55 protein-coding genes and 1 other RNA gene (2 of these 56 only partly in view) are annotated in these 57,671 nt (G+C 51.1%); 30 read left to right on the top strand and 26 right to left on the bottom strand.

The window, feature by feature from the left end:
• A protein-coding gene (gene secF / locus D5398_RS04135) for a protein translocase subunit SecF (RefSeq protein ID WP_217151631.1) crosses the window boundary here: on the top strand, positions 1-735 show its 3' portion. The gene continues 177 nt to the left of window position 1, outside the view; the window shows 735 of its 912 coding nt (coding positions 178-912); its start codon lies off the left edge, out of view; its stop codon occupies positions 733-735.
• Between the two features lie 78 nt (positions 736-813).
• Here the strand turns inward: secF and D5398_RS04130 are convergent, their stop codons facing one another.
• Positions 814-1,389 carry a DUF3251 domain-containing protein gene (locus tag D5398_RS04130; protein WP_120506441.1) on the bottom strand — a complete coding sequence of 192 codons (576 nt, stop codon included), beginning with the start codon at positions 1,387-1,389 and terminating at the stop codon, positions 814-816.
• Positions 1,390-1,549: 160 nt separating this feature from the next.
• Here D5398_RS04130 and nrdR point away from each other — a divergent pair, with 160 nt between their 5' ends.
• From nrdR to pgpA, 6 genes are all read left to right on the top strand, one after another.
• A complete protein-coding gene (gene nrdR / locus D5398_RS04125; RefSeq protein ID WP_120133550.1) occupies positions 1,550-1,999 on the top strand; it encodes a transcriptional regulator NrdR in 450 nt (149 codons plus the stop codon).
• A 9-nt stretch (positions 2,000-2,008) separates the two neighbouring features.
• The gene (gene ribD, locus D5398_RS04120; protein ID WP_120506440.1) at positions 2,009-3,163 is read left to right on the top strand and encodes a bifunctional diaminohydroxyphosphoribosylaminopyrimidine deaminase/5-amino-6-(5-phosphoribosylamino)uracil reductase RibD; all 1,155 of its coding nucleotides are present in this window, start codon (positions 2,009-2,011) and stop codon (positions 3,161-3,163) included.
• Between the two features lie 124 nt (positions 3,164-3,287).
• On the top strand, positions 3,288-3,758 hold the full coding sequence (gene ribH / locus D5398_RS04115; RefSeq protein ID WP_095924936.1) for a 6,7-dimethyl-8-ribityllumazine synthase: 471 nt from the start codon (positions 3,288-3,290) through the stop codon (positions 3,756-3,758).
• Positions 3,759-3,778: 20 nt separating this feature from the next.
• Positions 3,779-4,192, top strand: coding sequence for a transcription antitermination factor NusB (nusB, locus tag D5398_RS04110; RefSeq protein WP_013576663.1), 414 nt, complete (start codon positions 3,779-3,781; stop codon positions 4,190-4,192).
• Positions 4,193-4,358: 166 nt separating this feature from the next.
• Positions 4,359-5,345 (top strand): thiamine-phosphate kinase, encoded by a 987-nt coding sequence (gene thiL, locus D5398_RS04105; RefSeq protein WP_120506439.1) that lies wholly within the window; start codon positions 4,359-4,361, stop codon positions 5,343-5,345.
• A 62-nt stretch (positions 5,346-5,407) separates the two neighbouring features.
• Positions 5,408-5,902: a phosphatidylglycerophosphatase A gene (pgpA, locus tag D5398_RS04100; protein WP_120506683.1), complete on the top strand. Its 495-nt coding sequence runs from the start codon at positions 5,408-5,410 to the stop codon at positions 5,900-5,902.
• A gap of 89 nt (positions 5,903-5,991) precedes the next feature.
• On the opposite strand, the gene D5398_RS04095 is transcribed toward pgpA, so the two are convergent.
• The 4 genes from D5398_RS04095 to xseB all read right to left on the bottom strand — a co-directional run bounded on the left by D5398_RS04095 (position 5,992) and on the right by xseB (position 10,176).
• Entirely contained in the window at positions 5,992-6,966 is a 975-nt protein-coding gene (locus D5398_RS04095; RefSeq protein WP_120506438.1) for an aldo/keto reductase, read from the bottom strand.
• 150 nt (positions 6,967-7,116) lie between these two features.
• On the bottom strand, positions 7,117-8,979 hold the full coding sequence (gene dxs, locus D5398_RS04090) for a 1-deoxy-D-xylulose-5-phosphate synthase (protein ID WP_120506437.1): 1,863 nt from the start codon (positions 8,977-8,979) through the stop codon (positions 7,117-7,119).
• An 18-nt stretch (positions 8,980-8,997) separates the two neighbouring features.
• Positions 8,998-9,927: a (2E,6E)-farnesyl diphosphate synthase gene (gene ispA, locus D5398_RS04085; RefSeq protein WP_120506436.1), complete on the bottom strand. Its 930-nt coding sequence runs from the start codon at positions 9,925-9,927 to the stop codon at positions 8,998-9,000.
• A 6-nt stretch (positions 9,928-9,933) separates the two neighbouring features.
• Positions 9,934-10,176 (bottom strand): exodeoxyribonuclease VII small subunit, encoded by a 243-nt coding sequence (xseB, locus tag D5398_RS04080; RefSeq protein WP_013576657.1) that lies wholly within the window; start codon positions 10,174-10,176, stop codon positions 9,934-9,936.
• A 276-nt stretch (positions 10,177-10,452) separates the two neighbouring features.
• Between xseB and thiI the strand changes: the two genes are divergently transcribed.
• Complete coding sequence (gene thiI, locus D5398_RS04075) at positions 10,453-11,901, top strand: tRNA uracil 4-sulfurtransferase ThiI (RefSeq protein WP_120506435.1); 1,449 nt, start codon at positions 10,453-10,455, stop codon at positions 11,899-11,901.
• 83 nt (positions 11,902-11,984) lie between these two features.
• Here thiI and yajL read toward each other — a convergent pair whose 3' ends face one another.
• On the bottom strand, positions 11,985-12,593 hold the full coding sequence (yajL, locus tag D5398_RS04070) for a protein deglycase YajL (protein ID WP_120506434.1): 609 nt from the start codon (positions 12,591-12,593) through the stop codon (positions 11,985-11,987).
• Complete coding sequence (gene panE / locus D5398_RS04065) at positions 12,556-13,467, bottom strand: 2-dehydropantoate 2-reductase (protein ID WP_120506433.1); 912 nt, start codon at positions 13,465-13,467, stop codon at positions 12,556-12,558. Before panE ends, yajL begins: the two co-directional genes overlap by 38 nt.
• Before the next feature lie 240 nt (positions 13,468-13,707).
• Here panE and D5398_RS04060 point away from each other — a divergent pair, with 240 nt between their 5' ends.
• On the top strand, positions 13,708-14,199 hold the full coding sequence (locus D5398_RS04060; RefSeq protein ID WP_015698330.1) for a YajQ family cyclic di-GMP-binding protein: 492 nt from the start codon (positions 13,708-13,710) through the stop codon (positions 14,197-14,199).
• 166 nt (positions 14,200-14,365) lie between these two features.
• Here D5398_RS04060 and D5398_RS04055 read toward each other — a convergent pair whose 3' ends face one another.
• The 9 genes from D5398_RS04055 to D5398_RS04015 all read right to left on the bottom strand — a co-directional run bounded on the left by D5398_RS04055 (position 14,366) and on the right by D5398_RS04015 (position 24,809).
• Positions 14,366-15,664, bottom strand: a complete 1,299-nt coding sequence (locus D5398_RS04055) for a Gfo/Idh/MocA family protein (RefSeq protein ID WP_120506682.1) — start codon at positions 15,662-15,664, stop codon at positions 14,366-14,368.
• Positions 15,665-15,841: 177 nt separating this feature from the next.
• Positions 15,842-17,206 carry an MFS transporter gene (locus tag D5398_RS04050; protein WP_162940713.1) on the bottom strand — a complete coding sequence of 455 codons (1,365 nt, stop codon included), beginning with the start codon at positions 17,204-17,206 and terminating at the stop codon, positions 15,842-15,844.
• Between the two features lie 171 nt (positions 17,207-17,377).
• Positions 17,378-18,262 (bottom strand): heme o synthase, encoded by an 885-nt coding sequence (gene cyoE / locus D5398_RS04045; protein ID WP_120506432.1) that lies wholly within the window; start codon positions 18,260-18,262, stop codon positions 17,378-17,380.
• Between the two features lie 18 nt (positions 18,263-18,280).
• Entirely contained in the window at positions 18,281-18,613 is a 333-nt protein-coding gene (locus D5398_RS04040) for a cytochrome o ubiquinol oxidase subunit IV (RefSeq protein ID WP_013576648.1), read from the bottom strand.
• Positions 18,613-19,227 (bottom strand): cytochrome o ubiquinol oxidase subunit III, encoded by a 615-nt coding sequence (locus D5398_RS04035; RefSeq protein ID WP_120133542.1) that lies wholly within the window; start codon positions 19,225-19,227, stop codon positions 18,613-18,615. Before D5398_RS04035 ends, D5398_RS04040 begins: the two co-directional genes overlap by 1 nt.
• On the bottom strand, positions 19,217-21,208 hold the full coding sequence (cyoB, locus tag D5398_RS04030) for a cytochrome o ubiquinol oxidase subunit I (protein WP_120506431.1): 1,992 nt from the start codon (positions 21,206-21,208) through the stop codon (positions 19,217-19,219). The genes D5398_RS04035 and cyoB overlap by 11 nt, the downstream gene beginning before the upstream one ends.
• A 3-nt stretch (positions 21,209-21,211) precedes the next feature.
• Positions 21,212-22,171, bottom strand: coding sequence for a cytochrome o ubiquinol oxidase subunit II (cyoA, locus tag D5398_RS04025; protein ID WP_120506430.1), 960 nt, complete (start codon positions 22,169-22,171; stop codon positions 21,212-21,214).
• A 434-nt stretch (positions 22,172-22,605) separates the two neighbouring features.
• A complete protein-coding gene (gene ampG, locus D5398_RS04020) occupies positions 22,606-24,084 on the bottom strand; it encodes a muropeptide MFS transporter AmpG (protein WP_120506429.1) in 1,479 nt (492 codons plus the stop codon).
• 146 nt (positions 24,085-24,230) lie between these two features.
• Positions 24,231-24,809: a lipoprotein gene (locus tag D5398_RS04015; RefSeq protein ID WP_120506428.1), complete on the bottom strand. Its 579-nt coding sequence runs from the start codon at positions 24,807-24,809 to the stop codon at positions 24,231-24,233.
• 347 nt (positions 24,810-25,156) lie between these two features.
• Here D5398_RS04015 and bolA point away from each other — a divergent pair, with 347 nt between their 5' ends.
• The 9 genes from bolA to D5398_RS03960 all read left to right on the top strand — a co-directional run bounded on the left by bolA (position 25,157) and on the right by D5398_RS03960 (position 35,867).
• Complete coding sequence (bolA, locus tag D5398_RS04005) at positions 25,157-25,471, top strand: transcriptional regulator BolA (RefSeq protein ID WP_013576642.1); 315 nt, start codon at positions 25,157-25,159, stop codon at positions 25,469-25,471.
• 446 nt (positions 25,472-25,917) lie between these two features.
• Positions 25,918-27,222, top strand: coding sequence for a trigger factor (gene tig / locus D5398_RS03995; protein WP_120506426.1), 1,305 nt, complete (start codon positions 25,918-25,920; stop codon positions 27,220-27,222).
• Between the two features lie 415 nt (positions 27,223-27,637).
• Complete coding sequence (clpP, locus tag D5398_RS03990) at positions 27,638-28,261, top strand: ATP-dependent Clp endopeptidase proteolytic subunit ClpP (protein WP_056771081.1); 624 nt, start codon at positions 27,638-27,640, stop codon at positions 28,259-28,261.
• Positions 28,262-28,466: 205 nt separating this feature from the next.
• Complete coding sequence (gene clpX, locus D5398_RS03985) at positions 28,467-29,741, top strand: ATP-dependent protease ATP-binding subunit ClpX (RefSeq protein WP_120133537.1); 1,275 nt, start codon at positions 28,467-28,469, stop codon at positions 29,739-29,741.
• Between the two features lie 191 nt (positions 29,742-29,932).
• Positions 29,933-32,287 carry an endopeptidase La gene (gene lon, locus D5398_RS03980; protein ID WP_120506425.1) on the top strand — a complete coding sequence of 785 codons (2,355 nt, stop codon included), beginning with the start codon at positions 29,933-29,935 and terminating at the stop codon, positions 32,285-32,287.
• Between the two features lie 216 nt (positions 32,288-32,503).
• Complete coding sequence (hupB, locus tag D5398_RS03975; RefSeq protein WP_013576637.1) at positions 32,504-32,779, top strand: nucleoid-associated protein HU-beta; 276 nt, start codon at positions 32,504-32,506, stop codon at positions 32,777-32,779.
• 165 nt (positions 32,780-32,944) lie between these two features.
• The gene (gene ppiD, locus D5398_RS03970; protein ID WP_120506424.1) at positions 32,945-34,825 is read left to right on the top strand and encodes a peptidylprolyl isomerase; all 1,881 of its coding nucleotides are present in this window, start codon (positions 32,945-32,947) and stop codon (positions 34,823-34,825) included.
• A 138-nt stretch (positions 34,826-34,963) separates the two neighbouring features.
• The gene (locus D5398_RS03965; RefSeq protein ID WP_120506423.1) at positions 34,964-35,347 is read left to right on the top strand and encodes a ComEA family DNA-binding protein; all 384 of its coding nucleotides are present in this window, start codon (positions 34,964-34,966) and stop codon (positions 35,345-35,347) included.
• 118 nt (positions 35,348-35,465) lie between these two features.
• Positions 35,466-35,867, top strand: coding sequence for a YbgC/FadM family acyl-CoA thioesterase (locus D5398_RS03960; RefSeq protein WP_120506422.1), 402 nt, complete (start codon positions 35,466-35,468; stop codon positions 35,865-35,867).
• A gap of 109 nt (positions 35,868-35,976) precedes the next feature.
• Here the strand turns inward: D5398_RS03960 and queC are convergent, their stop codons facing one another.
• Both queC and D5398_RS03950 read right to left on the bottom strand, forming a co-directional pair.
• Complete coding sequence (gene queC / locus D5398_RS03955; RefSeq protein WP_120506421.1) at positions 35,977-36,675, bottom strand: 7-cyano-7-deazaguanine synthase QueC; 699 nt, start codon at positions 36,673-36,675, stop codon at positions 35,977-35,979.
• Positions 36,676-36,785: 110 nt separating this feature from the next.
• On the bottom strand, positions 36,786-38,498 hold the full coding sequence (locus tag D5398_RS03950; RefSeq protein WP_120506420.1) for an SgrR family transcriptional regulator: 1,713 nt from the start codon (positions 38,496-38,498) through the stop codon (positions 36,786-36,788).
• A 192-nt stretch (positions 38,499-38,690) separates the two neighbouring features.
• On the opposite strand from D5398_RS03950, the gene cof reads away from it, so the two are divergent.
• The gene (gene cof / locus D5398_RS03945) at positions 38,691-39,512 is read left to right on the top strand and encodes an HMP-PP phosphatase (protein ID WP_120506419.1); all 822 of its coding nucleotides are present in this window, start codon (positions 38,691-38,693) and stop codon (positions 39,510-39,512) included.
• A 63-nt stretch (positions 39,513-39,575) separates the two neighbouring features.
• Here the strand turns inward: cof and D5398_RS03940 are convergent, their stop codons facing one another.
• Positions 39,576-40,619, bottom strand: coding sequence for a PLP-dependent cysteine synthase family protein (locus tag D5398_RS03940; protein WP_120506418.1), 1,044 nt, complete (start codon positions 40,617-40,619; stop codon positions 39,576-39,578).
• A gap of 119 nt (positions 40,620-40,738) precedes the next feature.
• On the opposite strand from D5398_RS03940, the gene D5398_RS03935 reads away from it, so the two are divergent.
• The 5 genes from D5398_RS03935 to amtB all read left to right on the top strand — a co-directional run bounded on the left by D5398_RS03935 (position 40,739) and on the right by amtB (position 46,946).
• Entirely contained in the window at positions 40,739-41,194 is a 456-nt protein-coding gene (locus D5398_RS03935) for an Lrp/AsnC family transcriptional regulator (RefSeq protein ID WP_120506417.1), read from the top strand.
• 135 nt (positions 41,195-41,329) lie between these two features.
• Positions 41,330-43,090: a SmdA family multidrug ABC transporter permease/ATP-binding protein gene (locus tag D5398_RS03930; RefSeq protein ID WP_120506416.1), complete on the top strand. Its 1,761-nt coding sequence runs from the start codon at positions 41,330-41,332 to the stop codon at positions 43,088-43,090.
• Between the two features lies 1 nt (position 43,091).
• Entirely contained in the window at positions 43,092-44,891 is a 1,800-nt protein-coding gene (locus tag D5398_RS03925; RefSeq protein ID WP_120506415.1) for a SmdB family multidrug efflux ABC transporter permease/ATP-binding protein, read from the top strand.
• Positions 44,892-45,232: 341 nt separating this feature from the next.
• Positions 45,233-45,571, top strand: coding sequence for a P-II family nitrogen regulator (gene glnK / locus D5398_RS03920; protein WP_009639071.1), 339 nt, complete (start codon positions 45,233-45,235; stop codon positions 45,569-45,571).
• 85 nt (positions 45,572-45,656) lie between these two features.
• A complete protein-coding gene (amtB, locus tag D5398_RS03915; protein WP_120506414.1) occupies positions 45,657-46,946 on the top strand; it encodes an ammonium transporter AmtB in 1,290 nt (429 codons plus the stop codon).
• 151 nt (positions 46,947-47,097) lie between these two features.
• On the opposite strand, the gene tesB is transcribed toward amtB, so the two are convergent.
• Complete coding sequence (gene tesB / locus D5398_RS03910) at positions 47,098-47,964, bottom strand: acyl-CoA thioesterase II (RefSeq protein ID WP_120133524.1); 867 nt, start codon at positions 47,962-47,964, stop codon at positions 47,098-47,100.
• A 269-nt stretch (positions 47,965-48,233) separates the two neighbouring features.
• On the opposite strand from tesB, the gene D5398_RS03905 reads away from it, so the two are divergent.
• Complete coding sequence (locus tag D5398_RS03905) at positions 48,234-48,815, top strand: YbaY family lipoprotein (protein WP_120506413.1); 582 nt, start codon at positions 48,234-48,236, stop codon at positions 48,813-48,815.
• 56 nt (positions 48,816-48,871) lie between these two features.
• Here D5398_RS03905 and D5398_RS03900 read toward each other — a convergent pair whose 3' ends face one another.
• Positions 48,872-49,180, bottom strand: coding sequence for an MGMT family protein (locus D5398_RS03900; RefSeq protein WP_120506412.1), 309 nt, complete (start codon positions 49,178-49,180; stop codon positions 48,872-48,874).
• A 191-nt stretch (positions 49,181-49,371) separates the two neighbouring features.
• On the opposite strand from D5398_RS03900, the gene ffs reads away from it, so the two are divergent.
• An RNA gene (ffs, locus tag D5398_RS03895) (signal recognition particle sRNA small type) lies at positions 49,372-49,468 on the top strand.
• Positions 49,469-49,605: 137 nt separating this feature from the next.
• Here the strand turns inward: ffs and D5398_RS03890 are convergent.
• Together D5398_RS03890 and D5398_RS03885 are read right to left on the bottom strand one after the other, a co-directional pair.
• Entirely contained in the window at positions 49,606-50,955 is a 1,350-nt protein-coding gene (locus D5398_RS03890; RefSeq protein ID WP_120506411.1) for an NCS2 family permease, read from the bottom strand.
• 75 nt (positions 50,956-51,030) lie between these two features.
• Positions 51,031-52,818, bottom strand: coding sequence for an adenine deaminase (locus D5398_RS03885; protein WP_120506410.1), 1,788 nt, complete (start codon positions 52,816-52,818; stop codon positions 51,031-51,033).
• 137 nt (positions 52,819-52,955) lie between these two features.
• On the opposite strand from D5398_RS03885, the gene D5398_RS03880 reads away from it, so the two are divergent.
• On the top strand, positions 52,956-53,906 hold the full coding sequence (locus D5398_RS03880; RefSeq protein ID WP_244216712.1) for a LysR family transcriptional regulator: 951 nt from the start codon (positions 52,956-52,958) through the stop codon (positions 53,904-53,906).
• An 82-nt stretch (positions 53,907-53,988) separates the two neighbouring features.
• Here D5398_RS03880 and D5398_RS03875 read toward each other — a convergent pair whose 3' ends face one another.
• The 3 genes from D5398_RS03875 to D5398_RS03865 all read right to left on the bottom strand — a co-directional run bounded on the left by D5398_RS03875 (position 53,989) and on the right by D5398_RS03865 (position 55,182).
• Positions 53,989-54,192 carry an HHA domain-containing protein gene (locus tag D5398_RS03875; protein WP_056771138.1) on the bottom strand — a complete coding sequence of 68 codons (204 nt, stop codon included), beginning with the start codon at positions 54,190-54,192 and terminating at the stop codon, positions 53,989-53,991.
• A gap of 45 nt (positions 54,193-54,237) precedes the next feature.
• Entirely contained in the window at positions 54,238-54,606 is a 369-nt protein-coding gene (gene tomB / locus D5398_RS03870; RefSeq protein WP_104923047.1) for an Hha toxicity modulator TomB, read from the bottom strand.
• A 222-nt stretch (positions 54,607-54,828) separates the two neighbouring features.
• A complete protein-coding gene (locus D5398_RS03865; RefSeq protein WP_120506409.1) occupies positions 54,829-55,182 on the bottom strand; it encodes a hypothetical protein in 354 nt (117 codons plus the stop codon).
• A 350-nt stretch (positions 55,183-55,532) separates the two neighbouring features.
• Here D5398_RS03865 and D5398_RS03860 point away from each other — a divergent pair, with 350 nt between their 5' ends.
• The 3 genes in view from D5398_RS03860 to D5398_RS03850 are tightly spaced (at most 40 nt apart) and all read left to right on the top strand, a layout consistent with a single transcriptional unit that may run on beyond the window.
• Positions 55,533-56,294: a metal ABC transporter ATP-binding protein gene (locus D5398_RS03860; protein WP_120506408.1), complete on the top strand. Its 762-nt coding sequence runs from the start codon at positions 55,533-55,535 to the stop codon at positions 56,292-56,294.
• A complete protein-coding gene (locus D5398_RS03855) occupies positions 56,291-57,148 on the top strand; it encodes a metal ABC transporter permease (protein WP_120506407.1) in 858 nt (285 codons plus the stop codon). The genes D5398_RS03860 and D5398_RS03855 overlap by 4 nt, the downstream gene beginning before the upstream one ends.
• Before the next feature lie 40 nt (positions 57,149-57,188).
• A protein-coding gene (locus D5398_RS03850) for a metal ABC transporter substrate-binding protein (RefSeq protein ID WP_120506406.1) crosses the window boundary here: on the top strand, positions 57,189-57,671 show its 5' portion. Its footprint extends 396 nt past the window's final position; the window shows 483 of its 879 coding nt (coding positions 1-483); it begins with the start codon at positions 57,189-57,191; its stop codon lies beyond the right edge, outside the window.

Genomic DNA, 57,671 nt, shown 5'->3' with positions numbered 1-57,671 from the left:
GGATTCAAGGATCCTGTTGTTCAAAACTTCGGTAGCAGCCGCGACGTGATGGTTCGCCTTCCACCTGTATCCGGGAATGCGGGTCAGGAGCTGGGGAATAAAGTCCTCACTCTGGTGAACGCGGATATCGACAAAAATGCCACCGTGAAACGTGTCGAATTTGTGGGTCCGAGCGTGGGTAATGATTTGGCGCAGGCAGGCGGCATGGCGCTGCTGATTGCGCTGATTAGTATCCTGGTTTACGTCGGATTCCGCTTTGAATGGCGACTGGCGCTGGGTGCGGTTATCGCACTGGCGCACGACGTTATTATCACCATGGGCGTGTTGTCACTGTTCAGGATCGAAATTGACCTGACCATCATCGCGTCCCTGATGTCGGTTATCGGCTACTCGCTGAATGACTCCATCGTGGTATCGGACCGTATTCGTGAAAACTTCCGCAAAATTCGTCGCGGGAACTCTTACGAAATCATGAACGTGTCCCTGACCCAGACGTTAAGCCGTACCATTATGACCTCAGCAACCACGCTGATGGTGGTATTGATGCTCTATATCTTTGGTGGTGCGTTGCTGGAAGGCTTCTCACTGACCATGCTGATTGGTGTGTCGATTGGTACTGTTTCGTCAATCTACGTGGCGTCTGCGCTGGCTCTGAAACTGGGCATGAAGCGTGAACACATGTTGCAGCAGAAAGTGGAAAAAGAGGGCGCAGATCAGCCTTCGATTCTTCCATAATTTGCCGATGGTTTAATGACCGACATAGAAAACAAAAACCCCGCACTGCGGGGTTTTTTTCGTCTGCAATTTGCTACGCTACTTTGTTACAGCAGGCGCTACGACTGGCGGAGTTTGCTGCGTCGCCACAATATTATGCATGTGAACAAAACCCAGTGTGTCGACAGTCACCTGATTAAACTTCACCTCGACGGTTTTCACCGGTCCCGGCAATAAATCTGGCTCGACGGTAATTGTCTGGGTTTGCATATCGACGGTCAGCGGTTTGCCGGTGACCGGATCCAGTTGTCCCCAGCTTAAAGAAGCCGTAAACGGCGGCAATGGCTGACCGGACGTGTTTTTGATTTCAAGCACGGCCTGAACGCCTGTGGCATCCGGTGCAACGCGGATCAGCTGAACTTCCAGCTGGCCGATATCACTTTTCAGCAACGCGGCACTTTTCGCTGCCGGTAACAAATACACACCGTTCGTTGACTGACGGTTGAGCGTGGTTTGCTGCTCCAGTGCAGTGGCCAGATCCGTCAGCCGTTGAAGTTTTTGATTCAGCTGGCCGACCTCCGTTTTCAGTTCGGGCATCTGGGGATTTTGCTTCGCGCAGCCCGCCAGGCTGAATAACGCGGCACAGGCCAGTAAAAGTCGCGGGTGTTTCGTCATATCAGAGACTTCCTTTCATCTGCCCGTTGAAACATTCCGTCCGGGCACCAATATAGATAGCTAAGTTTAACCCGATGTCTATGAAAGTAGCGACAGCCTTTGTTGTCGGCACACTTCGGGTTAAACTAATGTCCAATTGAGTTCGCGATCAGGAAGTGCTATGCATTGCCCATTTTGTGCCGCTGTTGATACTAAAGTCATCGATTCCCGTCTGGTAGGCGATGGATCGCAGGTTCGCCGTCGCCGTCAGTGCCTGGTGTGCCATGAGCGTTTCACCACATTTGAAGTGGCTGAACTGGTGATGCCGCGTGTCATTAAGAGCAATGAAGTTCGCGAACCTTTCAACGAAGACAAGCTTCGCGGTGGTTTTCTGAAAGCGCTGGAAAAACGCCCGGTCAGCTCTGATGATGTCGAAACGGCCATCAGTCATATTAAGTCACAGCTGCGTGCCACAGGTGAACGTGAAATCCCGGCCACAATGATCGGCAATCTGGTGATGGACGCCCTGAAAGGGCTGGATAAAGTCGCTTATATTCGCTTCGCGTCGGTTTACCGCAGCTTTGAAGATATCCGTGAATTTGGTGAAGAGATCGCTCGTCTTCAGGACTAAGGAAAGCTGATGCTGCCTGATAAAATATCGTCTGTTCAAAATCTTTCTGATGAATTACCTGCTGATGAACGCTATATGGCGCGTGCCTTCGAACTGGCGCGCCTCGGACGTTTTACGACGACGCCTAATCCCAATGTCGGCTGCGTCATTGTATTGAATGGCGAGATTGTCGGCGAAGGCTTCCATTTGCGTGCCGGTGAGCCCCATGCGGAAGTGCATGCTTTACGCATGGCCGGTGAAAAAGCCCGTGGTGCGACAGCTTACGTTACCCTTGAGCCTTGCAGCCATCATGGACGCACACCGCCTTGCGCCGATGCGTTGCTGGCCGCCGGTGTCGCCCGCGTAGTTGCCGCAATGCAGGATCCTAATCCGGAAGTAGCCGGTCGCGGTTTATACCGCCTTAAGCAGAACGATATTGACGTCAGCCACGGGCTGATGCATTCCCAGGCAGAAGCCGTAAACCTCGGTTTTCTCAAACGAATGCGCACCGGTTTCCCTTACGTACAGCTAAAAATGGGCGCGTCGCTGGATGGCAGAACGGCGATGGCTTCCGGAGAAAGTCAGTGGATCACTTCCGCTGCAGCCCGTGCGGATGTGCAGCGTTTTCGCGCTGAAAGCTCAGCCATTTTGAGCACCAGTGCAACGGTGCTGGCAGATAATCCTTCGCTGAATGTGCGCTGGAGTGAACTGGGCAGTGAAGTGCAGGCGATTTATCCCGAGGGAAATCTGCGTCAGCCGCTGCGCATTATTCTCGACAGCCAGAATCGCGTAACGCCACAGCATCAGCTGGTGAATATTCCCGGTCAAGTCTTGCTGGCGCGTCTTGAGACCGATTCACACGCCTGGCCTGAGGCCGTTGAACAATGGCGTGTGGCCGGGCGCGATAACCGTATTGACCTGGTTCTGCTGATGATGCAGCTGGCAAAACGCCAGATAAACTCCATCTGGGTGGAAGCGGGCGCGCAGCTGGCCGGTGCCTTATTACAAGCGGGTCTGGTTGATGAATTAATCGTTTATATGGCTCCTAAGTTATTGGGTAATAATGGGCGAGCACTCTGTGAGTTGCCCGGTTTACAACATCTGGCTGATGCACCGGAGTTTGCTTTCAGCGATATCCGCCAGATTGGCCCTGACTTACGTTTACGCCTGAAACCGGTGTACTGATAATTTTACTCGTCCCTGAAGGAATGACGTTAAAAGCGCATGTCCAGACAGGGGAATTTTATGATAGAATCCGCCCCCCTGCGGCTGGGGTTGAGAAACTCCTGAACCCACTTTAAGGAAAACTATGAACGTTATCGAAGGTGTTGTAGCCACGCCTAACGCGCGCGTAGCGATCGCGATTGCTCGTTTTAACAACTTTATCAATGACAGCCTGCTTTCCGGTGCTGTTGATGCGTTGAAACGTATTGGTCAGGTCAGCGATGACAACATCACCGTAGTCTGGGTCCCGGGCGCATACGAATTGCCTCTGGCAACCCGTGCTCTGGCTGAAAGCGGTAAATTTGACGCGGTTGTTGCACTCGGCACCGTGATCCGCGGGGGCACAGCCCACTTTGAATTTGTAGCGGGCGAATGCAGCTCTGGCCTGTCCAGCGTTGCAATGAACAGCGAAATCCCGGTTGCCTTTGGCGTGCTGACGACAGAAAGCATTGAACAAGCCATCGAACGCGCAGGGACAAAAGCCGGTAACAAAGGTGCAGAAGCTGCACTGACCGCGCTTGAAATGATTAATGTTATCAAGGCTATTAAGGCCTGAATCTAGTTAAGGGGAAATCCGTGAAACCTGCTGCTCGTCGCCGCGCCCGTGAATGTGCCGTTCAGGCGCTTTACTCCTGGCAGTTGTCGAAAAATGACATCGCCGATGTTGAATTAGAATTCCTGACCGAGCAGGATGTCAAAGACGTAGACATTGCCTATTTCCGCGAACTGCTGGCTGGTGTAGCAAACAGTGCTGAGAAACTCGATGCACTGATGGCGCCATACCTGTCCCGTCAGCTGGATGAACTGGGCCAGGTGGAAAGAGCGATTTTGCGTCTGGCTCTGTTTGAGTTGAGCAAACGCCAGGACGTCCCTTACAAAGTGGCGATCAACGAAGCCATTGAACTGGCGAAAACTTTTGGTGCAGAAGATAGCCATAAGTTCGTCAACGGTGTGCTGGATAAAGCAGGCCCGCATATTCGTAAAAAATGATCATCAAAAAAGTGTCGGCTTCAGTCACAAATGGCGACAGTCATTTTCGTCTGTTTACCGTCTCTGTTGATAATCTGGTGATGTCACCTGGTTTATCTTTTATGTGACACCCCTCTTAAGGCCGGATTTCCGGCCTTAAGTCATTCTAACGATTTGGAAATGTACTATGTCATGCGGCGAATTTGATGTAATCACTCGCTACTTTAACCGTTTCAGAACCGCCCGGCAGGACGTTCATTTAGGCATTGGAGATGATTGTGCCTTACTGACGGTTGGCGAAAAGCAGTTATTAGCAGTCAGTACCGACACTCTGGTCGAAGGCATCCATTTTCTAAAAACAATTGCTCCGGCCGATCTGGGATACAAAGCCCTGGCGGTAAACCTCAGTGATCTGGCCGCGATGGGCGCCGATCCTGCCTGGGTATCTCTGGCACTGACGTTGCCGGAAGTGAACACCGACTGGTTGCAGGCATTCAGCGACAGTCTGTTTGAACAACTTAATTATTACGGCATGCAGCTGATTGGCGGCGACACCACCCGCGGTCCGCTGAGCATGACGTTAACCATTCAGGGGCTGGTGCCCGCAGGGCGTGCCTTAACCCGTTCCGGTGCAGGCATCGGTGACTGGATCTTCGTGACTGGTACGCTCGGTGACAGCGCGGCGGGGCTCGCCATTCTGCTGGAACAGCTGAATGTCGCAGATACTGACACCCGCGAATTCCTGCTTAAACGCCATCTGCGGCCTTCGCCGCGTGTGTTGCAGGGGCAGGCTCTGCGTGATTTAGCGACATCCGCTATCGATCTCTCCGACGGACTGATTTCTGATCTCAAACATATACTGAATGCCAGCGAATGCGGCGCGCGTCTTGATCTCGATGCGATCCCTTTCTCCCCAGCTATGAATCAGGTGGCGGATCCGGAACAGGCTCTGAGATGGGCACTGACCGGCGGGGAAGACTACGAGCTGTGCTTCACCGTGCCGGAAATCAACCGTGGTGCGCTGGATGTGGCACTGAGTCATCTGGGCGTTGATTTCACCTGTATCGGGCAGATTGCGCCGCTTTCTGAAGGGATTAAATTTTTGCGTTCAGGCGCGCCGGTAGAACTTGAATGGCAGGGATTTGATCACTTTGCCGCAGAGGAATTACTGTGAATATTGGCCGAAAAAAACGCCCGGCTGGGTATAAAGGCAAAACCGGTGATCCGGTGCAGGATATGGCTGCGGCTAAAAAGCGTTTAAATTTGCGTAATCCGTGGCACTTGCTGGCCACCGGTTTTGGCAGTGGTTTATTCCCTGTCGGGCCTGGTACCGCGGGCTCCATCGCCGCGATCCCGTTCTGGATTGTCATGACTTACCTGCCGTGGCAGGTGTATTCCATGATCGTCATGTTCAGCATCTGTATCGGCGTGTACCTGTGCCGCCAGACGGCGCGGGACATGCGGGTTCATGACCACGGCAGTATCGTGTGGGATGAATTTGTCGGTATGTGGATCACGCTGATGGCGATCCCGGTAAACGACTGGCGCTGGGTGCTGATCGGGTTTATCGTTTTCCGCGTTTTGGATATCTGGAAACCCTGGCCGATCCGCTGGTTTGACCGCAACGTTCAGGGTGGAATGGGCATCATGATCGACGATGTTGTCGCGGGTGTGTTGGGTGCGGCGATCATCTATCTGGTCGGGCATCATTGGCCAACTGGCCTGTTCTGATCTGTTTCGAATATCAGTAAAAAGGCGTTGCCGGGTTTCCCCTGACAACGCCTTTTTTATGACTCTCAATGAGTTCAATTCACTTCATATTATTTGAAACCGGTGGCTTCGTGCGGCACGTAGGCCATTTCCAGTTCAGCGATTTCTTCAATGGAAAGTTTAATCTCCAGCGCAGCAACGGCATCTTCAAGATGCGCAGGGCGCGAAGCACCGATGATCGGAGCTGTGACGACGTGTTTGCTCAGGATCCACGCCAGTGCGATCTGCGCACGCGGCACACCGTGATCTTCCGCGATTTTGCCCACGCGTTCAGCGATTCTACCGTCCGCTTCATCGGTGGCGTCATACAGCGTTTTGGCAAAATTATCAGAAACTGAACGTGCAGTAGTTTCTCCCCAGGGGCGGGTTAATTTGCCGCGCGCCAGCGGGCTCCACGGCAGCACGGCGATATTTCTTTCCAGACACAGCGGGTACATTTCATTTTCTTCTTCACGCTGGATCAGATTGTATTGATCCTGCATCGACACAAAGCTCGCCCAGCCGTTTTGCGCACAGACATCGAGTGCCTGTTTGAACTGATGCGCATGCATGGACGAAGCACCAATGAACCGCGCTTTACCGGCTTTAACGACGTCATTCAGCGCTTCAAGCGTCTCTTCAATCGGCGTTTCGTAATCCCAGCGATGGATTTGCAACAGATCGACATACTCCATGCCAAGGCGGCGCAGACTGTCGTCGATGGATTGCATAATTGAGGCACGGGAGAGTCCCTGCTTCAGTCCCGTCACCGCGTTGTAGACTTTGGTGGCGACAACAATTTCATCGCGTCTGGCAAAGTCCTTCAGGGCGCGGCCAACGATTTCTTCACTGCTGCCGTCGGAATAACTATTGGCGGTATCGAAGAAATTGATACCGGCGTCAAGTGCCTGTTGGATAATCGGTCGGCTGCTTTCTTCTGGCAGTGTCCAGGCATGGGTTCCGCGATCCGGTTCACCAAACGTCATACAGCCAAGACACAGGCGTGAGACGTTCAGACCGGTTTTTCCTAACGTGGTGTATTGCATGATATCTCCTGGTAAATACAAGTTGATTTCAGAGGCCGTAAAAATGATTAGCACGCTATAACTGTAGCTCACAGAACAGGATGGACGCGTGATAAAGAAGGGAGCGGGGAAGGAAACCCCCCTCTTTCAGACGGAAAGAGGGGAGGGAAATCAGGCCAGCCAGTCAATTATCTGACGGTCGATGCCTTCGGCATCCAGCCCGATATCGTGACGGATTTCGTCCTGGGTGCCTTGTGGAATAAAATTGTCCGCCAGACCGATATTCAGTACCGGTACCAGAATACGTTTGGACATCAGCAGTTCATTCACGCCACTGCCCGCACCGCCCATAATGGCGTTTTCTTCCAGGGTGACCAGTACTTCATGGCTGGCAGCCAGTTCCTGGATCAATGCTTCATCCAGCGGTTTTACAAAGCGCATATCCACGACGGTGGCGTTGCGTTTCTCTGCCGCGGCCAGGGCTTCCGGCAGCAATGTCCCGAAGTTAAGGATGGCGACTTTCTCGCCTTCGCGACGCACAACGGCTTTACCGATTGGCAGTGATGCCAGAGGTTCACAGGCTGCACCCGTTCCGCTACCGCGCGGATAACGCACAGCGACCGGGCCGCTATTATGGTGATATCCGGTATGCAGCATCTGGCGACATTCGTTTTCGTCGCTTGGCGTCATGATGGTCATGTTCGGAATGCAGCGCAGGAAAGAAAGATCGAATGCACCCTGATGGGTTTGTCCGTCAGCGCCGACAATACCGCCGCGGTCGATGGCAAACAACACCGGCAGATTCTGGATCGCCACGTCGTGGATCACCTGATCGTAAGCGCGTTGCAGGAACGTCGAGTAGATCGCGACGATCGGCTTGTATCCGCCAATTGCGAGGCCCGCGGCAAACGTCACCGCGTGTTGTTCGGCAATCGCCACATCGAAATACTGCTGCGGATATTCGCGGGAGAAACGCACCATACCCGAACCTTCACGCATTGCGGGCGTAACAGCCATCAGCTTGCTGTCTTTAGCCGCGGTTTCGCACAACCAGTCACCGAAGATCTTCGAATAGGTCGGAAGGCCTTCTTTGCTTTTCGGCAGCGTGCCGGAAGCCGGATCGAACTTCGGAACTGCATGGAAGCTAATCGGATCTTTTTCGGCCGGCTCGTAGCCTTTGCCTTTTTTGGTCATGATGTGCAGCAATTGCGGGCCTTTCAGGCCACGCATGTTTTTCAGCGTTTGCGTCAGTGCCACCACGTCGTGACCGTCTACCGGCCCAATATAGTTAAAGCCCAGTTCTTCAAACAGCGTGCCCGGCACCATCATGCCTTTCAGGTGTTCTTCGGTACGTCGCACCAGTTCTTTAATCGGTGGCAGACCGGACAGAACTTTCTTGCCGCCTTCACGCAGACGAGAATACAGTTTGCCGGACAACAGCTGTGCCAGATGATTATTCAGCGCCCCGACGTTTTCAGAAATCGACATTTCGTTGTCGTTGAGGATAACCAGCATGTCGGGTTTGATATCGCCCGCATGGTTCATCGCTTCAAACGCCATACCGGCAGTGATCGCGCCATCGCCAATCACACAGACGGTGCGGCGGCCCTTGCCTTCACGTTCAGCGGCAACGGCCATACCCAGACCTGCGCTGATGGATGTCGATGAGTGACCCACGGACAACGTGTCGTATTCGCTTTCGCCGCGCCATGGGAACGGGTGCAAACCGCCTTTCTGGCGGATGGTCGAGATACGATCACGGCGGCCGGTCAGAATTTTATGCGGATAGGCCTGATGGCCGACATCCCAGACAACGTGGTCGAATGGCGTATTGTAGACATAATGCATCGCAACGGTCAGTTCCACCGTCCCCAGACCGGACGCAAAGTGTCCGCTGGACTGGCTGACGCTGGCCAATAAATATTGACGCAGCTCATCGCAGAGCTTAGGCAGACTCTCTTTAGGGAGTGAGCGGAGATCTTCAGGATTCTCCGCCAGCGCCAGTGTCGGGTATTTGGCTAATTCAAGACTCATCAGTTGCTCATAGTAAGTTTAATTATCGCGTTCAATGATAAAGCTGGCTAACGCGAGAAGTGGCGCTGTGTTGTAAGAAAGTGCAGCCAGCTGATCCAGTGCGGAGACGGCTTCCTGATACAGATCCATGGCCTTGGCCTTTGCACCGTCCAACCCCAGCAGGGCAGGGTAGGTACTTTTTCCGAGCTGCTGGTCAGCGCCCTGACGTTTGCCGAGCGTGGCGGTGTCGCCAATCACATCCAGAATATCGTCCTGGACCTGAAACGCTAAGCCAATGGCCTGCGCGTAGTTATCCAGTATAGGCAAAACGGCACGTCCGGTTTCGCCGGCAGCCAGGGCGCCCATGCGCACGGCGGCGCGGATCAGCGCGCCGGTTTTATGGCGGTGAATTTTTTCCAGTGCTTCCAGGCTGACCTGCTGGCCTTCCGCCGCTAAATCCAGAGCCTGACCGCCGCACATGCCGCTGGCGCCGCTGGCGCCGGCCAGTTCGGAAATCATCGCCAGACGATCTTTTACTGCGACGTCCGGCATTTCACTGTCAGCCAGAATTGAGAACGCCAGCGTCTGTAACGCGTCGCCCGCCAGAATCGCATTGGCTTCGCCAAATTTTATGTGGCAGGTCGGCTGACCACGGCGTAAATCGTCGTCGTCCATCGCCGGTAAATCATCATGGATCAGAGAATACGCGTGGATACATTCCACGGCCGCCGCAGGGGCATCAAGATTCTTCAAATCCAGGCTGAACAACTGGCCGCTGGCGTAGACCAGATACGGACGCAGGCGTTTACCGCCGAGCAGCGCGCCGTAGCGCATCGCTTCAACCAGCGGTAAATCGGCCAGCGGCTGCGCGTTGACATACGCCGTTAAGACTTCATCGACGCGCTTTTGCTTCGCGCGCAGCTCATGCGTAAATCCGTCAGCACTGGAAAGGGAAATCGCTTCAGACATGACCTGTTACTCGGCTTCTGGGGTGAACGGGGTCAGCGGAGCATCATTGTCGCTGTCGAGCAGGATCTGAACACGTTGTTCTGCCTGTTGCAGCTTTTGCTGCCCCTGACGTGCCAGCTGAACGCCTTGCTCAAATTCATTGAGTGCATCTTCCAGAGGCAACTCGCCTGATTCGAGGCGGGAAACGATCTGTTCCAGTTCGGCCAGAGCCGTTTCAAAATTGGCAGGTGGTGCAGATTTTTTTGGCATAATTCTCTTTTAATATCGTTGATCAGAATGGATGATCGAAGTACTGAGGCGGCAGAGTCAGCGCTCGGCCTCAAGAGACATTCCTGTTCAGCATGACATCAGCTGCAGGGTTTTGTGCACAGAGTACCCATTTTAAGTGATATACTCTGCGCCGCAGATATTATTGCTAAGCCTAATGTGACACATATCGAACATCTGGCTTAGCAATAATAGGATCCTAGATCCTTATTCAGCGACTTACTACCCCGATTTTTCACCCGCTAACAAAAGACTGCCATGAAGTTTATCATTAAATTGTTCCCTGAAATCACCATCAAGAGCCAATCTGTGCGTTTGCGCTTCATTAAGATCCTCTCAAGCAGCATCCGCAACGTTGTGCGGCCGCATGATGAGACGCTGGCGGTAGTCCGTCACTGGGATCATATCGAAGTTCGCAGCAAAGACGAAAGTAAACACGACCTGATCCAGGAATTGCTCTGCCGCATTCCGGGTATCCGTTATGTTGAAGAAGTCGAAGACCGTCCTTACACCGACGTTCACAGCATTTTCGAGCAAACCCTTGAAGCTTATCGTTCTGAAGTGGAAGGCAAAACCTTCTGCGTGCGTGTTAAACGTCGTGGCACACATGACTTCACCTCTACTGAAGTGGAACGTTACGTCGGCGGCGGTCTGAATCAGCACATTGAATCGGCGAAGGTCAGCCTGAAGGATCCGCAGGTTACGGTGAAACTGGAAATCAACGACGATAAGCTGGTGCTGGTGAAAAGCCGCCTGGAGGGTCAGGGTGGTTATCCGATTGGCACGCAGGAAGATGTGCTTTCGCTGATTTCCGGCGGTTTCGATTCCGGCGTATCCAGTTATATGCTGATGCGTCGCGGTTGTCGTGTGCATTACTGCTTCTTTAATCTTGGCGGTGCAGCGCACGAAATCGGCGTGAAACAGGTGGCGCATTATCTGTGGAACCGTTTTGGCAGCTCGCACCGTGTGCGCTTCATTGCGGTAGATTTCGAGCCGGTTGTCGGTGAAATACTTGAAAAAATCGAAGATGGTCAGATGGGCGTGGTGCTCAAACGCATGATGGTACGTGCGGCCTCTTCCATTGCTGAGCGTTACGGCGTGCAGGCGCTGGTCACCGGCGAAGCGCTGGGGCAGGTTTCCAGCCAGACGCTGACTAACCTGCGTCTGATCGACAACGTTTCCGACACGCTGATCCTGCGTCCGCTGATTTCTCACGATAAAGAGCACATCATCAAGATTGCACGTGAAATCGGTACCGAAGATTTTGCGAAAACCATGCCGGAATATTGCGGCGTGATTTCGAAAAGTCCGACAGTGAAAGCGGTGAAAGCCAAGATCGAAGCCGAAGAAGCGATGTTCGATTTCGACATTCTGGACAAAGTGGTCAGCGAAGCGCGTAATGTTGATATTCGCGAAATCGCCACGCAGGCCGCAGAAGTGGTACCGGAAGTCGAAACCGTGGCGGAGTTTACTTCAACTGATATCGTGCTGGATGTGCGTGCGCCTGACGAAGTGGAAGCGCAGCCGCTGGCATTGGAAAACGTTGAAGTGAAGCCGTTAGCTTTCTACAAGCTGGCGACTCAGTTTGGCTCACTTGACCAGAGCAAAACCTATCTGCTGTATTGCGACCGAGGTGTCATGAGCCGTTTGCAGGCGCTTTATCTGAAAGAACAGGGCTTTGATAACGTAAAAGTTTATCGCCCATAGTTTTTTTAGCGTCAGCCAAAATAATGGGGTTCAGCAATGCTGAGCCCCTTTTTTTGATCGAATTATTCTGAGTATCTTGTGGCTCAGGATTCCCGTGCGCCTTCATCGGTGTAGTTATAAATTCCCGGTGCAAGCACCAGCTGCGCGGCAATCTCTGCGGCTTTGGTTTTTCCCAGCAGCAGATCGATAATCTTCAGGGCGAACTCCATGGACGTTCCCGGCCCCTGGCTGGTGAGCAGATTCACGCGAGGATCGAAAATTACCCGGCGATCTGACCATTTATTTGGATCGATTTTATCCCTCAGGCCAGGGAAACCGGTCATATTGCCGACCGGGAATAGGTCATGGTATTCCAGCACCAGTGCGGGCGCAGCACAGATAGCAGCAACAATTTTGCCGCTGACATGCATCTGACGGACTTTTTCCACCAGCAGCGGACTTTCGCTGAAACAGGTCGCGCCGCCAAGGCCGCCGGGCAACACAATCACGTCATGGTCATCATCTGCGACATCCACCAGTGCAACATCCGCCAGAATACGCACGCCGCGCGAGCAGCGGATTTCCAGATTGCCATCCCCCGCGACGCTGGCAGTGGTGACGTTAATGCCTGCCCGCACCAGCAAATCAATCGCGGTAACGGCTTCTATTTCTTCGCTACCAGGTGCCAGGCAGACCAGAACTGACGCGCTCATAATCGTTTTCCTTTCTCTTAATCTGTTCAAATAAGCGGGTATTGATCGGCAGTGTCAGACCGAATTTGCGCCCGCGACGCAGAAGATAGCCGGTAATGTAATCAATTTCGGTATGACGCTGGTTGCGGATATCCTGCAACATCGACGAATGGTTGGCGGAAGTCGATTCAATCACCTGATAGACGAAGCTGAGCAGCGAATCTCTGTGAATTTCGACGCCCTCAATGGCCATGACCTGCGCGACTTCCTGACTGATTTGCTCGATCTGGTCGGCATACGCCAGCAGGTCACCATTGGTACAATTATACAGCGCCGTCAGCGGATTGATGACGCAGTTCACCGCCAGTTTATTCCACAGCGATGGCTTAATGTTGTCATGCCAGGCGACATCCGGTAAGGCATTATGCAGCGTATCCGCCAGCGAACTGAGCGCCGCTCCGCGCGGCGTCACCGGCCCGATGTGTGTCGCTCCCGTCGCCACATGGACAATCGAATTACCTTCATGACGCGCCGCATGGGTCGTTGCGCCCTGTAAAATTGCCAGCCGGTTAGCCGGTAATTCATCGACGGTACCCATGCCGTTATGCAGCAGTAAAATTGCGCAATTATCATTAAGCATCGGCATCAATGTGCTGACCGCGCCGGAAACCTGCCATGCTTTCAGCGTGACCAGCAGTAATTCACTCTGCGCGAGATGTTCCGGATCGTTAGTCGTCATGTTGCGGTTAAAAGCAATGCCTTCTGGGGAGATGACGTTAACGGCGCAAAAAGGCTGAGGGATACGGATCCATCCCTGAACGTCGTGACCTTGCTGATAAAGGGTTGAAAGCCAAAGTTGTCCCAGTGCACCGCAACCCAATACTGTTATTTTCATTATGCCTCCCGGGATGTGGGGCAAATTACGCCCGCTAAATCGGCTGTAGAAAGAATATTCTGCTGTCCGGTTATCTTATTAGTATAGACATTCGTGCTGTACATCACATTTCCACCTGCACTTTTTGACCATCGGAGCATTTTATGTTCGGTGCTTTGCTGTTGTTTGGCATCGACGGTTGAAGGCGGTATTATGCACGCCATATTACGTGCAATACAAAAACTACAGGGAGAAGCGATTATGCCGTCTTTTGACATTGTTTCCGAAATCGACATGCAGGAAGTGCGCAATGCCGTGGAAAATGCCAGCCGTGAACTGCAAACCCGCTGGGATTTCCGTAACATTCCGGCCAGCTTCGATCTCAACGAGAAAAACGAGAGTATCAAAGTGGCCAGTGAATCTGACTTTCAGGTCAATCAGCTGGTCGATATTCTGCGTGAGAAGCTAGCCAAACGTGGTATTGAAGGCGGAGCGCTGGAAATTCCTGAGCAGATGGAGCACAGCGGTAAAACCTACAGCGTGGACGCCAAACTGCATTCTGGTATTGAATCCGCGCTGGCGAAGAAAATCGTCAAGCTGATCAAAGACAGTAAAATCAAAGTGCAGGCGCAGGTGCAGGGCGATGAAGTTCGCGTCACCGGCAAAGCGCGTGATGATTTGCAAGCCGTGATGGCACTGGTTAAAAAAGGTGATCTGGGCCAGCCCTTCCAGTTCAAAAACTTCAGAGATTAATAGCCGTCGTTCTTTGAACTGCAAATGCGTTGGCTGCATTCAGTAACCCGAATCACTTACTCCAGTAAGCTCATCGGGTTCCTTCATTTGCCGCCTTCCTGCAGCTCAAATTACTTGGCTCTTTGCCATTAAGATTGGGACGCATTGCGTCCCTTTTTTATGGCAGTTACTTCGGCTGGCGCAGTCTTTTCACCAGTTCAAAGTCTTTAAAGTAAACCGGTTTGTCGTACTGCATCGAGAGATTTCCGGCAATCCCGGTGAGGATCGACATCGCTCCGGCGCGGTGATCGGCGGCACGTTTTAACGGATCGTCTTTACGCTCGCCGAATAAGTCTTCCAGCATGGCATTATCGCCACCGCCGTGACCGCCTTCTCCCAGCTGGAATTCTGCTTTCCAGGGTTCTGCAAATAACGGGTAAACCGTGATTTCTGCCTTCTCAATACTGCCTTCGTTTTCACGTTTGCCACCGGCATTCACGTAAGACATCTCGACTATTTTCATCTCAATGCGGCCTTTGGTACCGTTGAACACCACATTTAGACCTTCCCATGGCAGATACGCATTCAGCGAATAGGTCAGCTGAACCTTATTCTGGTATTTCACCAGCACCGACAGCGTATCTTCAATGTTGATGCCGTCGCTGAATACACTCTGGTCACGGAAATAGTTATCTTCATGCTCAGCATCCAGATACAGCGCTTTGAGCTGGGCGCTGTCCTCCATGTGCAATGCAAAAGGATCCTTAGTTGCCTGCGGATAGCCATGTGCACGCGGATAGGATCCGGTCACGCCGCGCTTCTCTGCATTCTCTCTGCCGTAAAAACGCAGGTCGCCCTGGGCATACACTTTCTCGGGCGTACTGTTTAGCCAGAAGTTCATCAGGTCGAAATGGTGGGTGGATTTGTGCACCAGCAAACCGCCGGAATTGCGTTTTTCGCGGTGCCAGCGACGGAAATAATCTGCGCCATGTTCGGTATTGAGCAACCATTCAAAATGCACAGACAGCACTTCGCCGATGGTTTCCTGCATCAGCAGTTCACGCAGTTTGCTGTGATGTGGCGCATAGCGATAGTTGAAAGCCACGCGAACCTGATAACCCGTGGCGTCCACGGCATCCAGAATACGCAGCGCGCGCTGTTCATCGATGGTCATCGGCTTTTCAGTAATGACGTCACAACCGGCGTGCAGGGCGCGGACGATGTAATCGTCGTGCGTGCGGTCCATGCTGGTGACAATCACGATATCCGGCTTAGTTTCATCGAGCATCGTATTGAAATCAGCGGCTTTCCAGGTCGGTACCCGGCGTATGCCGCTCTGCTCTAACTGGCGGTTTGCGTAATCCATTCGCGTCTGGTTTGTGTCACAGAAGGCCACAAATTTAGCGTTGTGGCGGTACTTGCCGGTGATCGCTTCAATGTATAAACCCGAGCGACCGCCGGTGCCCACGAGAGCATATGTTTTCATGAGATCCTCAAAAGGCCCGAAAGCCGTCATCACTGACAAAAATTTTTGTTAAGGAATTCTTGAGGATAATGATTATTGGGGTTTTTTAAGTGAGGGGGGTCACGCAGCGGGAATAAAAATGAAACGCTGTGCCACTTTGCAGGCACAGCGTGTTTTTCAGGAGAGCTCAGAAGAGCGTCAGGCAGCGCTGACCAGTTGTTCGAGGGCTTTACGGTTGGTTTGCTTAGTATCGACCTTCACGTAGGCGCTGAATTCTTCCGGGACAACCACAGCTTCTGCCACGCCAGGCTGCGCGAGGATACGTGCCTGAAGTGCGGAATCTTTCACTGCCAGCTCCGACAACGTAATGCGCAGGCTGCTGACGTAAGGCGGTTCGGTCATGGTAGAGCTGACCAACAGCCAAACCACGGCAATGGCCGCACAGACCAGAAATACTGCACCGGCTCCCACGTGTCCGTAAACATAACCGCCTAAGCTGCCGCCAATCGCCACACCGATAAACTGGCTGGTGGAGTAAAGTCCCATCGCGGTGCCTTTATAGCCCGCAGGCGATTCTTTACTGATAAGCGAGGGCAGAATCGCTTCCATCACGTTGAACGCCAGGAAGAATAACTGGATACCGGCAATCACTGCCCATAAATGCAGTCCTGCCGACCACAGCACGATTTCTGCCAGCAGCAATACCGCGACGCAACCCATGAACACCTGTTTCATGTGGCGTTTTTTCTCGGCATAGATAATGATCGGAATGACAGCGACAAAAGAGGTCAGCATGGTCACCAGATAAACGCGCCAGTGTTCACTCGGCGGGAATCCGGCATGTTCCATCACCTGCGGTAACACCACAAAACTCGACATCAGCAATATGTGCAGACACATAATCCCGAAGTTAAGTTTCAGCAGTTTGGCGTTGCTCAGCACTTTACCGAAACTGCCTTTCACCATGCTCGATTCACGATTAAGAACATGAGTAGCAGGGGAGGGCACCACGGCAAGGGTGATTATGATGCCGAGAATGGTCAGTACTGCGATCGCCCAGAACAGGGCATGTAAGCCCCAGGCGTGAGTGATGATCGGGCCGAGCACCATCGCAATTGCAAAGGTAATGCCAAAACTGATGCCAATAAACGCCATCGCTTTGGTGCGGTTTTGTTCGCGGGTCAGGTCAGAAAGCAGAGCCATTACGGCGGCGGCAATAGCGCCTGAGCCTTGCAGGGCACGACCAATGATCACACCCCAGATAGATTCGGTTGAAGCAGCCACAATGCTGCCGATGCAGAAGATGACCAGACCAAAGACGATCAGTGGTTTGCGGCCAACGCGGTCAGAAAGCAGTCCAAAGGGGATCTGGAAAACGGCCTGTGACAGTCCGTAAATACCGATGGCGATGCCGATCAGTGTTTCGCTAGCGCCCGAGAGTTTCATGCCATAGGTGGTAAGCACCGGCAGAACCATGAACATGCCAAGCATGCGCAAAGAAAATACAGTCCCTAGTCCCCATGTAGCCCGGCTTTCCTGCGGGGTCATCTGGTTATCGTTCACATTACTACCTCAAAATAACAATCCGACAGTTTAATGATTAAGCCGGCCTGGGTAAAACGATGGATCTTTAACAGATATTACGGGATTTGCCTGACAGACAGAGCAAAAGAAAAGGCCAGTATTGCTACTGGCCTTTCGCTATGATTTCAGAGCATTACACTGAATTATGTGTTACCAAACGTAGGTCAGCATCGATGCCGGTGCAGAATTAAAATCCACGGACATCATGAAGCTCAGTGACATGATGGTGATGATGGAGAAACCAAACAGTTTTCTCGCCCACACCACGTCGTTTTCCGTCTTGTAACCCTTCAGTGCCATGCCCAGCCACCAGATACTGACAGCGGCGGCAACAACCAGGTATTTATAACCTGCGTAACCGCTCAGGGTCAGCATCAGCGTCGCAATCATAAACGCCAGAATGTAGACGATAATATGATGCTTGGCGACGGAGATGCCTTTCACCACTGGCAGAACCGGGATGCCTGCTGCCTGATAATCTTTAAAGCGGAAGATGGCAATCGCGTACGAATGCGGCATCTGCCACAGGCTGAAGATCAGAAGCAGGATCAGGGCACCGGTATCGAACTGGCCTGAAACGGCGCAGTAACCGATAACCGGTGGCGCTGCGCCAGACAAGCTGCCGATCAACGTGCCGTATACCGAGTTGCGTTTCATGTACAGGCTGTAAACGCCGACATAAACCACAAAGCCCATCACTGCCAGCCACATCGCCAGCGGATTTGCTCCGATATACAACAACGCAAAGCCCGCAATACCCAGAATGGTCGCGTAAACTAGGCTTGTTTTCGGCGGAATAAGCCCTTTCACCAGGACCCGGTTCTTCGTTCTTTCCATGATCCGGTCGATGTCGCGGTCAATAAAGTTGTTAAATACACAACCCGATGCGACAACCAGCGAAACACCCACCAAAGTGGCGAGAAAGAGTGGGAAGTCGATGCTGCCTTTGGCAGCAAGGAGGAATCCCCCGATGACAGAAATTAAGTTGCCGAAAATAATTCCTGGTTTCGTTACTTGCAGGTATTGCTTAATCATCACGTGCAGCTCGGCTCTTTAACTGACCATCATATTGAGGTTGAGGTTATACATAATCCACAATGAGCCCACAACGACGATAAAGATAATCACAGCGGTGAACAGAAGTGCCACCAGGTTCCAGCGCTCTTCCGACGACGTATTCATGTGCAGGAAGAACACCAGATGGACAACGATCTGGATGATTGCGGAGGCAACCACGGTACCCAGGATCAGTGAATGTGATGCCGTGTCGGTCATGACCATGGCAAACGGGATCACCGTCAGGATAACCGACAAGATGAAGCCAATAGCGTATGACTTCAGGCTGCCGTGGCTTGCGCCACCATGGGAAGTAGCAGAATGACTCATTACATCGCTCCCATCAGATAAACAACGGTAAACACGCAGATCCACACCACGTCCAGGAAGTGCCAGAACAGGCTCAGACACATCAGACGGGTTTTGTTAACTTCAGTCAGACCGCGACGAGAAACCTGAACCATCATGGTCAGGATCCAAATCAGACCACAGGTCACGTGCAGACCATGGGTCGCGACCAGCGCAAAGAAGCCAGACAGGAAACCACTGCGCTGCGGGCCAAAGCCTTCAGCAATCAGGTGATGGAATTCATAGAGTTCCATCCCGATGAAGCCTAAACCGAACAGGAATGTCAGGAACAACCAGCCTTTAACGCCAGCTGTGTTTCCCTTGTTCATGGCCAGCATTGCAAAGCCGTAAGTGATACTACTGAACAGCAGGCAGAACGTTTCTACCAGCACGAACGGCAGTTCAAAAATGTCTTTACCAGAGGGACCGCCAGCGGTCCCGTTTACCAGTACCGCATACGTTGCGAACAGGCTCGCAAACAGGATGCAGTCACTCATCAGGTAGATCCAGAAGCCGAAGACTTTGGTTGCACCTGCATCGTGGTGCCCATGCTCAGCATGGGCCTCATCGTGGTGAGTCAGAGTATCAGTTGCCATGTTTCACACCTGCTTTACGGATTTGTTCATAATGTTGGTTTTCAATACGTTCCACTTCTTCAACTGGCACGTAGTAATCAACATCTTCGTCGAAGCTTTTCGCAATCCAGGTCCCGGCCAGGGCAATGAAGGTTACTGCAGCCAGCCACCAGATATCCCAGATTAATGCGAAACCACAAACCAGACTCAGCATAGCGATGATGAAACCGGCGCCGCTGTTACGTGGCATATGAATCGGTTCATATTTAGCAGGCTGTTTGTAAGCGGTACCTTTCTCTTTCATGTCCCAGAACTCATCACGGTCGTGAATTTGCGGCACGATAGCGAAGTTGTAGAACGGAGGAGGAGAAGAGGTTGACCACTCTAGAGTACGAGCACCCCAAGGGTCACCGGTCAGATCACGGTTCTGGTCGCGGTCGCGAACAGAGACGAAGATCATGATCAGCTGGCAGAGGATACCGATAGCAATCAGCGCTGCACCGCATGCCGCAACAACCAGCAGCGGGTGGAACTCAGGATCGATATTCTGGCTGACGCGACGGGTCATACCCATGAAGCCCAGTGCATACAGTGGCATGAACGCAACGAAGAAGCCGATGATCCAGAACCAGAATGAACGCACACCCCATTTTTCGTTCAGCGTGAAGCCGAAGGATTTAGGGAACCAGTAAGTCAGACCTGCGAAGCAACCGAAGACCACACCACCGATGATAACGTTATGGAAGTGGGCAATCAGGAACAGACTGTTGTGCAGCACGAAGTCAGCACCGGGAACTGCCAGCAGTACGCCGGTCATACCACCTACAGAGAAGGTGACAATGAAGCCAACGGTCCACAGCATCGCGGCATTGAGCGTGATACGGCCCTGATACATGGTGAACAGCCAGTTGAAGATTTTTACCCCAGTCGGGATAGAAATGATCATCGTCATGATGCCGAAGAAGGCATTGACGTTAGCGCCTGAACCCATGGTGAAGAAGTGGTGCAGCCAAACGACGAACGACAACACGGTGATGGCGATGGTTGCCCATACCAGCGAGGTGTAACCGAACAGACGTTTTTTGGAGAAGGTTGCGGTAACTTCCGAGAACACACCAAATACTGGCAGAACCAAAATGTACACTTCCGGATGGCCCCAGGCCCAAATCAGGTTGATGTACATCATCATGTTGCCGCCCATATCATTCGTGAAGAAATGGGTGCCCAGATAACGGTCTAAAGTCAGCAGTGCAATGGTCACGGTCAGAATCGGGAAGGACACGATAATCAACACGTTGGTGCACAGTGCGGCCCAGGTAAATACCGGCATTTTCATCAGCGGCATACCAGGTGCGCGCATCTTCAGGATGGTCGCAAAGAAGTTAACACCGGTCAGCAAGGTACCAATACCGGATATCTGGAGACTCCAGATCCAGTAATCTACCCCGACCCCCGGACTGTATTCCTTACCTGACAGTGGCGGATAGGCCAACCAACCGGTTTGTGCGAACTCACCGACACCCAGAGAGATGTTGATAAGCACGACAGCAGCGGCGGTAAACCAGAAGCTCACGTTGTTCAGGAACGGGAACGCAACGTCGCGCGCACCGATTTGCAAAGGAACAACCACGTTCATCAGACCGATTACGAAAGGCATCGCCATGAAGAAGATCATGATTACGCCATGCGCGGTAAAGATTTGGTCGTAGTGATGAGGGGGCAGGAAGCCCGGTTCGCCTGCGGAAGCAAGAACCTGCTGGCTACGCATCATGATGGCATCGGCAAAGCCACGCAACAGCATGACGAAGGCCAGAATGATATACATGATACCTAATTTTTTGTGGTCGACGGAGGTCAGCCACTCGGACCACAGATACTTCCACTTACCGAAATAGGTGATGCCGGCAACTACTGCCAGGCCACCGATGATAATCGCGGCAACTGTGACCATGATAATCGGTTCATGATACGGAACCGAATCAAGCGTTAATTTTCCGAACATCGTTTATTCCTCGGCTCCGGCTGCGTGAGACTGTCCACCCATATCCATGCCTTTCATGTCACTGCCGGCTGGCATTGGCATGGTGTGACCTTCTGGCGCTGCCTTCATGTCATGCATGGAGTATTTGCCAATGATTTCTTTGAACAAACCTGGTTTTGCAACAGAGAAGTATTCGACCGGGTTGTCGATACTCTGTGCTGCCAGTTTGTTGAAGTCATCAGTGGTTGCCAGTTGGTTCGGTGCGCTTTTCACTTTCGCTACCCAGGTGTCGAAATCGGCACGGGTTGGCGTCGCAATCGTGTTGAACTTCATGCCAGAGAAGCCGCGGCCGCTGAAGCTTGCTGAGATGCCCTTATAGGTACCCGCTTCATTTGCAATCAAGTGCAACTGAGTCTGCATACCGGCCATCGCATAAATCTGCCCGCCTAACTGAGGAATAAAGAACGAGTTCATCACAGAGTCAGAAGTGACTTTGAACTGAACCGGCACATCTTTAGGAATGACGAGTTCGTTAACGGTAGCGATGCCCTGTTCCGGATAAATGAACAACCATTTCCAGTCCAGAGAAACGACTTCAACCGTCATCGGTTTTTCGTCAGACACGATTGGCTTGAACGGATCAAGCGAGTGGGTGGTTTTCCAGGTAATCGTTGCCAGAATGGCAATGATAATAATTGGAACTGTCCAAACGACGGCTTCAATTTTGTTGGAGTGGGACCAATCAGGACTGTATTTTGCTTTTGTGTTGGAAGCACGATACTTCCACGCAAAGACAAACGCCATGATAATAACTGGTATAACAACGATCAGCATTAAACCGATAGCGGTTAAAATCAGCGTTCTCTGCTCGAGTCCAATTGCTCCCTTGGGATCCATCAATGCCGTATTGCAACCGCTCAACAATAACGCGGAGGCAAATAAGGACAACATCCCAATACTTTTATTGTATTTCTTAAGTCTCATCTAACGACCTCAATAACTAGGGCTCTATTGTCGCTTCAGGTGTGCGGGCATTTTACGGGAAGGTTGCAGGACTGTAAACACGCTTAAACAAGTGTCAAGGCGCTGTTGACACTTTATGTTAACGCAGTCACACATGTCACGGATCGTGACAATTTACATTGGGCAACAATATGTTGCGTATGGATTTTTTCCTATAGTGATGAAAAACAAGGGGTGACAGATTTTCCCATTATTATTGCGGGCCATTATCTGATCGATAGGTTTAATTAATGTTAAATTAATGTTTAAAACGAGTGAAATAAAATCAACAAAAAGCGAGCGAGAAAAATTATCCAGCGAAATATTCTTTTTTCTGAATTTAAATTATTGAGTGATGTTTATTGATCAGTTGTTAAATGAAATGCGCCACTCATTTTCATATGAATGGCGTTAAATCATGAACGTGCGGTGCGACGCAGAGATAAAAAGTCGAGCAAACTGCCTAAAATAACACCAGTCAGGCAAATGATGGCCCCTGTTTCCAGCAATATTGTCGCCAGAGCTTGCCACGACGCCCAGCCTGCACTGTCTGCAATCAGCGTGATCACCCAGAGGATCAGCAGCACACTTCCCGCCAGCAGGCAACGCAGTGCCCAGCGGTAGGATTTTGCAAAGTGAACACGTGGCAGGAAACTGTCGGTATTTTGCGTGTATTCCAGTGTCTGTCGGCAAACGGCCAGCAGCAGCAGACCGGGAACCGCCGCCACAATTGAGAAAAGATAAAACCACGGCCAGCCGTAGGCTTCCACAAACCAGCCGGCAATGGGCCCGACATATACGCGGCCCACGGCAGACAAGGCTGAGAGCAAAGCAAACTGGGTGGCCGAGAACGAGCGGTTACACAAAGTCATTAAAAGCGCGACAAAGGCGGCTGTTCCCATACCTCCGCACAGATTTTCGAAGAAAATCGCCGTGCCCATGGTGATCAAATCTTTATCTGTAACGGCAAGGACCCAGTAGCCGGCGTTTGATATGCCCTGCAAAATGCCGAACAACATAAGCGCACGGAACAGGCTCAGACGCTGCATCAGCATCCCGCCAAACAGTGCGCCGAAAATAGTGGCGGTCAGGCCGAGGGTTTTGTTTACCAGCCCGACCTCCCCGGCATCAAATCCGACGCCGCGGATTAGAAATGTGGTGCTCAGGCTGCCTGCGAAAGCATCGCCCATTTTGTACATCACGATGAGCAACAAAATCAGCCAGGCATTGTTACGGCCAAAAAAGTCTTTCAGCGGCGCGACCACGGCCATTTCGATAGTGCGCGGTGCCGGTTGCGAGTTTTCAGGCTCCGGCGACAGCAGAGTGGCAATGACGCCAATGAACATCAGACCTGCCATCAGCCAGTACATGTGCTGCCAGCCGAGATAACGATCCGCCAGCCATAATGCCAGACCGCCGGAAACCAGCATTGCCAGCCGGTAGCCCAGTACGGATACTGCCGCGCCGTTCCCGCGCTCTTCCGGTGGCAATAAATCGGTTTTATAGGCGTCGAATACGATGTCCTGAGACGCCGAGGCGAAGGCAATCAGCACCGCCAGCGACGCCAGCCAGAATAAATCTTTCGAGGGATCCATAAATCCCATTGCGAAAATCGCCACCACCAGCAGAAGTTGCGTCAGTATCAGCCAGCCACGTCGGCGCCCGAGGAAAGAGGGCGTGTAACGGTCCATCATCGGTGACCACAGGAATTTAAAAACGTAAGCCTGGCCGACCAGAGAGAATATCCCGATCGTTTTCAGATCGACGTTTTCCACTGTCATCCAGGCCTGCAACGTGCCGGATGTCAGCGCCAGTGGCAAGCCGGAAGCAAACCCCAGAAGCAGCAAAATGAGGGTATTACGCTGGGTGAAAATCTTGAAGTACTGACCTTTCATTAAAATTCTGTTCCTGCGAACCGGTGAGAGAGTGGCGCATATGCATAATAAAGGAAGGAATGCTTATCGGAAAAGACAATCACTTGCCTCAGAAAGCATTCTGCCCGGACAAGCCGGGCAGAAGTAATCACTCTTACAGCAGAAACTTATCGTGCGTTGGCTTTGATGAAGTCGCTGATGCTGGTGTCTGAAGCCATGTCGCTGATGACATCGCCAAGAGTAGTGTTAACCGCGTTGGTGATTTTCGCGTTAGTCGCAGACAGTGCGCCCTGAACGTTGTACGTCGAGCGGTAGTTTTTCGTCTGCTTGCTGCCGTTTTTCGCGGTAGCAATGATAGAGATGTCTGCTTTGGTGGTGATGTTGTAACGCAGGTTACCCTCCTGAACATCGGCATACAGATTGTTCACGACGATTTGCAGATCTACCGCCCCGTCAGCGCCGACCATATAACCACGGGCCGTCATTTGTTTCTCCAGGGATTCCTGCAACAGGAAGCGCAGATCACGGGAAGGTGTCAGCGAAATCAGCTGACCATCACGGTTAACCTTCGCCAATGCCTGATCCTGACGCTGGTCAGCACCGTTAATACTGATGGTAATGCCCTGAAGGGTAGGATCCTGTGAAGGCAGAACAATTTTCGGGGAAACGTCCAGCGTGTTAGTGCTGGTGGCGCAACCGGCCAGCATCAGCATAGCCAGAACAGGGAAAATGATTTTCTTTAACATGTGTGTTTTCTCAATATTTATAAGGGAATAGTGCTCAAAAAATTTGCCGACATCATAACATTGCCAATTGCTGGTGGAAGTCCCAACAATCCGGAAAAGTGTTTTTTCTGCCTTTTTTTTCATCAGATCAGCAGGTGAAGCACTGACTACGTGGCGAAGCCGCAATTTGTTTGACAAACTGAGCGCTAATTTTATCAATCAATCGCATAAATTTTTTTATGTGATTAACGTAGAAGCCGCAAAGCAGCCTATTATTTAAGAGTAGTCAGTGTGGAAAGTAGGGAGTTTAGTAGAACGGTGAGCCAGACAGACGCAGTTCTCAGCTGATGCGGTGTAAGGAGATTGCTATGATTCGTGAGCAAATAGAAGCAAAATTAGTTGAAGCATTCGAACCTGCGTTTCTGGAAGTGACTGACGAAAGTTATCGTCATAATGTCCCGGCAGGCTCCGAGAGCCATTTTAAAGTTGTGATGGTGTCCGATAAGTTTATCGGCGAGCGCTTCCTGGCGCGTCATCGTGCAATCTATGGAAGACTAACCGAAGAGCTGGCGGGCAGCGTTCATGCTCTGGCACTCCATACCTATACCCTGAAAGAATGGGAAGGTTTGCAGGATACGGTTCCCGCTTCTCCGCCTTGTCGCGGTGCAGGAACAATGGCGTAATCATCACGATTTGATTCACAAAAGGCATAAATATCGGTGTTTGAGACGGTAAGACTGGAACTTTCCTTGTCAGATGCGGTATTAGTAGATGCGAATTTCAAGAAACGGCCCGCGGGCCGTTTTTGTTTTTCTTCTGACGGACAGACGGCAAGGTGAAATGCCATTGCAATGACCGCTTTTTTCGAAGGATCGATTCCCGTGTGAGTTTCCTCCCGCGTAACAGATACCGTCCTCGACTCAATGCGTCTGCGTCGCTATAATGTCGCGTCTAATTTTTCCGGAATGGTTTCGGACGCTCTCGAATACAGGGCTACGTTCTGATACAGAACTGTCCCGGTTCTTAGAAGTCGTTTTCAAGGTAAGTTCGCGCACTCGATGCTGCTTCTCATCTTGAGAACGACTTCTGGAGTTGACCGAGCACTGTGATTTTTTTTTGAGGTAACAAGATGCAAGTTTCTGTTGAAACCACTCAAGGCCTTGGGCGCCGCGTAACGATTACTGTTCCTGCTGAAAGCATTGAAAAAGCAGTGAGCAGTGAACTGATCAACGTCTCTAAAAAAGTACGTATTGACGGCTTCCGTAAAGGCAAAGTACCAAGCCACATCATCGAACAGCGTTACGGCGCGTCAGTACGTCAGGACGTGCTGGGTGATCTGATGCAACGCAATTTCGTTGATGCGATCATCAAAGAAAAAATCAATCCGGCTGGCGCACCTAACTACATCCCTGGTGAGTACAAGCAAGGTGAAGACTTCAATTTCTCCGTAGAATTCGAAGTGTACCCGGAAGTTGAGCTGAAAGATCTGGAAAACATCGAAGTTGAAAAACCTGTTGTTGAAGTTAACGACGCTGATGTTGATACCATGCTGGAAACTCTGCGTAAGCAACAAGCTGACTGGAAAGAAACTGACGCTGCAGTCACTGCTGAAGATCGCGTAACGGTTGATTTCTCCGGTTCTATCGACGGTGAAGATTTCGAAGGCGGCAAAGCCTCTGATTTCGTACTGGCTATGGGCCAGGGCCGCATGATCCCAGGCTTCGAAGAAGGTCTGGTCGGTCATAAAGCGGGTGAAGAATTCACAATCGACGTGAACTTCCCGGAAGATTACCACGCTGAAAACCTGAAAGGTAAAGCAGCTAAGTTCGTTATCACTCTGAAGAAAGTTGAAGAGCGCGAACTGCCAGAACTGACGCCAGAATTCATCAAACGTTTCGGCGTGGCTGATGGTTCTGTTGAAGGTCTGCGTGCTGAAGTGCGTAAAAACATGGAACGCGAGCTGAAAGGTGCAGTTCGTAACCGCATCAAAACTCAGGCAATCGACGGTCTGGTCAGCGCTAACGACATCGACGTGCCAGCTGCACTGATCGACGGCGAAGTAGATGTTCTGCGTCGTCAGGCTGCACAACGTTTCGGCGGCAACGAGAAACAAGCGCTGGAACTGCCACGTGAGTTGTTCGAAGAGCAAGCTAAACGTCGCGTTGTTGTCGGTCTGCTGCTGGGCGAAGTGATCAGCCAGCACGAACTGAAAGCTGACGAAGATCGCGTTAAAGCGTTGATCGAAGAAATGGCTTCTGCGTACGAAGATCCACAAGAAGTTGTTGAGTTCTACAGCAAAAACAAAGAGCTGATGAACAACATGCGTAACGTCGCTCTGGAAGAACAAGCGGTCGAAACTCTGTTGTCTAAAGCGAAAGTGACTGAAAAAGCCACTACCTTTACTGAGCTGATGAACCAGACTCAACCTGCATAATTTTATGCACGTTGCTGAACCTGTTAACAGGTTTGCTTCTTAAGCCCGCAGTTTTTACTGCGGGCTTTTTATTTGCTTAAAACAGCTATTTTTTGTTTTTGACTGTTGTTTTTGCACTATATTTATCACTATAAAGCACAGCCCACGTAGAAACCTCACACTAAACTCCTCCAGAATGGTTTTTTCAGGGTTTTGGAGAGCGTGAGAAAAAGAAATATTCCTGCAGGCTTGAAAAAAGGGGCTAAATCCCCCAATTGATAAGAACGAACCCAGGTAAATATGTAGTTAAAATCTGACTGATAACGACCGTCAGGCGTGTAAATGGCGACTTGGCCGCTTGAGCATAGTCATGTGTGCCTATCTCAAGTAGAATCGGTTTTAAAGAGCGCCAAACAGAATCTATTAGGAGACGGTTATGTCATACAGTGGTGAAAGAGAGCAATTTGCACCAAACATGGCGTTGGTACCCATGGTGGTTGAGCAAACTTCACGGGGCGAACGTTCATACGACATCTTCTCCCGTCTGCTTAAGGAACGCATCATCTTCCTGACAGGTCAGGTTGAAGACCATATGGCTAACCTGATTGTTGCCCAGATGCTGTTCCTGGAAGCAGAAAGTCCGGAAAAGGACATTTACCTTTATATCAACTCGCCGGGTGGCGTGATCACTGCCGGTATGTCGATTTATGACACCATGCAGTTCATCAAACCGGACGTCAGCACCATTTGTATGGGGCAGGCTTGTTCAATGGGTGCATTCCTGTTGACCGCCGGTGCAGAAGGTAAACGCTTCTGTCTGCCAAACTCACGTGTGATGATCCACCAGCCACTCGGCGGTTTCCAGGGCCAGGCGACGGACATCGAGATCCACGCGAAAGAAATTCTGAAAGTAAAATCACGTATGAACGAGCTAATGGCGAAACATACGGGTAAAACTCTTGAAGAAATAGAGCGTGACACTGAGCGTGACCGTTTCCTGTCTGCTGATGAGGCTGTACAGTACGGGTTAGTTGACTCCGTATTTACCCATCGCGCCTGACGGCTTATTTCTACCGGGCTGATGGTCTATAGTTATACTCATACGGACGTCTCAAAGGCAGGTTTTGTCTCAAACAAAACCTGCCTGGAATGAGTTATAACAGGTATGAACAGACATCAGCCAATCATGCGGCTGTTGTGTAATATGGTCGTGCCGGGGTGTTACTGTTACGCTGCGGGACTGATTTTAAAGAAGAGGTTTACTGATGACAGATAAGCGCAAAGACGGTTCAGGAAAGCTGCTGTACTGCTCTTTTTGCGGCAAAAGCCAGCATGAAGTTCGTAAGCTGATTGCCGGGCCGTCAGTGTATATCTGCGATGAATGTGTCGATTTATGTAATGACATTATTCGCGAAGAGATCAAAGAAGTTGCGCCACACCGTGAACGCAGTGCATTACCGACGCCGCATGAAATTCGTCAGCACCTTGACGATTATGTTATCGGTCAGGAACCTGCGAAAAAAGTGCTGGCTGTGGCTGTGTACAACCACTACAAGCGTCTGCGTAATGGCGATACCAGCAATGGTATTGAATTAGGCAAAAGCAACATTCTGCTGATCGGGCCGACGGGTAGCGGTAAAACGCTGCTGGCTGAAACCCTTGCGCGTTTCCTGGATGTGCCATTTACCATGGCCGATGCCACCACGCTGACCGAAGCCGGTTACGTGGGTGAAGACGTCGAAAATATTATCCAGAAATTGCTGCAGAAATGTGACTACGACGTACAGAAAGCGCAACGCGGGATTGTTTATATTGATGAAATCGATAAGATTTCCCGAAAATCTGATAATCCATCCATCACCCGTGACGTGTCGGGCGAAGGTGTTCAGCAGGCGCTGCTGAAACTGATTGAAGGCACCGTGGCTGCCGTTCCACCGCAAGGCGGACGTAAACATCCACAGCAGGAATTCCTGCAGGTTGATACCTCGAAAATCCTCTTTATCTGTGGCGGTGCATTTGCCGGTCTGGATAAAGTGATTGGTCAGCGTATTAATACCAATACCGGTATCGGTTTTGGTGCAGAAGTGAAAGGCAAAGAAGAGAAAGCAACCGAAGGTCAGTTGCTGGCGCAGGCTGAACCAGAAGATTTGATCAAGTTTGGTCTGATCCCTGAGTTCATTGGCCGTCTGCCAGTGGTGGCGACCCTGAGCGAGCTGAACGAAGAGGCTCTGATTCAGATTCTGAAAGAGCCGAAAAATGCCCTGACTAAACAGTATCAGGCATTGTTCAATCTGGAAGGCGTTGAACTGGAATTCCGTGATGAAGCGCTGGTCGCGATTGCGAAAAAAGCCATGGTCCGTAAAACCGGTGCCCGTGGTCTGCGTTCAATCGTAGAAGCCGCATTGCTGGATACTATGTATGATCTGCCGTCTCTCGAAGATGTCGAGAAAGTGGTGATTGATGAGTCCGTAATTGCGGGCCAGTCAGAACCTCTGATGATTTATGGCAAACCAGAAGCGCAACAGGCATCTGGCGAATAATTAGCCAATCTATCCAGAGAGTTAGCCATGAAATGGGGGATTTTGTCCCCCATTTTTTTTTCGCACATTCTTATCGTTGAATGTCGGACATTCATCCCCATATACTCAGTTAACGACTTGCTGAAACCCGTCTGACTCGTGTTTCACGAGATTTCCTTAACCTGGCGGAAGCTAAACTAAGAGAGAGCTCTATGAACCCTGAGCGTTCTGAACGCATAGAAATCCCCGTATTGCCTTTGCGCGATGTGGTGGTTTATCCGCACATGGTGATCCCGTTGTTTGTTGGCAGGGAAAAATCGATTCGGTGCCTTGAAGCCGCGATGGATCACGACAAAAAAATCATGCTGGTGGCGCAGAAAGAAGCCTCAACAGATGAGCCGGGCGTTAATGATCTCTTCTCCGTGGGTACGGTTGCCTCAATATTACAAATGCTGAAGCTCCCGGACGGCACGGTCAAAGTGCTGGTGGAAGGGTTACAACGCGCCCGTATTACGACACTTTCTGACAGTGGCGAGCATTTTGCTGCCCAGGCGGAATACCTGGAATCTCCGGCCGTGGATGAACGCGAGCAGGAAGTTCTGGTGCGCACCGCGATTAATCAGTTTGAAGGCTACATCAAGCTGAACAAAAAGATCCCGCCGGAAGTGCTGACGTCACTGAACAGCATTGAAGATGCTGCACGTCTGGCTGACACCATCGCCGCGCATATGCCACTGAAACTCGCTGACAAACAATCCGTGCTGGAAATGTTTGATATCACCGAGCGTCTGGAATATCTGATGGCGATGATGGAATCGGAAATTGACCTGTTACAGGTTGAGAAACGCATCCGTAATCGTGTCAAAAAACAGATGGAAAAAAGCCAGCGCGAGTACTATCTGAATGAGCAAATGAAAGCGATTCAGAAAGAACTTGGCGAAATGGACGACACGCCTGACGAGCATGAGGCGCTGAAACGCAAAATCGAAGCGGCCAAAATGCCCAAAGATGCGCGTGAGAAAACCGAAGCTGAGCTGCAAAAGCTGAAAATGATGTCGCCGATGTCCGCCGAAGCCACGGTTGTCCGTGGATATATCGACTGGATGCTTCAGGTGCCATGGAATGCCCGCAGCAAAGTGAAAAAAGATCTGCGTAAAGCACAGGAAGTTCTGGATACCGATCACTTTGGCCTCGAGCGGGTTAAAGATCGCATCCTTGAGTATCTTGCAGTTCAGACGCGCGTCAGCAAAATCAAAGGGCCAATCCTGTGCCTGGTTGGGCCTCCGGGTGTGGGTAAAACCTCACTGGGCCAGTCCATCGCGCGTGCCACAGGGCGTGAATATGTCCGTATGGCGCTGGGTGGGGTTCGTGACGAAGCGGAAATCCGTGGTCACCGTCGTACCTATATCGGTTCCATGCCGGGCAAATTGATTCAGAAAATGGCGAAAGTTGGGGTGAAAAACCCGCTGTTCCTGCTCGATGAAATCGACAAGATGTCATCGGATATGCGCGGTGATCCGGCTTCTGCTTTGCTGGAAGTGCTGGATCCGGAACAGAACGTTGCGTTTAACGATCACTATCTGGAAGTCGATTACGACCTGTCAGATGTGATGTTCGTAGCGACCTCGAACTCGATGAACATCCCGGCTCCGTTGCTGGATCGTATGGAAGTAATCCGTCTTTCCGGTTATACCGAAGACGAAAAACTGAACATCGCTAAACAGCATTTACTGCCGAAGCAGCTTGAGCGTAACGCGCTTAAGAAGAACGAACTGACTGTTGATGACAGCGCGATTATCGGCATTATCCGTTTCTATACCCGTGAAGCGGGCGTGCGTAGTTTAGAACGTGAGTTGTCTAAACTTTGCCGTAAAGCGGTTAAACAATTGCTGATGGATAAATCCATCAAGCACATTGAAATCAACGGCGACAACCTGAAAGATTTCCTCGGCGTGCAGAAGGTCGATTATGGCCGTGCTGATACCGAAAACCGTGTGGGCCAGGTGACAGGTCTGGCGTGGACCGAAGTGGGCGGCGAGCTGCTGACCATCGAAACGGCCTGCGTTCCGGGCAAGGGTAAGCTGACTTACACCGGTTCTCTGGGTGAAGTGATGCAGGAATCCATTCAGGCGGCGCTGACTGTTGTACGCGCACGTGCTGACAAGCTGGGTATCAACCCTGACTTCTACGAAAAACGTGATATTCACGTTCACGTACCAGAAGGGGCTACGCCGAAAGATGGTCCGAGTGCCGGTATCGCAATGTGTACCGCGCTGGTGTCCTGTCTGACCGGTAACCCGGTTCGTGCGGATGTGGCGATGACAGGTGAAATCACTCTGCGTGGTCTGGTTCTGCCCATCGGTGGTCTGAAAGAAAAACTGCTTGCAGCTCATCGCGGTGGCATCAAAGTGGTTCTGATCCCGGACGACAATAAACGTGATCTGGAAGAAATTCCGGCAAACGTGCTGGCAGATCTTGAGATCCACCCGGTAAAACGCATTGATGACGTTCTGAACATCGCACTGCAAAATCCGGCTTACGGCGCACTGCCGGTGGCTGCAAAATAGTGACATCAGCTTACACAGTTGAATAAAACTCAGGCTGGCAGGTGAAATCTCACTTGCCAGCTTTTTTTTGTGCCGTTAAGTTAGTCAACGGTCAGAAGGATTCAGGCTGCTTTCAGTCGCTTGCATCGCTCTGACAAGATTGATATAACAGCAGCGCGGTCACGTCTGCAGGGAAAATGCGTCGTGATGAACGAAATTTAAGAGGGGATGATAAGAGTGAATAAGTCACAATTGATCGACAAAATTGCTGCCGGTGCTGATATTTCTAAAGCCGCAGCGGGACGTGTTTTAGATGCTGTTCTTGCATCTGTCACTGACACCCTGAAAGCTGGGGATGAAGTAGCTCTGGTAGGTTTCGGTACTTTCTCCGTGCGTGAACGCTCAGCACGTACTGGTCGTAACCCACAGACCGGTAAAGAAATCAGCATTGCAGCAGCCAAAGTACCTGGCTTCCGTGCAGGTAAAGCGCTGAAAGATGCCGTTAATGGCTAATTACCTGCAAGCTGACGTCGCAACCTTGTGAGGCGCATCATTGATGCTTTTTTACACAGGTCTGGTTGTTAAACAATAACCTGACGTCATCGGGCTGGTAAGGTAAGATATAAGGCGCATCGAAAACGGTGCGCTTTTTTTATTACAGCGGAGTGTTGCCTCACTATGATGGACAATTTACGCGCGGCTTCCAACAACGTCGTGCTCAAAATCATTCTGGCCCTGATTATTCTGTCCTTTATTTTGACAGGGGTGGGCAACTACCTGGTCGGCGGTTCAGGCGACTATGCAGCGAAAGTGAATGGTCAGGAAATCGGTCGGGCTCAGTTAGAGCAGGCAGTGCAAAACCAGCGTAACCGGTTGCAGCAGCAACTTGGCGATCAGTTCTCTGAACTTGCGGGCAGTGATGGTTACATGCAGCAGCTGCGTCAGGAATCCCTGAGCAATCTGATTGACGTCACTTTGCTTGATCAGTATTCCAAAAAATTGGGTATTACCGTCAGCGATCAGCAGATTAAAGACGCGATTTTTGCCACCCCACAATTCCAGACTGATGGCCGTTTCGATAACGCCAAATATCTGCAAAGCATCCAGAGTATGGGATACAGCGCGGATAATTTTGCGTTGCTGATGAAACAGCAGCTCATCAGTCAGCAGCTTGAGCAGGCTTACGGTCAGTCTGATTTTGTTCTGCCGGTAGAAAGCAAAGCAATGGCTGAACTGCTTTTGCAGGTTCGTGAAGTACAAACCGCCATTCTTGACACCGATGCTCTGGCTGCAAAACAGCAGGTCACTGACGCAGAGTTGCAGGCTTTCTACGACCAGAATAAAAACAGCTTTATGTCCCCTGAGCAGGTAAAAGTCAGCTACATCGAAATGGATGCAGCGGCAATGCAGGGCAAAACTGAAGTGACGGATGCTGATATCAGCGCCTATTACGACCAGCACAAAAGTGAGTTTGGTCAGCCTGAACGCCGCCGTTACAGCGTCATTGTCCTGAAATCACAGGCTGATGCCGACGCTGTTGCCGCCGAGCTGAAGAAAGGGACTGACTTTGCCGAACTGGCTAAGACTAAATCTACCGATGCCCTGAGTGCGAAACAGGGTGGTGATTTGGGCTGGATGGAACCGGAAACGACATTGCCAGAATTTAAGAACGCGAAACTGACGGCCAAAGGTCAGGTTTCCGGTGTGATTAAGTCTGACAGTGGTTTCTTTATTCTGCGTCTTGATGACGTGACGCCTGAGCAGGTGAAACCGTTAGCGGCAGTTCGCAACACGATCACTGACAAGCTTAAGCAGGAAAAATCACTGGATGCTTACTACGCGCTGCAACAGAAAGTCAGCGAAGCCGCAACCAATGACAATGAATCTCTGGCTTCTGCTGAAGAAGTTGCAGGTTCTAAAGCGGTACATACCGACTGGTTTACCCAAAACCAAATCCCTGCTGGCATCAATTTCAAACCTGTCGTACAGGCGATTTTTGATGGCGGTCTGATTGGTCAGGACGGTTCTCCGGGCAGTAACTCCGATATCATTACGGTTGATGGCGATCGTGCCTTTGTGGTTCGTGTCGATGCGCATAAAGCTGAAGGCGTGAAACCTTTTGCTGAAGTGAAAGATCAGGTGACGACTCTGGTTAAACGCCAGAAAGCGCAGGATCAGGCACGGATGGATGGTGAGAAACTGCTGACCGCACTGAAAGACGGCAAAGGCGACGACGCGATGAAAGCGGCAGGCCTGAGCTTCGGTGCTTCACAGAAAGTCCAACGCAGCCAGCAGCCTTCTGCCTTTGAATCTAACGTTTACGCCTTGCCACAGCCTCAGAAAGGCCAGCCGGTATATGGTCTGACGCAGGACAATAAAGGCAACAGCGTACTGGTCAAACTGAATGCTGTGACACCGGGTACCGTTCCTGAGACGGATACCGCACGTTTCACTCAGGAGATGCAACAAACCTCCTCGAACGTGACCTTTGATGCCTTGCTGACAAACCTTCGTCAGGAAGCGAAAATCAAATACGGTTCAGCCGCACAAAACCAGTAAACGCCGCAAAGTTTTGCAACGCGTTGCAACAAACAAAGGCCGCTTTCGCGGCCTTTTCCATATTTGAAACTTGCCTGTTGTTCGTTTTTTTTGCCTGGTGCACTCTCTGCGTGCTGTCAAACACATGGAGGATACAGCATGAAAAAATTAGGCATTACATCACTTTCGTTGGCTCTGGCACTGGGACTTTCTACTCTGCCCGTTATGTTACACGCGGCACCAAATGCCACCAGCCCTGTAGCAACCACCACGGCGGCACCGGTAACGACCGCGGGTAAAGTTTCAGGCCCGCAGGTGAAAAAGGAGCAGGTGGCGGTCACAGATGAAAGTACCGTCAACATTAACACTGCGACAGCAGAGGAGTTTGCCAAAGTGATGAACGGGGTAGGGATGAAGAAGGCGCAGGCCATCATCAGCTATCGCGAAGAGCTCGGGCAATTTACCGATGTGGAACAACTGCGCGAAGTACCGGGAATTGGTGCTGCATTGTTTGAGCGTAACAAGGACCGTCTGAAATTGTGACGGATGTCGCGGCGGTAAACCCTTAACGGTTGCCGCCGTTTTCTTCTGCTAATCTCTAAAGACATCTGACCAGTTTGGTTGTATGCCTCAGACGACTATCAGGAGTTTTTTAACCACTATGCATACCTTTATCAAAGTTCGCGGTTTTCATATCGACGTCTATCAGCACGTCAACAATGCGCGCTATCTGGAATTCCTCGAGACTGCCCGCTGGGAATGGCTCGATAATCAGTCAGGTTTCCAGTGGATGAGCGAGAACAAAATTGCGTTCATCGTGGTGAATATCAATATCAATTATCGCAAGCCGGCAGTGCTTGGCGATGTGTTGCGCATTGACAGTAGTTTGCAGCAATTAAACGGACGCAGTGGTGTGCTGGAACAGGTTGTGACCTGTGAGGGCGAAGTGGTTGCCGACGCCACGATAACATTCGTATGTATCGATTTGCGTACGCAAAAAGCGCTGCCGCTGGAAGGTGAGTTGCTGGAACGCTTACGCGAGCTGGAACTGGAAAACGATTAATCCTGACCGCTGTCGGTAAAACGATATCTGTAACGCAAAGCAGTATTAAAAACAGACGGTCTGATAGCCGTCTGTTTCTCTTTAAACAGGCCTGTCTGTCACTGTTAAATCAGTTCAGGCCGGTTTTGTGCTTCAGGCTGTTCATCACGCCCACTTTATCCTGCTGGAATTGCTGCAAACCATTGGCGCGCAAATGACAGGCTGCACATTCGCCACAACCGTCGCCGGCAATGCCGTTGTAACAGGTCAGCGTTTTATGGCGAACCAGATCCAGTTGCTGGTAATAATCCGCCAGCGCCCAGGTTTCCGCTTTATTCAGCCACATCAGCGGCGTTTCAAAACGGACGTCGCGTGCCAGACCCAGTGAAACAGCCGTGTTCAGCGCCTTCACAAACTCATCCCGGCAATCGGGATAACCGGAGAAGTCAGTTTCACAGACGCCGGTGATCACCGCTTCTGCCTGGATCTGATAAGCGTAAATTGCCGCCAGCGTCAGGAACAGGATATTGCGGCCGGGAACGAAAGTGCTTGGCAGTCCGCCGTCATTTTCATCACCGAAGTTAGGCACCGGTATGTTATCGCGGGTCAGGCTGCTGACGGCCAGTTCATTTAACAAGCCGACATCCAAAACCTTGTGCGCACGGGCGCCCAGTTCCACGGATAACTTCTGTGCGATCTCAATTTCAGCACGATGGCGCTGACCATAATCGAACGTGACGCAGTGGACTTCGTCATATTGCTTCAGAGCCTGAATCAGACAGGTTGTTGAGTCTTGTCCGCCGCTAAAAACCACCACTGCTCTTTTCATTCTGATTACCTGTTGTTTGAAATCATTATCTAAAACTCACCGCGCATAGGGCAGCAAGATTGCCCTAATGTTACTTTCCTTTAGTGTCAGAGTGTAGTGAAACAGCTCCTTCAGGCACTTTCCGTTGGCAGCGGCGGTGGAACCCAGGCCTGACAAAAATCGAACCAGCCCCAGGCCGTAAGCTGCACACCACTGATACGGGGCGGGGCGCTGACCTGATACTGATAATTAAACAGAGGCGTTACGATGCCAGATTGCATCCATTGAAAGAAATGCGCGCGCAGTTCGTCGGAACGGCGGTTTTCCTGCGGGATTTGCTGAGTTTCTGTCAGGCGCTGTTGCTGACGCTGATAATCTACATCACGCAGGATCCCCGGCCAGAGCGGGTCTTGCTGTAACCAGTTCTCAAGCGATGCTTCGGGCGACTCGCCAATCAGGCGGTCACCGAGCAAAAGGTCGGCGGAACTGAGTAATATATCGTCTTCCCAAAGCCTGCCGGCATGATATCTGACCTCAAGTGCACAGCCTTCTTCCGCCAGTTTCTCCTTGAGTGCCTGCGCCACCAGCTCAAATTCAACTGGCGGATGAAACAGCAAACTCAGTTTTTCGGGCAACAGAACATCCGCATCGTCATGCAAAGGAATTGGCCAGCCCGGCAGCATTTCTTTGCTGGATCTCACCAGATCATGATCGATAGGCAAATTATTTAACATGCCGCTGCTTTGGATCAGACGGACAATTTTGCGTGCCTGCGCTTCATTTAACACGCCGCGCTTGAGATTGGCGGCGATATAACAAAATCCCAGACTGGTACTGCGCCTGACCGGTTTTACTCGCGATAATTCTTCCTGTTCGCCCAGAATGATCCTGACCGGATGCTGACAGCTGACATTGTTCTTCTGCGCAAACAGTTGCGGCGTGATCCAAAACTCGATCGCGGCCAGATAAGGATGCTGCAATGTATACAGCGTATGTTGCTCCAGTCTGACCAGCTCAGGGGAAAACGTGGTCAGCCGGAAAGGTCCGGCACCAATATGCGGATCTTCGGGGTGTGAGAGCAGACAATTGAGATCCGCAAAACGATGCGCCAGCCAGTAATCGGGTTTATCGAGATCAAATTGCAGGCACAGCGCGTGTGGCTGCGACAGTGTGGTAACGGATGCCAGATTATGTTTTCCGCGTGCGGAATTCTTTAACTGCTGAAAACGGGTCATAAGTTGCGCAGTTTTCAGCGGTTCGCCGTTATGCCAGAACAACTGACTGCGCAGAAAAAACTGCCAGGTCTTGCCGCTATTACTGACTTGCCAGTGATGCGCCAGATCCGGCTGTGGGGCAGAGTTTCCCGGCACATAGCGTGTCAGGCCCGCATGAATGGTATGGGCAAGATGTTGCTCCGCCCGTCCGGTGAGGGTCAGAGGATCCAACAGCTGGAGAGGGCGGTAATAAGGAATGCGCAGCGTAGGTGCATCTTCCTGCCATTGTCCGCCCAGATGCGGCGCCAGCAGGGCGTTGAGATGCGTCGGATCCAGCTGACTTAATTGCAACGCCGCTGAATGTTCACCATTTATCAGTAATTCCTGTAAATAGGTGCCGCGCAAATCTTCAGGTGTTCTCAGGCAGCAAAGAGAGGCACGCTTCCCCCGGCCAGCCTGGGACTTCCAGTCAATCCAGCCCGCATCCTGAAAATGAGTGAGCAAAGTCCGCGTATGCCGTTCGCTACAGCAAAAAATTTCCGCCAGTTCTGCGACGGTAAGCTGAACCGGAAACGAGCCGGTTTTGAGATAAAGGCGCTGGAATTGATTCAGGCGGTTTTGCAAGCGCATAATAAATACGGAACCTTATTTTTCAGGCTAACTTATTTGTTCAGTATATCGCACACACGGCGTGCTGGCTTGCACCTGCTGGGTAAAGTGTGAGCTAAAACCGGAACAGTATTCATAAACTGTTCACTATTAGTTCCGCAAATCCGGGTACATACTTTGAACGTGAAAATTATCCCCGTTCAGAGAGGAAACATGTTCCGTTTAGCTGCTTTTGATATGGATGGCACGCTGCTTTTACCCGATCACACCCTGGGCGAAAACACACTGGCAACGCTGCGTCAGCTGGCTGAAAAACCGGTAAAACTGACGTTTGCCACCGGTCGCCATTATCTGGAAATGAAAGATATTCTGGCAAATATCGGGCTGGATGGTTTTCTCATCACCGGTAACGGCACGCGCATTCATGATTTAGCCGGGCACCGGTTGCACGCGAGCGATTTGACCGAAGATTGTGCGCATGAACTTCTGCACACACAGTGGGATACCCCGGCCAGTCTGCACGTATTCCGCGATGACGGCTGGTTTACGTCGCTTGATGATCCTGATTTACTCATCCCGCACCAGTTCAGCGGTTTCCGCTACCAGTTGCAGGATCTGCGTCTGTTGCCGGATTCAGGAAACAGTAAAGTCTGTTTCTGCGCGCCTCACGAAACCCTGCTGGCGCTGGTTCCTCAGCTGAAAGCGCACTTCGGCCCGCGTCTGGATCTGTGTTTCTCAGCGGCGGATTGTCTGGATGTGCAGCCTGCGGGCAGCAATAAAGGCAGCGCGCTGGCGCTTCTCACGGCGGGACTGGGGATTGAAATGTCTGAATGCATGGCCTTTGGCGATGCTATGAACGATAAAGAAATGCTGGAAAGCGTCGGGATGGGGCTGATTATGGGCAACGCGTTACCGGTGCTGAAAGAGCAATCACCTCACTTACAAATCATCGGGCATTGCCGCAATCAGGCTGTGTCTCACTTTTTGCAACACTGGCTGCACACTCCACACCTCACCTATTCCCCCGAATATTAAGGTATTGCAGCAAGCCGGGCCATTCTGTTCCGGCTTTTTTCCTTCATGCTTTTTGGAAAAATATTAGTTAAGTCCTTCTAACTGCGCCGCGTAAGCAGAAGTATCGCCAATATTCTTCGCCACCCAGTTGTCATCAAAATAGGTATTCAGATAACGTTCGCCGCTGTCGCAAAGCAGGGTGACAATCGAGCCAGTTTCGCCTTTCTCACGCATTTGTTTTGCCAGCTGCAAAGCGCCCCACATATTGGTGCCCGTCGAACCGCCGACTTTCCGTCCCAGTACCTGCTCGAGCCAGCGAACGGTCGCCACACTTGCGGCATCGGGTACCTGCATCATGCTGTCGATAACGTCCGGGATAAATGACGGTTCAGCTCGCGGGCGGCCAATGCCCTCAATGCGGCTGCTGCATTGCGCAGTGATGCTGGCGTCACGTTGCTGATAATAATCATAAAATACTGAGTTTTCAGGATCTACAACCACCAGTTCAGTGTCGTGCCCCTGATAGCGAATATAGCGGCCGAGCGTTGCGGAGGTGCCGCCGGTACCGGCACTCATCACCAGATAGCGCGGCACCGGATGCGGTTCGCGGGACATCTGACGGAAAATACTGTCGGCAATATTGTTGTTCCCGCGCCAGTCAGTCGCGCGTTCTGCATAGGTAAACTGATCCATATAATGGCCGTTCAGTTCTCTGGCGAGCTGCTCGGAAGCGGCATAAATCTGGCCGGAATTTTCGACGAAATGACAGTGACCGCCATAAAACTCAATTTGCTGAATTTTACGCGGGGCGGTACAGGAAGGCATGACGGCAATAAAAGGCAGGCCGAGCAGTCTTGCGAAATAGGCTTCTGAAATGGCGGTACTGCCTGAAGAGGCTTCTATGATGGGCGTATTTTCGCGGATCCAGTCATTGCACAAACCATATAAAAACAGTGAGCGCGCCAGGCGATGTTTCAGGCTGCCCGAAGGATGTGTACTTTCATCTTTCAGATACAACGAAATCCCTGGAAAGTCGTTAAGCGAGAGACGAATTAAATGCGTGTCGGCGGAACGTTGAAAATCGGCGTCGATTTCTTTAATGGCGTGAGTGACCCAGGAATTGCGCATATTGCAGGCTCATGAAAGTGTTTTGATGAGATAAGAATAACGTAATCATCAGAGAAATAAGTTACTCTTTAGCCTATAAATTCTATCATTTGTAGAATGATTTTCTCCAGAGGTGCCTTATGGTAGATAAAATTGACCTGAAGCTGTTGTCGCTGCTGCAAAAAGATTGCACCCTTTCCCTGAACGAACTGGCTCAGGCCGTCAATCTCACCACCACACCCTGCTGGAAAAGAATCAAGCGCCTCGAGGATGACGGGGTTATTTGCGGCAAAGTGGCGCTGCTCGATGGCGATAAGCTGGGGCTGAGTCTGACGGCATTTGTACTGATCAAAACCCAGCATCACAACAGCGAGTGGTATCAGCGGTTCGTCCAACAGGTTGAAGCGTTTCCGGAAGTGCTGAGTTTCTACCGGATGGCCGGAGAATATGATTATTTATTGCAGGTGCAGGTTTCCGATATGAAAAGCTACGACAGCTTTTACAAGCGACTTGTGAATGGCATTCCAGGACTGAACGATGTGACCTCAAGTTTTGCGATGGAGCGCATAAAATCGACAACCGCATTGCCAATTTAATGCAAAAGTTGCAGTAAAAAGTTTCATCAGAAACGCATGTTAACTCTGGTATCCTTGTCAGCCTGAAGAGCAAACAGGTATTTCTGATATCTGTTAACTCAATAAAATCATTATTATTTGTATGGAAAACTCTGCGTGAGACTGTTTGCACAATTAGGCTGGTACTTCCGACGCGAATGGCGCCGGTATCTGGGTGCCGTCGGCTTGCTGATCATTATTGCTGTCCTGCAGTTATTGCCGCCAAAACTGGTCGGCGTAATTATTGATGGCGTAACGTCAAAACAAATGTCTTACAACGTGCTTTTCGCATGGTTAGGTCTGATGCTCGGCACGGCGATAGTCGTTTACCTGCTGCGCTACGTCTGGCGTGTGCTGTTATTCGGTGCTTCATATCAACTGGCCGTGGAGCTGCGACAAGATTATTTTCGCCAGCTCAGCCGCCAGCATCCGGCTTTTTATTTGCGTCATCGGACCGGCGATTTGATTGCCCGCGCCACCAACGATGTCGATCGCGTGGTCTTTGCCGCAGGCGAGGGCGTTTTGACGCTGGTGGATTCGATGGTCATGGGGCTTGCCGTACTGATCGTGATGGCAACTCAGATAAGCTGGGAACTGACGCTGCTTTCGCTGGTGCCGATGCCGGTAATGGCGATTATTATCAAGCGCTATGGCGATCAGCTGCATTCCCGCTTTAAAACCGCGCAGGCGGCGTTTTCCTCACTCAACGATCAGGCGCAGGAAAGCCTGACCAGCATCCGTATGATCAAAGCTTTTGGTCTGGAAAATCATCAGTCCTCACAATTTGCTGACGTTGCGGCGGATACCGGTGCCAAAAACCTGCGCGTTGCCCGGGTCGATGCGCGTTTTGATCCGACGATTTATGTCTCCATTGGCATGGCAAATCTTCTGGCCATCGGCGGCGGCAGCTGGATGGTGGTTAACGGTCATCTTACACTCGGTGAACTGACCAGTTTCGTCATGTACCTTGGGCTGATGATCTGGCCAATGCTGGCGCTCGCGTGGATGTTCAATATTGTAGAACGCGGCAGTGCAGCTTACAGCCGTATCCGCAGCTTGTTGCAGGAAGCGCCGGCAGTGGCTGATGGCACAATCCCTTTACCGGCGGGGCGCGCGGTGCTCGAAGCCCAAATCAACAACTTTCATTATCCCGAAAACCATCATGCGGCATTAACGTCCGTAGCTTTTTCCCTGCAACCGGGGCAAATGCTGGGTTTATGTGGTCCTACGGGATCGGGAAAAAGTACGTTGCTTTGTCTGCTTCAGCGCCAGTTCGATGTGACGGACGGTGACGTGCGTTATCACGGCTTATCACTCAAAGAGATCCGCCTTGATGACTGGCGCGCACGGCTTGCCGTTGTCAGCCAGACACCTTTCCTGTTCTCGGATACCGTGGCACAAAATATTGCACTGGGTTGCCCGGACGCCACGCGGGAAGAAATTGAAGAAGCGGCACGACTTGCCAGCGTTCACGATGACATTCTGCGTTTGCCTCAGGGGTATGAAACAGAAGTCGGTGAGCGTGGCGTTATGCTTTCGGGTGGCCAGAAACAACGTATTTCGATTGCCAGAGCCCTGCTGCTGAAAGCGGAAATCCTGATCCTTGATGATGCTTTGTCTGCTGTCGATGGGCGTACTGAACATCAGATTCTGCAAAACCTGCGCCAGTGGGGGAGTGACAGAACGGTAATAATCAGTGCTCACCGGCTCTCTGCGCTGGCCGAGGCCAGTGAAATCCTGGTATTCAGTCACGGAAGCATTTCACAGCACGGTAGTCATGATGAACTGGCTGCTAAGCAAGGCTGGTATCGCGATATGTTCCGCTATCAGCAGCTTGAAGCTGCCCTGGATGATGTGCCGGAAAAGGAGGCGGAATAACATGGCTGAACAAAAAGTAAGTAAAATCCAGAAGCTATGGCCAACGCTCAAACGTCTTTTAGGGTATGGCAAACCTTACCGTAAGCCCTTGTCTTACGCCGTCCTGATGTTGTGGATAGCGGCAGCAGCGGAAGTCACCGGCCCGATTCTGATCAGCTTCTTTATCGATCACTATGTGGCGAAAGGTGAAATGCCCTGGGGAAAAGTCAGTTTGCTGGCGCTGAGTTTCATCTTTCTGCAATTTCTTGCGGCAAGCCTGCACTATTTTCAGGCACTCCTGTTTAACCGTGCTGCGGTCGGCGTGGTTCAGAGACTGCGTACTGATGTCATGGACGCGGCATTGCGTCAGCCTTTAAGTGCTTTCGATACCCAGCCGGTAGGGCAACTGATTTCGCGGGTCACTAATGACACGGAAGTGATCCGCGATCTTTATGTCACTGTCGTATCGACTGTGCTGCGCAGCATTGCGTTGATCGGAGCGATGCTGGTGGCGATGTTCAGCCTCGACTGGCGGCTTGCCTCGGTGGCTATCTGCATCTTCCCCGCTGTATTTGTGGTGATGGGGCTTTATCAGATTTACAGCACGCCGGTCGTTCGCAAAGTGCGTGCTTATCTGGCGGACATTAATGATGGCTTCAACGAGGTCATTAACGGTATGAACGTCATTCAGCAATTCCGTCAGCAAAAACGGTTTGGTGAACGCCTGTCCCGCGCCAGTCAGTCGCATTATATGGCCCGTATGCAAACGTTGAGGCTGGAAGGATTTCTGCTTCGTCCGCTGCTCAGTTTATTCTCTTCCCTGATTTTATGCGGCTTGTTAATCCTGTTCGGTTTCAGCGCAGAAGGTTCGATCGGGGTGGGGGTTTTGTATGCTTTCATCAACTACCTCGGGCGCCTCAACGAACCTCTGATTGAGCTGACTTCGCAACAATCCATACTCCAGCAGGCGGTGGTTGCAGGTGAACGCATATTTGATTTGATGGACCGGAGTCAGCAGCAGTACGGACCGGACGATAAATTGCTGACCAGCGGCGAGATTGATATCGGTGATGTCAGTTTTGCCTACCGCCCGGACAAATGGGTGCTGGAGAATATTTCCCTGCATGTTCCTTCGCGTGGGTTTGTGGCGTTGGTGGGGCACACTGGCAGCGGAAAAAGTACGCTGGCGAATCTGCTGATGGGCTATTACCCGTTAAATAAAGGTGAGATCCGCGTCGACGGACGTAATCTTGCCTCTCTCTCGCACACCAGTCTGCGAAAAGGTATTGCGATGGTTCAGCAGGATCCGGTGGTTCTGGCTGAGTCGGTATTCGCTAACGTGACTTTAGGCCGTGATATCGATGAAGCGCAGGTCTGGCACGCACTGGATATTGTGCAGCTTTCTCCGTTAGTACGTGAAATGCCGGAAGGGCTGAATACGCGTTTGGGGGAGCAGGGCAATAATCTTTCTGTCGGACAGAAGCAATTATTGGCGATGGCGCGCGTTTTGGTGCAGGCACCGGAAATTCTGATCCTTGACGAGGCAACGGCCAATATCGACTCAGGAACTGAGCAGGCAATTCAGCGCGCTCTTCGCGCCATCCGTCAGCAAACAACTCTGGTTGTTATTGCTCACCGTCTGTCTACGATTGTGGATGCGGATAATATTATGGTACTGCATCGCGGGCAGGCTGTAGAGCAGGGCAACCATTTGCAGCTGCTGGCAGAAAAAGGCCGGTATTATCAGATGTATCAGCTGCAGCTCGCCGGACAGGAACTGGCTTCGGCTGAGCAGGTAATTCCTTCCACAGAAAACGCATAATCTTTCTGCTGGCGTAACGAGTCCGTTTCGCCAGCACCCTCTTCCAAAGGTCTTCTCTTCCCGCAGTATCGGTGTGCGCACCGTATTCAGGCAGGCAAAATGCCGGCGATTAAAATCTTGCACTATAAAGCGGCGGTGAGCACTTAAATGGTGCGCGTACTGCTGCGCGCTCTATGGCGGAACAACTGTGCGCCTGGTCACGAATATTCTGAAAATGCCATTTTGCGCGGGGATCGCAGGAATCTTGAGTCAGTTTCAAATTTGGCACACCCTTTGCTTTAACCATTGCGTATCGGGCGCGAATCCTCTCGCGGTAAGCCCTTAATTCGAGGAGTGGCACAATGAAGCTGGTTACTGTGGTGATCAAACCTTTTAAGCTGGAAGACGTGCGCGAAGCGCTGTCTGCTGTTGGAATTCAGGGGCTGACCGTAACGGAAGTTAAAGGTTTTGGCCGTCAGAAAGGTCATGCCGAACTTTACCGTGGCGCGGAATACAGCGTGAACTTCCTTCCAAAAGTAAAAATCGACATTGCTATCGCAGACGATCAGCTTGACGAAGTGATCGACGTGATCAGCAAAGCGGCTTACACCGGCAAGATCGGTGATGGCAAAATTTTCGTTGCTGAATTGCAACGTGTTATCCGTATTCGTACTGGTGAAACCGACGAAGCAGCACTGTAATTTCCGTTTTTTATCTCTCATACCGATCGGTTTGAGATAAATCAGATTAGAAAAAACAGTTTTGAGAAACAGGGGTGGGTTAATAATGAAAAAACTTTTATCCATGATGGGGCTTGGCGCCGTTGCATTACTGCCTTCGCTTGCCATGGCCGCAGCACCAGCAGCCGCAAACGGTGCTGATAACGCCTTTATGATGATTTGTACCGCGCTGGTATTGTTCATGACCGTACCTGGCGTGGCGCTGTTCTACGGCGGTTTGCTGCGTTCGAAAAACGTTTTATCCATGCTGACTCAGGTCATCGTGACCTTCGCATTGGTCTGCGTTCTGTGGATCCTCTACGGTTACAGTCTGGCATTCAGCGAAGGTAACGCCTTCTTCGGCGGTTTCGGCAACGTAATGATGAAAGGCATCGGCCTGGATTCTGTTACCGGCACCTTCTCCCAGATGATCCACGTTGCGTTCCAGTGTTCATTTGCCTGTATTACTGTGGCATTGATCGTCGGTGGTATCGCGGAGCGTGTTCGCTTCTCTGCGGTGCTGATTTTCACCGTGATTTGGCTGACCTTCTCCTACATTCCGATGGCACACATGGTATGGGCAGGCGGTTTCCTGGCTGCTGATGGCGCGCTGGACTTTGCGGGCGGGACTGTTGTTCACATCAACGCCGCTATTGCTGGTCTGGTGGGGGCCTACCTGCTGGGTAAACGTGCTGGCTTTGGCAAAGAAGCCTTCAAACCACACAATCTGCCAATGGTATTCACTGGCGCAGCTATCCTGTACGTCGGCTGGTTCGGTTTTAACGCAGGTTCTGCAAGTGCAGCGAGTTCCATTGCCGCGCTGGCGTTCCTGAACACTGTGATTGCAACTGCGGGTGCCATCCTGTCCTGGACTCTGGTTGAGTGGATGGTTCGCGGTAAGCCTTCACTGCTGGGTGCAAGCTCCGGTGCTATCGCAGGTCTGGTTGCCATCACTCCGGCGTGTGGTACGGTCGGTGTCGGCGGTGCTTTGATTATCGGTCTGGTCGGCGGTGTGACTGGCCTGTGGGGTGTGGTCACCCTGAAAAAATGGCTGCGTGTTGATGATACCTGTGACGTATTCGGTGTTCACGGCGTCTGCGGTATCGTAGGCTGCATCCTGACCGGTGTATTCACTTCCAGCTCTCTGGGCGGTGTGGGTTACGCAGAAGGCGTCACTATGGGCCATCAGGTCTGGGTGCAGTTCTTCAGCGTTTGCGTCACGCTGGTGTGGTCTGGTGTTGTAGCCTTCATCGGTTACAAAGTGGCTGACATGATTGTAGGGCTGCGTGTTCCTGAAGAGCAGGAACGTGAAGGTCTGGATGTTAACAGCCACGGCGAAAACGCTTACAACCAGTAAGCCGGTAGTAATATGATTTCAGAGAAAGTAGTGCGCTAACTCTCTTATCAGGCAGTATCAAACAATAAAATAATGATGATATGCAAAAGGGGCGATAATGATATCGCCCCTTTTTAATGCCTGCTTTTTTTACGACGTTCTGCCAGAACGCTTATTCAGGTGTCCGCTGGCGGATCACGCCTTCCTGTACCGTTGAGGCAACCAGTACACCGTCACGGGTATAAAACTGTCCACGTACAAAGCCACGGGCGCCCGAGGCAGATGTGCTTTCCACGGCATACAACAGCCAGTCATCCATCCGGAAAGGGCGGTGGAACCACATCGAATGATCGATGGTGGCGACCTGCATGCCCGGCTCAAGGAACCCGATACCATGCGGTTGTAGCGCAGTTGGCAGGAAATTGAAATCAGAAGCATAACCCAGCAGATACTGATGAATTCGCAAATCGTCCGGCATTTCCCCGTTGGCTCTGAACCACACCGCGCGGTGCGGCTCTTCGACGCTTCCCTTCAGCGGGTTATGGAATTTCACCGGGCGCATTTCAATCGGCTTATGGCCAATGAATTTTTCGCGGAATTTTTCCGGGATCAGATGCGCCAGATTTTTGGCAATGTCCGATTCAGAAACTAACGTCTCCGGAGCCGGGACATCAGGCATGGTGTTCTGATGTTCAAAGCCATTTTCCAGGCTTTGGAACGACGCCGTCATATAAAAAATCGGTTTGCCATGCTGAACGGCTTTTACGCGTCGTGCGCTAAAGCTGTTGCCGTCGCGCAGGATTTCCACGTCATAAATGATGGGTTTACTGCTGTCACCGGGACGTAAAAAGTAGCTGTGAAAAGAGTGAATGCCGCGATCGACGGGTACAGTTTGTTTGGCCGCATACAACGCCTGACCGACAACCTGACCACCAAAGACCTGACGTAACCCCAGATCTTCACTTTGACCACGAAACAGCCCTTCTTCGATTTTTTCCAGATCTAACAGATCCAGCAGATTTTTTAATGCCTGACTCATAGTGGCCTCATGAAAGTTACCGGTGATATTGACCTAAGTTGCTCGGGATACCGCAGGCAGGAATGTTCTGAAATACGCCTTCACTGACAGGTCTAACCTGTTAATCATAGTGGATCTTTTGATGGCTCAGAAGTCTTGTTTTACCATCGGGCGGCAAACCTTGGTTTTTTGTGCCATGATTAACGGGTAAGCTGGTTTAAGTCACTAAATTCATCGTCGGCGTTTATTACAGCTTGTCGACAAGCGAATAATAAAAGGGAGTACGATCAATGAAACTTTGGCAGATAGTAGGTGGAACCGCGCTGTCTCTGACTCTTGCCGGGTGTGCACAGCATCACGAGGCACCAGCGCAGCAACCCCCTGTGAATACCGCGGCCAGCCCGGCCACTGAACCTGCGATCACCGGCCCGAATGTCTCGGGTAGCGTGTTCATCAATCAGCGTGTGGCGTTGCCGCCAGATGCGGTTCTGACCGTGACCTTGTCGGATGCTTCGCTTGCAGATGCGCCATCGCGCGTGATTTCTCAGAAAGTCGCGAGAACCCAGGGCAAACAGGCACCGTTTACCTTTATCCTGCCGTACAACCCGCAGGAAATTGCGCCTAACGCGCGTGTTCTGTTAAGTGCGGCGGTGACCATTAATGGTCAGGTGACCTTTGTTACCGACAGCATCAAAGAAGTCATCAACAACGGTCAGGGCACACGTGCCGATCTGCAACTTGTCCCGGTCGTAGCCGTTCCTGTCGCGACCAAACCGAATGCTTTGGCGCCAATGACTAACCCGTCAAATCCGGGGATGGGCACTGCACCGGCACCGGTAAGTGCAGTTCCGACACAGTCCGCAACGTACTAACACGTTACTGACATTGATTCAGGCACCGCTCCGGCGGTGCCTTTTTATGAGCACCACTACCACTTCCAGCCATACTTCTCTAAATCCACTTTCCCTTTCTTAAAGGTAATTCCTTCAGCCAGAAGCGCCTGACGCTGGCGTTTAAAGTCTTCACCTTGCAGGGAAATTTCACCATGGCGGTTAATCACACGATGCCAGGGAAGCGTGCTGCCTTCCGGTAACTTTTTGAGTACGCCGCCCACCTGGCGTGCCGCCCTCGGAGAACCGGCCAGCTGAGCGACGTTTCCATAAGTCGTGACCTGACCAGGGGGAATGGCGGCGATTATCTGAAATACGCGCTGGCGAAAGTTATCGGGCTCTGACATGACATCCTCCTCAGTGTTTGGCGAACAGTATGACGCAAAAAATCTCCTTCTGTCCGCCCTGATTCAGGCGTATTGTTTAAGAAAACAACGGTTGTCGGCGGTTAACTTGCTTTTGCCTCAGGCATCATTGATAATGCCCACCGCTTCGATTCTCTCAGGAGAAATGAAGCCGACAACGTCAATGGGGGCTCTGTTGGTTCTCCCGCAACGCTAACTTGTTAACTCGGTCAGGTCCGGAAGGAAGCAGCCATAGCAGGTGTCGTGTGTGCCGGGATGTAGCTGGCAGGGCCTCCACCAATTTCAGGCCTTCCTGTTTTATCCATTCCCTTTTATTCCTGATTCATCACTCCCTCTTAGCCAAACTGCGCCCATAAAAAAGGGCACGTTCTCCGCGCCCTTGTTGACTGACCGTTTACCGGCTTCTTTTAATGATGAACCAGCGTCGCAAAGTAATACACCAGCGGTATGGCGAGTATATAAAGCCCTAAAGGCACTTCACGGACCTTTCCTGCCACCACTTTAATGATGATGTAAAACAGCAGGCCACCGGCAATACCGGTACCGAAACTGTTGGAAATCAACGTAATCATCACCATCATCAGTACCGGCAATGCATCGGTGAAATTCGCCAAATCAACTTTGCGAAGATTACTGAACATATTCAGGCCAATCAAAATCAGCGCAGGTGCCGTCGCTTCTTTTGGGATCATCAGTGCAACGGGTGTGAAAAGCAGCATCAGCAGGAACATCACCGCGGCAGAGAGCGCCGTCAGGCCTGTTTTTCCACCCGCCTCTGCGGCAGCTGACGATTCTATCAGCGCCGTGGCAGCAGGGATCCCCACAATCGGCCCCAGCGCGGCAGCAATTGAATCCACCATGAACGGGCGATTGATGTTTTTCATATTGCCTTCGTCGTCAAGCAATCCGGCTTCTCCGCCTACGGCCAGAGTTGTGCCCATTGTTGAGAAGAATTCTGACGCAAAGAAAATGAACAGGAACGGAAGGAAAGCGATATTAATCGCGCCAATCAAATCGACTTTGCCCAACAGCGGAGCCATCGAGTGGGGCAGGGAAATCCATTGATCAGGCAGATGGGTTACGCCGAACGGAATACCGGCCACAGTCGCCAGCAAAATTGCCCAGAGAATTGCTCCCGGTACTTTGCGTGCTTGTAATCCCACGGCAATCAGTAAACCCAGCAGCGCAATCAGTGCACCCGGTGCGGTAAAGTCACCTAAAGCCAGGGCATGTGTTTTGGCATTGGCCATTACCAGTCCGGCGTTACGAAAACCGAGCAGGGCAACGAAAATACCAATTGATGCCGTCAGCCCAAGTTTGATGGACTGCGGAACAGAACGGGTAACGACTTCCCGCAGACCAAAAACGGTCATCACGAAGAATAAAATACCCGACCAGCAGGCAATACCTAATGCGATGGGCCAGGTGATGCCATCACCTGCCAGCGTGATCCCGACCAGCACGGAACCGCCAATCCCAGGGCCGACCATAAACGGCAGGTTAGCGTAGAACGCCATTAATAGTGAGCCCAGAACAAACACAAGGATCACACCTGTTGTCACCGCACCTTTGTCCATTCCGCTGACCGCCAGCAAACCGGGGATCACTACCAGCAAATAAGCGGCGGCGAGAAATCCGGTGATCCCTGCCACACATTCGGTTTTCACACTGGTCTGTCGCTGATGCAAATGAAATCGTCGCTGCAACCAGCTTTCCCGCGTTGGGGTGGTTACGTTTTTCACAGAACTTTCAGACATGCTTAAATTCCCCTGACAATAATTTTTATAATGTTGTGTTAGCTATCATTTTTTTCCGGCCTGGCACCGGGCGTTTCAGATTTCTTTCGGCCAGATTTCCAGAACCGGTTCGACAATTTCACGCAATCCGCCGTCAGTGAGGCCTAAATCAGTCAGATGCGGTCCGGCATTACAGGCAAGACACGTTCCCTCGATGGCTTTAAACACACGGTAAGGCGGTTCCCAGTCGGCTATTAGTGCGCTGAGTTCACGCAGATTTTTAAACTGTTCAGCCAGTTGTTCCGCTGGCAATTCAGAAAGCATTCCGGCAATGGGCATATCTACTTTGGCCAGTAATGTGGCATTTTGACTGAGTGCCATTCCGCCGCCGCTGGAAATAAGCTGGTTCGCTGCCACAACCATGTCTGCCGGTGAGCGTCCCAGTACCACCAGATTATGGGAATCGTGCGAGTAGGAAGTGGCAATAGCGCCGCGCAGTTCACCCCAGCCTTCCAGCAATGCCATTTTAGGCGTGGCATCGTGCCTCCCGTGGCGGTGCTGTACCCAAATCAGGCTGAAGCCTTCAGGGAGTTGCACGACGCCGTCTCTGACATCAACGGTCACTTCGCTCCACTGTGTAAAGCGCGCGCCTTTGATATTGCGCAAGCGTGCTTTGCCGTTTTTCAGACCCGCGATTTTCATGCAGAAGTCGTCCGCATTCAGGGGGCTGAGCCGCATCGTGTTACGGGGAGGCGTAACGCCACTCGCAGCCGCCGGCGTAAAGAGAAGTTTGCTCTCTTTTGCTACACAGTTTCCTGCTACGTAAACTGCGCCTGGATGCAGATTTTCCAGCGAATCAAACGCGATGATATCTGCCGTACGTCCCGCCGCAATCAGTCCTAAATCAGAACGTTGCAGACGGATAGCAGCGTTGAAGGTCGCCATTCTTAGTACATCTTCCACCCGTAGCCCGTATGAAATCAGAAGCTTAACTAATGCAATCAGGCCACCTTTTTCCAGCAGATGGTCGGGCGGAACATCATCTGTACATAGCGTAATTTGAGAGGAAAGGTGCGGCAGCGCCTGTAAAGCGGCGGCGATATCAGGCAAAAGATAAGGATGAGAGCCGCGAATTTGCAGTGTCAGTCCGGCCCGCAGTTTTTCCAGAGCATCTTCAGCAGAGGTGAGTTCGTGATCGGAAGTGACGCCAGCCGCCAGATAGGCCTGAAGCTGTTCATCTTTCAGTCCGCGGGCATGGCCTTCGATCAGCTTTCCACTGTTTAAACCGGCCTCGAGAATTTCCAGCATCCTTTCGCTGCCATTAATGACACCGTGCATATCCATGACTTCTGCAACGCCAGCGATTTCCGGCCAGCTCAGCATCGTTTGCATTTCCTGACCGTTAAAGTCAGCACCGGACATTTCCAGACCAGGAGTCGAAGGTACGCTGGAAGGGGCTGCGCAAATCACTCGCAGAGGCAGATTGCGGCTCGCCTGCACTGCATACTGCACACCGGCGACGCCCAGCACGTTTGCCAGTTCATGCGGATCCCAGAATACGGTGGTCGTGCCCTGAGCGACGACAATCTCTGCGTATTTTTCCGGTGAAAGGTGTGAGCTTTCGATATGTACATGAGTGTCGATAAGTCCCGGTGAAAGATAGCGACCGGTTAAGTCATCAACATTTTCTGCCTGAGAGAATTTTCCGCGAGGATGGACGCTGGCAATCATGTTGCCGGTGATCCCGACATCCGCTTCACGAATTTCTCCTGTCACCATATCGATAACGTTTGCGTTGATCAGCAGACGGTCAAAAGGAATTTTCCCCAATGCAGCCTGAACTGCCCGCTGGCGCTGGGGTAACGGAGCAATTTTTTCAGTCATGTCAGTATCCGGATTTACAGTGTGATTAAGCTAATGTAGGGAGAGGGAACGACTTTGCACAGATGAATTATTTTATCCGTTTATAAGATGCGGTTATGCTGAGCAAACGTTTTCTATTTTTAGCGGGATCCCTGAATATTATGTCTGAACCCTGGCGTCGGTTGCCTGCCCTCTCCCTTAAGCAAATTCAATACTTTGTGACCCTGGCACAGTTACGCAGTTTCACTGAAACGGCGAACCGTCTGGCGATCAGTCAGCCGGCATTGAGCAGTGCACTGCGGCAAATTGAATTAGTGCTGGGGGGGAAATTATTAAACCGCACAGCGCAGGGCGTGAGTCTGACCGAACAGGGAGAAGCGGTTCTGCCTTATGCAGAACGGTTACTGAATACAGCGCATAGTGCCTTCGATGATATGCAACAAATCATGCAACAGGGGGGCGATGGAACTTTACGTATCGGATTAGTCCCTTCAGTCAGCACGTTGTTATTTCCCGCCGTGCCGCAGTTATTATCGGAATATTTCCCTGATATGCGTGTGGAATTCCATGACCTCACGAATGATGCATTATTACTGGAACTGGAGAACGGATCTGTCGATTTTGGTATCGGTGCGACTGACAGCACTGTGCCGGATTCTGTTGCGGTATACCCGCTACTGGAAGACCCTTTCGTGGCGGTGATCAGGCGGGATGACCCGTTATCAGAAGGGCATAATATTCCCTGGAGGCAACTGATTAAAAGGGATATTGCGTTGTTTTCAAAAGGGAATGTCAGCAGGCTCGTGACTTCTTTAATTGAAAGCCACAGACTGAATTTGCGTGTGAGTTATCGCGTAGACTTTCAGGAGACGTTATACGGATTAGTGCGTTCGCGTCTGGCATTAGCGATATTGCCAGAGTTATATACTGCAACACTTAATGATGATGAATTAACAGTGATTCATTTACAGCAGCCGACATTAAGCCGGACGGTCGCGATGATGCGTAAGCCAGCGCCATTGCGTTCGCCTAAAACAGAACAATGTTTCCAGTTTCTTTTGCAAACATTTCACCGGCAAATCAAAGAGAAAGCAGAAAGAAATATCTGAAGAAATAGTTAAAAATCGCTTAAGTTATTTTGTACGAAATATGAGCGTCAGGCCGAAAGGTATTTCGACCTGACTCTGTCTGTTAGCGTACGAATTTCCAGACTGCTACCGGGATTTTATCGTACAACTTGTTCATCGTCAGCTCCGCTAAACGATGGTCTGCTGCCGAGTAAAACAATTCCAGCTCGTCGTCGGAAAGTTCATACTTATTTTTTTCAATGACACGTTCAAGTGTATCAATAGTGGTACATTTTCTTAAACGCATCAAATAGTCGATTTTGTTCATCTTAGCCTTTTCATTTTTATCTGATGACTGCATATAAATTATTACTCAAGTCTTCATTAGGGTACAGATGTAGTCCCCTGAGAACATTCTGAATAATCGCTTCTTGGTCTTTTGCCATTGGCGTAAATCAGAATCGTTAATTCCATAATTGCTGAACAGGGTGTAGGTATCATCCAGATACTCTTCAACCAGATCACTTAAATGGGTATCATCCGGATACTTTATTTTAAAGCTCATCACAAAGGATGCAATGTGCTCAATCAGTTCGTTGAGCTGCAGGTTAACAGCAGAAGTGGGGTCGTTGACCCAACCGTGGTGACTGTCACCCAGTGTCGCGATGCCTTCATCGTAGAGCATTTCATTCAGGTAGCGTAACTGAGCGATATCGTGCCGCTTAGGCGAGTACTCATCCATATCATCCCCTCCGTAATGGTTTATTCGGTGTTGATAACACTCTGTGAGTAAACAACAAAACTTGATGGCTTACAGAAAACGGCTCTCACTACTAACGCTATGAACTGACTTATACATCAAAGACAATCGCGGTCTTTGAGATGGACTTTTCCGGACTTATTTGAAACATATAATTTAAATATAATTCATTTTTAGAAAGCTGCGCAAACGTATTACTCAAACTTACAATTCTTCAGCCGTCGAACCTTTGAACAAATCAATAATATCAAACTCCAGGCCTTCAGGTTTAACAAGGAATGTGACACTTTGCGTCGAAAACTCATTGGCATTAATGTCCAGGCAGCCGTTGAAAATCGTCCATCGGTACTGATAGCTCATCGAATAACAATTTTCGCCGATTGCAGCGATTGACACGATTTGCAAAGAATTCGGTTCATAACGTGCATTTTCTGAGAAATAAGTTAAATCGCCAATTAAGGATTCTTCAATTTCAGATAAATAACGTTCAATAATCTGCAGCAAATCTGAAGGAGTCAGATTTTTCCCCTTAATAGGGTAGGGGATAAATTTTTTCACCAGTTTTCGCCTTTGGACTCCATACCTTTCTATTATTGCATACTTTTATGAGGATGTGTTTTGAGCAAAGAAAAAAAGTTGCATTGCGAAAATTCATAACTTTCTGATTGTAATAGTAATTAGTTTATATTCACTAAATTTTACCCTTTTCTGACAATTTTGCTTTGCCTGAGGTGCGCTTTCACGGCCTGACGAGGGCATGCGGTAAAAAATCGAAACAGTTCACGGCTTGATACAAAACGCACTATGTGATGTTATATTGTAACGAACGGAGGGGCTATGACCAAAACACTCTTTACACTATCTTCGCCAGCGCGCTGTCTTGCCGTGCTGGCTGTGCTCGCTGTTTTATGGGCAGCAATTTACTGGGCAATTTCACTACCATGATTTTTGTTAATAATGTTGAGGTTGGTTATGACCGCCGGGCGGTCGCGATGCCAATCAGCGGGCAATTTCTTGCCGGTTCACTGACGGCTGTTATCGGGGCCAACGGAGCGGGTAAATCTACTTTCCTTAAAACGCTGGCAGGCCTTCAGCAGGCGGTTACCGGCAATATTACTTTTAACGGAAACAAGCGTCCGCGTCTGGCATATTTGCCACAGCAGGCCGAATTGGATCGCGGTTTTCCGATCAGCGTATTCGATCTGGTCGCGATGGGCTGTTGGCCGCAAAGCGGACTTTTTGGCGGCATAAATCAGCAGTCAGCTGACGCCGTGGCTAAGGCGCTGGAGACGGTCGGGATGACAGAAATGTCGCATTTGCCCGTTGGATCGCTTTCCGGAGGCCAACTGCAACGCACTTTATTCGCGCGTTTGCTGGTGCAACAGGCGCCCCTGATCATGCTTGATGAACCCTTTACCGGCATTGATACCCAGACAACTGATCTTTTGCTCAAGGTTATTGCCCGGTGGCATCAGGAAGGAAAAACCGTCATTGCGGTTTTACATGATATCTCAATGGTTGCCCGGCATTTTCCACATGTGCTCTATCTCAGCGCGCAGAAGAATTTGTGGGGAACCGCCCACGACGTTCTGGGGCACTTCCCGCATCAGGCGCATGCCTGTATTTCGACCGAACCTTTTTCTCTCGTGGCGGGAGTCGCCAATTCATGATGCTTTTCCATTTGCTGGCCGACCCCTTCATTGAGTTTGGTTTCATGCGCCGCGCGTTAATTGCCTGTATCGCTTTATCCATCAGCGCCACGCCTCTGGGTGTTTTCCTCCTATTACGCCGGATGAGTCTGGTAGGGGACGCACTTTCCCACGCCGTATTACCGGGTGCGGCGATTGGTTATCTGATATCGGGAATGTCGCTGGTCGCGATGGGGATCGGCGGTTTTATTGCAGGACTGGCGGTTGCGATGCTTTCCGGGCTGGTAAGCCGTCGGACGCAACTAAAGGAAGATGCCAGTTTCGCCGGTTTCTATCTGGGCTCGCTCGCGCTGGGTGTCACACTGGTTTCCCTGCGCGGTTCCAGTGTTGACCTTCTGCACGTTCTGTTTGGATCTATTCTCGCTATCGACTCTTCCGCCATGATTATGGTCGGCATAATTACCAGCGTGTCATTGCTGGTACTCGCCTGCATTTATCGCGCTCTGGTCATTGAATCTTTTGATTCGCTGTTTTTACGCGTCAGCGCGGGAAAATGGCTGGCGGCGATACATGGGATTTTCCTGGCGCTGGTGGTCGTGAACCTTGTCGCCGGTTTCCAGATCCTCGGCACACTGATGTCGGTTGGTTTGATGATGTTACCTGCGGCAAGCGCGCGTTTCTGGGCGCAGGATTTACCCCATACCCTGCTGAGCGCCATGATCATCGGCGTGATTGCCAGCGTTGTCGGGCTTATCTGGTCTTACTACGCTTCACTGCCTGCGGGCCCGTCCATCGTACTCAGCGCCACGGTGATCTTCTTTATTTCAGTTTTATTTGGAAAGCGTGGCGGGATGTTAACTGCCTCGCGAACGTAAGCAGCACGTTAATAAGTAGTACAACAATTAAGGGGACATGATGAAAGTATTACCTGTATCACTCGCAGTAGCTGCCCTGCTGTCGAGCCCGCTGGCCATGGCGAAAACTGTGGAAGCGGTAGCCAGTTTCTCCATTCTCGGGGATATCGTTCAGGAAGTGGGTGGCGAACACGTGAAAGTCACGACGTTAGTCGGGCCGGACGGTGATCCGCACAGCTTCGAGCCTTCGCCGAAAGACAGCAAAGCGATTAATAGCTCTGATGTCGTATTCGTCAGCGGGTTAGGTCTGGAAGGTTGGATTGATCGTCTGGTGACGGCTTCCGGATATAAAGGTCATTTAGTGACGGCATCTGAGGGCGTTAATTCCCGCAAAATGGAAGAAGACGGCAAGCAAATCACCGACCCTCACGCCTGGAACAGCATGGCGAATGGCGTAATTTATGCGACCAATGTAATGAATGCGCTGATCAAAGCCGATCCGGAAGATGCTGACTATTTCCGCCAGCGCGGAACGGCCTATATT

Origin of the sequence: Rahnella bruchi, from assembly GCF_003614975.1 — a bacterium.
Taxonomy (GTDB): domain Bacteria; phylum Pseudomonadota; class Gammaproteobacteria; order Enterobacterales; family Enterobacteriaceae; genus Rahnella; species Rahnella bruchi.
The sequence above is the reverse complement of the archived record's forward strand: the minus strand, read 5'-3'. Positions and strand labels throughout refer to the sequence as shown.

Bases quoted from the DNA above. Each gene is read 5' to 3' on its own strand.
- D5398_RS04130 (WP_120506441.1), bottom strand. From the start codon at position 1,389: ATGACGAAACACCCGCGACTTTTACTGGCCTGTGCCGCGTTATTCAGC.
- nrdR (WP_120133550.1), top strand. From the start codon at position 1,550: ATGCATTGCCCATTTTGTGCCGCTGTTGATACTAAAGTCATCGATTCC.
- ribD (WP_120506440.1), top strand. From the start codon at position 2,009: ATGCTGCCTGATAAAATATCGTCTGTTCAAAATCTTTCTGATGAATTA.
- ribH (WP_095924936.1), top strand. From the start codon at position 3,288: ATGAACGTTATCGAAGGTGTTGTAGCCACGCCTAACGCGCGCGTAGCG.
- thiL (WP_120506439.1), top strand. From the start codon at position 4,359: ATGTCATGCGGCGAATTTGATGTAATCACTCGCTACTTTAACCGTTTC.
- pgpA (WP_120506683.1), top strand. From the start codon at position 5,408: ATGGCTGCGGCTAAAAAGCGTTTAAATTTGCGTAATCCGTGGCACTTG.
- D5398_RS04095 (WP_120506438.1), bottom strand. From the start codon at position 6,966: ATGCAATACACCACGTTAGGAAAAACCGGTCTGAACGTCTCACGCCTG.
- dxs (WP_120506437.1), bottom strand. From the start codon at position 8,979: ATGAGTCTTGAATTAGCCAAATACCCGACACTGGCGCTGGCGGAGAAT.
- ispA (WP_120506436.1), bottom strand. From the start codon at position 9,927: ATGTCTGAAGCGATTTCCCTTTCCAGTGCTGACGGATTTACGCATGAG.
- xseB (WP_013576657.1), bottom strand. From the start codon at position 10,176: ATGCCAAAAAAATCTGCACCACCTGCCAATTTTGAAACGGCTCTGGCC.
- thiI (WP_120506435.1), top strand. From the start codon at position 10,453: ATGAAGTTTATCATTAAATTGTTCCCTGAAATCACCATCAAGAGCCAA.
- yajL (WP_120506434.1), bottom strand. From the start codon at position 12,593: ATGAGCGCGTCAGTTCTGGTCTGCCTGGCACCTGGTAGCGAAGAAATA.
- panE (WP_120506433.1), bottom strand. From the start codon at position 13,467: ATGAAAATAACAGTATTGGGTTGCGGTGCACTGGGACAACTTTGGCTT.
- D5398_RS04060 (WP_015698330.1), top strand. From the start codon at position 13,708: ATGCCGTCTTTTGACATTGTTTCCGAAATCGACATGCAGGAAGTGCGC.
- D5398_RS04055 (WP_120506682.1), bottom strand. From the start codon at position 15,664: ATGAAAACATATGCTCTCGTGGGCACCGGCGGTCGCTCGGGTTTATAC.
- cyoE (WP_120506432.1), bottom strand. From the start codon at position 18,262: ATGATTAAGCAATACCTGCAAGTAACGAAACCAGGAATTATTTTCGGC.
- D5398_RS04040 (WP_013576648.1), bottom strand. From the start codon at position 18,613: ATGAGTCATTCTGCTACTTCCCATGGTGGCGCAAGCCACGGCAGCCTG.
- D5398_RS04035 (WP_120133542.1), bottom strand. From the start codon at position 19,227: ATGGCAACTGATACTCTGACTCACCACGATGAGGCCCATGCTGAGCAT.
- cyoB (WP_120506431.1), bottom strand. From the start codon at position 21,208: ATGTTCGGAAAATTAACGCTTGATTCGGTTCCGTATCATGAACCGATT.
- cyoA (WP_120506430.1), bottom strand. From the start codon at position 22,171: ATGAGACTTAAGAAATACAATAAAAGTATTGGGATGTTGTCCTTATTT.
- ampG (WP_120506429.1), bottom strand. From the start codon at position 24,084: ATGAAAGGTCAGTACTTCAAGATTTTCACCCAGCGTAATACCCTCATT.
- D5398_RS04015 (WP_120506428.1), bottom strand. From the start codon at position 24,809: ATGTTAAAGAAAATCATTTTCCCTGTTCTGGCTATGCTGATGCTGGCC.
- bolA (WP_013576642.1), top strand. From the start codon at position 25,157: ATGATTCGTGAGCAAATAGAAGCAAAATTAGTTGAAGCATTCGAACCT.
- tig (WP_120506426.1), top strand. From the start codon at position 25,918: ATGCAAGTTTCTGTTGAAACCACTCAAGGCCTTGGGCGCCGCGTAACG.
- clpP (WP_056771081.1), top strand. From the start codon at position 27,638: ATGTCATACAGTGGTGAAAGAGAGCAATTTGCACCAAACATGGCGTTG.
- clpX (WP_120133537.1), top strand. From the start codon at position 28,467: ATGACAGATAAGCGCAAAGACGGTTCAGGAAAGCTGCTGTACTGCTCT.
- lon (WP_120506425.1), top strand. From the start codon at position 29,933: ATGAACCCTGAGCGTTCTGAACGCATAGAAATCCCCGTATTGCCTTTG.
- ppiD (WP_120506424.1), top strand. From the start codon at position 32,945: ATGATGGACAATTTACGCGCGGCTTCCAACAACGTCGTGCTCAAAATC.
- D5398_RS03965 (WP_120506423.1), top strand. From the start codon at position 34,964: ATGAAAAAATTAGGCATTACATCACTTTCGTTGGCTCTGGCACTGGGA.
- D5398_RS03960 (WP_120506422.1), top strand. From the start codon at position 35,466: ATGCATACCTTTATCAAAGTTCGCGGTTTTCATATCGACGTCTATCAG.
- queC (WP_120506421.1), bottom strand. From the start codon at position 36,675: ATGAAAAGAGCAGTGGTGGTTTTTAGCGGCGGACAAGACTCAACAACC.
- D5398_RS03950 (WP_120506420.1), bottom strand. From the start codon at position 38,498: ATGCGCTTGCAAAACCGCCTGAATCAATTCCAGCGCCTTTATCTCAAA.
- cof (WP_120506419.1), top strand. From the start codon at position 38,691: ATGTTCCGTTTAGCTGCTTTTGATATGGATGGCACGCTGCTTTTACCC.
- D5398_RS03940 (WP_120506418.1), bottom strand. From the start codon at position 40,619: ATGCGCAATTCCTGGGTCACTCACGCCATTAAAGAAATCGACGCCGAT.
- D5398_RS03935 (WP_120506417.1), top strand. From the start codon at position 40,739: ATGGTAGATAAAATTGACCTGAAGCTGTTGTCGCTGCTGCAAAAAGAT.
- D5398_RS03925 (WP_120506415.1), top strand. From the start codon at position 43,092: ATGGCTGAACAAAAAGTAAGTAAAATCCAGAAGCTATGGCCAACGCTC.
- glnK (WP_009639071.1), top strand. From the start codon at position 45,233: ATGAAGCTGGTTACTGTGGTGATCAAACCTTTTAAGCTGGAAGACGTG.
- amtB (WP_120506414.1), top strand. From the start codon at position 45,657: ATGAAAAAACTTTTATCCATGATGGGGCTTGGCGCCGTTGCATTACTG.
- tesB (WP_120133524.1), bottom strand. From the start codon at position 47,964: ATGAGTCAGGCATTAAAAAATCTGCTGGATCTGTTAGATCTGGAAAAA.
- D5398_RS03905 (WP_120506413.1), top strand. From the start codon at position 48,234: ATGAAACTTTGGCAGATAGTAGGTGGAACCGCGCTGTCTCTGACTCTT.
- D5398_RS03900 (WP_120506412.1), bottom strand. From the start codon at position 49,180: ATGTCAGAGCCCGATAACTTTCGCCAGCGCGTATTTCAGATAATCGCC.
- D5398_RS03890 (WP_120506411.1), bottom strand. From the start codon at position 50,955: ATGTCTGAAAGTTCTGTGAAAAACGTAACCACCCCAACGCGGGAAAGC.
- D5398_RS03885 (WP_120506410.1), bottom strand. From the start codon at position 52,818: ATGACTGAAAAAATTGCTCCGTTACCCCAGCGCCAGCGGGCAGTTCAG.
- D5398_RS03875 (WP_056771138.1), bottom strand. From the start codon at position 54,192: ATGAACAAAATCGACTATTTGATGCGTTTAAGAAAATGTACCACTATT.
- tomB (WP_104923047.1), bottom strand. From the start codon at position 54,606: ATGGATGAGTACTCGCCTAAGCGGCACGATATCGCTCAGTTACGCTAC.
- D5398_RS03860 (WP_120506408.1), top strand. From the start codon at position 55,533: ATGGGCAGCAATTTACTGGGCAATTTCACTACCATGATTTTTGTTAAT.
- D5398_RS03855 (WP_120506407.1), top strand. From the start codon at position 56,291: ATGATGCTTTTCCATTTGCTGGCCGACCCCTTCATTGAGTTTGGTTTC.